The following is a 56468-nucleotide window of genomic DNA, read 5'->3' on the forward strand; positions in this document are numbered from 1 at the left end:
GACACGCCCTGGGGTCGCATGACGTACCTCGACTACCGCCGCCGCGTCGAGTTCGACCGCGACCAGTACATCGAGATCTCGGACCACGCGCTGCTGCGCGGCCTCGAGTGGTTCGCGTCGCCGTGGGACGTGCCGAGCGTCGCCTTCCTCGAAGACCTGGGCGTCGTCGCGCACAAGGTCGCGTCCGCGTCGCTCACCGATGTCGAGCTGCTCGAGGCGCTGCGCGACACCGGCAAGCCGATCATCCTGTCGACCGGCATGTCGACGATCGAGCAGATCGACGCGGCGATCGACATCCTCGGCACCGACCGCCTCGTGCTCCTGCATGCCACCTCGACGTACCCGATGGACCCGGAGGAGGCCAACCTCCGCATGATCCCCGCGCTGCGCGAGCGGTTCCCCGGCGTGCCGGTCGGCTACTCCGGCCACGAGCGCGGCCTGCAGATCTCGCTCGCGGCCGTCGCGCTCGGCGCCGTCGCGGTGGAGCGGCACATCACGCTCGACCGCACCATGTGGGGCTCCGACCACGCCGCCTCGCTCGAGCCCGCAGGCCTGCAGCATCTGGTGCGCGACATCCGCGTCATCGAGGCGGCGCTCGGCGACGGTGTGAAGCGCGTGTACCCCGGCGAGCTCGCGCCCATGGCGAAGCTGCGTCGCGTCCCCGCGTGAGTCCGGGCACGTCAGACGGCGGGCGGCCGCGCGTCGTCGCGATCGCCGACACCGACTCCTACGTGAAGTGGGCGGCGGCCCTCCTCGGCGGGGTCGACGAGCGATGGGATGCCTCGCTCCTGGTGCTCGAGACGCCGCTCGTCGTCAGCGACGCCCAGCTCGCCTCCGCCCTCAGCGGGAGCGGGCTGGGGGAGGACCGTGTCGAGCGGATCGCGTACGCCCGCCTGGCTGCCCGGCTCGCCGAGCTGCGGGCGGACGCCGTCGTGCTCGGCGCGCGCGGCCCGCTCGTGCGCGTGCTGGCGCGCGATCTCGCGGCCCTCGAGCCGCGGCCGGTCGTGGTCACGGGGCTTCCGGGCATCTCGATCCCCGCGACGCGCAAGGCCGTCGTGTACCGGCTGCAGTCCGACCTGTTCGTCGTGCACTCGCGCCGAGAGGTGCGGGAGTTCGGCGCGCTGTCGGCCCGCACCGGGTACGCCCACCGCTACGCGCTCGCGACGCTGCCGTTCGCGCGCGGTGCCGTGACCGCCGGCGGCGGCGCCCGCCCGGCTGCCGAGGGCACCGACCTCGTGTTCGCCACCCAGGCGAAGGTCCCCGCCGAGCGGGAGGACCGGCTGCGCGTCGCGCGCATGCTCGTACGGGCGGCAGAGGCGGATCCGTCACGGCGCGTCGTGGTGAAGCTCCGAGCCGCGTCGGGTGAGCACCAGACGCACGCCGAGCTCGACGGCTACCCCGAGCTGCTCGCCGCGCTCGGGCCGCTGCCGGCGAACCTCGTCACCTCGACGGGGTCGATGGCCTCAGCTCTCGCGACGGCCGAGGGGCTTGTCACCGTGAGCTCCACGGCGGCGATCGAGGCGATCGCGCGCGGCATCCCGGTCATCGCACTGGACACCTTCGGCGTCTCGCCGCGCCTCATCAACGAGACGCTCGCCGACGCCGACCTGCTCGCGGGCGAGGAGGACGTCGTGGCACGGCGGTTCCGGCATCCGGATCCCGAGTGGCTCGACGAGAACTACTTCCACGCCCCCGAGGCCGACGACTGGACCGCCCACGTCGACGCGCTGCTCGCGCAGCGGGCGGCGCGGCGGCTTCCGGTGCGTGCATCCGTGGTGCGCCGGGGCGGGGCGCTGCGCGACGCGTGGGAGCGCAAGGTCGCCCTCGGCCGCAGCGACACGTCCGCCTCGGGTGCCGTGGCCTACGCCGTCGGCGTGCCGCTGCGCGGGGTGGTGCGGCTGGCGAAGCGCGTACGCCGCTCGGTCGTCGGAGCGGTTCAGCAGCCGGGGCCGGTCGGATCCTCGACGCAGGTGCGGTCCACGAGTGCGGTGCGCACCTCGACGACGCGCACGCCGTAGCCGGTGGCCTCGGCCCGGACCACGCCGGGAACCGTCCGCCACGTGCCGCTTCCGAAATCGACGGATGCCTCGTACTCGACCGTCACCGACACCGGATACGTCCCGCGGGCCCGGTACGCGTGGCTGGTCGCGGTCGGGGTGAACTGCCCCTGCCCGAGCGCCGTCCACGACGCGCCGCCCGTGCTCGCGCGCGTCGTCGTGCCGTCGCCGTTGTCGAACACATAGGCGACCGGGACGAAGCGCACGGTCACGTCCCAGCCCAGCACCGTGCCCGGGATGCGCTGCTCGGACGCCGAAGCCAGCAGGTTCGTCGGCATGCCGACCACGCCGAAGCCTGCCGGCTCGCCGCCGAGCGTCGGCTGCGCGGGCCGGAAGGAGGCGAGATCAGCGAGGGTCACATCCGGCGGGCCGGCGACGACGTAGTTCTCGCACCGGTTGAGCGGGCCGCAGTCCTCCGGCTCGGCCGTGGCTACTGGCTTTGTTCGCACCTGCCCTTCGGCGAGATCGACATCTGTCGCAGGTGAGTCTGACGCTTCGTCACGCAGGGAGACATCGACGTGAGTCTCTTGGTTCGACACGTCGCAGTTGCCCGTCCAGCCTCCGGCGTCACATTCAGCGGCGATGCTCGCGGACCCGCTGACCAATACGATCACCAGACCCGCGATGACGGCGCCGGCCAGTGCTAACTTGCGCATTCGGGCCCGTCGGTGCGCCCGTCGATCAGCGCGATCAGGAAGCCAGTCGGGCTCGACTTGGCCTGCTCGACTGTGATTCGCATCGATTGGATATCGCGACGATCGTCGGCGACCACGGACGCGCCTTGGGAGTCGACTACGGTCACCGCCGAGACGTCGAGGCACACGTCCAACGCGACTTCATTCCGGCTCGGTTGAACCTCTGTCGGGAGCAGTAAGGCAACAGTTGTTGGACCGTCAACAGCCCAACCATCGGCGTGCATTTGGGAGAATGTCTTCCGCGCACCTGCGTTCGCTTCTCCAGTCGTCCAGCCGTACACGGCCTCGAACGTCTCCGGATCGCTCAGGTCCACCTGGTTCAGCGCGTCCACGTATGCCCGGTACGTCTCCTCAGCCGCCGCGAACGCCTCTTCGTCGCTCGAGAACGCCGTCGTCGGGGTGGGCTCCGCAGGCTCAGGCTGGGTGCACCCCGCGAGCCCGAGGACGAGCATCCCGCTGAGCACCGCCGCCGTCACCCGAGTCCTCACGCCCCCACGGTAGCCGCCGGCGTCGGCGCTCCGGCCGAGTTATCCACAGTGCATGCGAAGAAGCCGGCGATCGCGTCCGGGGGGTGTCGCGGATCGCCGGCTCCGGGCGGGTCGGTGAGACCGCCCCTCGTGCCCTCCGGGCGTCGGGCACGAGGGGCGGTCCCGGGCGACTCATCGCCTGCAGGGGTCGCGGAGGGGACCGGGAATCCCCTCACCGCGATGAATCCAGGCTTTCAGCCCGACCTGGGAGATCCCTATCGCCTGCCCAGGCGAATGCCGGGCGCTGGCCGTGCAGCCGCTGGGCTGTCATCATGACGCCATGCGCATCGTCGGACCGGTCGTATCGCTCGTGCTCGTCGCCTCGCTCGCCGCGTTGAGCGGCTGCGCCTCGTCGGAGCCCGTGATCGCGCCGGTCACCCGCGACGTGGGAGACCTCCAGGGCGAGACCGTCGAGCTCGAGGTCGGACAGATGCTGAACATCGACACCGGAGATCTCGCCGTCGACAGCTACAGCGGCGTCGTCGCCGATCCGTCCGTCGCCGAGTTCACGGCGGGTCGCGAGGACGGTGGCGCGACATACAACCCGGGGGTCGAGGGGCTCGCGGAGGGATCGACGAAGGTGGTGCTGTCGAACGAGGACGGCGGCATCCAGGACGTCACCTTCACCGTGGAGGTCGCGGGCTGATCCGGCACGGCTGCGGCCGGATGCGGCATCCGGGCGTAGTCTCATGCGATGACCTCCGCCGCGAGCCGGACCGAGCTTCGTGGGCTCCTGGATGAGCTGCACGACGCGGCCATGGTGCGCATCGCGGCGATCGACGAGACCCTCGAGGAGCTGCGCGCCGATCGGGGCTCCGACGTCGCAGACGACGAGCACGACCCCGAGGGCGTGACGCTGTCGGGGGAGTGGTCGCGCGCCGTCGCCCTCGAAGAGGCCGCACGCCGCGAGATCGCCGAGATCGACGAGGCCGTCAAGCGCTGGGAGGCCGGCACCTACGGCATCTGCGTCGACTGCGGTCGCGGCATCCCGATCGCGCGTCTTCGCGTGCGTCCCTTCGCGACCCGCTGCGTGTCGTGCGCCGAGAAGGCCGGCGTCTGACGTGTCGTTCGGCGCCGCGGCATCCCGAGCCGCCCCCGACGGCTTCCCGCGCGTCGCGGACGCGGACCCCTGCCCGTGCGGCAGCGGCGATCGCTTCGATGGATGCTGCGCCCCCGCGCTGCGCGGAACACCGGCGCCGACCGCCGAGCGCCTGATGCGCTCGCGGTACACGGCGTTCGTGGTCGGCGACGCGGTGTATCTGCACGACACCTGGCACCCGGGCACGCGTCCCGCGGAGCTGACGCTCGATCCGGAACAGCGCTGGACGGGGCTCGAGATCGTCGACGCAGCCGACGGGGGCGAAGGCGACCGGCGCGGTGTCGTCGAGTTCCGCGCCGCCTGGCGCCACGGCCGCGACCGCGGCGTGCTGCACGAGCGGAGCCGGTTCGTGCGGCAGGGCGAGCGCTGGTGGTACCTCGACGGCCGGATCGATCCGACCTGACCGGTCCCGAGGGTGCCCAGCGCCGATAGCGTGGCAACCATGACCACTCAGGCAGAGAAAGCACAGACCCTCGCCCGACTGCACGCCGCCCCCGAGATCCTGCGCGTGGTGAACGTGTGGGACGCCGTGTCGGCCCGCACCATCGCCGCCCTCCCCGAGACCCGCGCCATCGCGACGGCCGGCCACTCGATCGCCGCGACCTTCGGCTACCCCGACGGCCAGATCCCCCTCGAGACGACGCTCGACATGGTCGGCCGCATCGTCGAGGCCGTGGGCGACCTGCCGGTGAGCACCGATCTCGACGCCGGATACGGCGATCCCGGCGAGACCGTGCGCCGCGCCATCGGCAAGGGCGTCGTCGGCGCCAACGTCGAGGACCGCCTCGTGCCGCTCGCCGAAGCCGTCGCCAACGTCGAGGCGATCGTCGCGGCCGGGGCGGCGGAGGGCGTGCCCTTCGTCCTGAACGCCCGCACCGACGCGTTCGTGCGCGCGGGCAAGCGCCCGCTCGAGGAGTCGATCGCCGACGCGATCGAGCGCGGCCGCGCCTACCTCGCCGCCGGTGCCGACCTGGTGTTCGTGCCCGGCATCCTCGACGCCGACATCACCCGGGAGCTGGTCGAGGGGATCGGCGAGCGCAAGATCAGCGTGATCGGCCTGCCCGGCGCACTGTCGGCGGGCGAGTACGAGGCGCTGGGCGTCGCCCGCATCTCGTACGGCCCCACGACGCAGCGCGTCGCCCTGACGGCGCTGCAGGACGTCGCCGCCGATCTCTACGCGGACGGCGTCATCCCCGCCTCCACGCGTGCGCTGAACTGACGCGCCTCGTCCGATCGGCCCGCGGGAATCCTCGCGGGCCGATCGTCGTTGTGCCGGGCATGGAGTCCGCACCCGTCGACGTCGTCGTGATCGGTGCCGGGCAGGCCGGTCTTTCGGCCGCGTATCACCTGCAGCGCCGCGGATTCGTCCCGCTCGAGCGTGCGGATGCCGCGGATCGGACGTTCCTCGTGGTCGACGCGAATCCGGAACCCGGGGGAGCGTGGCAGCACCGCTGGCCGTCCCTGCGCATGGCGACGGTGAACGGGATCCACGAGCTGCCCGGGTTCGCGGTGCCACCGGCGGATCCGGCGGCGGCGAGCCGCGACATCCTTCCCGCGTACTTCGCCGAGTACGAGGAGCGCTTCGCTCTCGACGTGCTCCGGCCCGTGCAGGTGAAGGCGGTGCGCCGCGCCGACGACGACCCCCGCGGCCGGCTGGTGGTCGAGACCGACCGCGGCGCGTGGGCCGCGCGCTTCGTGATCAACGCGACGGGTACGTGGACGCGTCCGTTCTGGCCGCGGTACCCGGGCCAGGAGCGCTTCCGCGGACGCCAGCTGCATGTGGGCGATTACGTCTCGGCCGAGCAGTTCCGCGGCAAGCGCGTCGTCATCGTCGGCGCGGGCGTCTCGGCGGTGCAGCTGCTGGACGAGATCTCCCACGTCGCCGACACCTTCTGGGTGACGCGCCGCGAACCGGAGTGGGCCGAGGAGGACTTCGACATCCCGGCCAGGGTGGCCGCCATCGCCGGCGTCGAGGATCGCGTCCGCCGCGGCCTTCCGCCAGGCAGCGTCATCTCGGTGACGGGCATGCACTGGACGCCGTGGGCGCGCGCCGCCGAGGCGCGCGGCGTGCTGGTGCGGCATCCGATGTTCGCCTCGATCGAGGAGGACGGCGTCCGCATGCCCGACGGCACGTTCGAGCGCGCCGACGTCATCCTGTGGGCGACGGGCTTCCGGCCTGCGCTCGACCATCTCGCGCCGCTGCGCCTGCGCACGCCCGAGGGCGGGTTCCGTGTCGACAACGGGCGCTCGATCGACGAGCCGCGCCTGTTCCTCATCGGCTACGGACCGTCGCAGTCGACGGTGGGCGCGAACCGCGCGGGCCGCGACGCCGTCCGCGCGATCGTCGCCGACCCCGTCGCGCTCGCCGCTTAGGCTCGAACGTGTGACGCTGCTCGCCGTACTGCTGTTCCTGAACGCCGCCTTCAACGTCCTGGTCTGGCCGACGTTCTACCGCCGGGTCGCGAAGGACCCCCGCGCCCATGATGCGCAGGGCAAGGCGACCCGCTTCCTGGTCGTGCACACGGTGCTCATCGCCATCGCGCTGGCGCTGGCGGCAGCATCCGTCATCGCGGGCATCGCCGCGCTCGTCGCGTGATGCGCGGCGGACCTGCCCCGGCGTAGCGTGGGGGGCACGACGAAGGGGGACTCATGGCCCGCATCCTGATCTTCGGCGGCCACGGCAAGGTCGCGCTGCTGCTCGAGCCGCTGCTCGCGGCACACGGGCACACCGTGACGGCCGTCATCCGCAACGCCGAGCACGAGGCGGAGGTCGCGGCCACCGGCGCGCAGCCCCTCGTCGCCGACATCGAGACGCTCGACCTCGGGCAGCTCGAGAACGTCATCGCGGGCAACGACGTCGTCGTCTGGTCGGCGGGCGCCGGAGGCGGCTATCCGTCGCGCACGTACGCGGTCGATCGCGATGCCGCCGTCCGCTCGATGGAGGCCGCACTCGCCGCCGGCGTGCTGCGCTACGTGATGGTGTCGTGGATCGGGTCGCGCGCCGACCACGGCATCGAGCCCGACGCGTCGTTCTTCCCGTACGCCGACGCCAAGTGGGCGGCTGACGCGCATCTCGCCGGGAGCGCGCTCGACTGGACGATCCTCGCGCCGGGCACGCTCACGCTGGACCCGCCCACCGGGCGCATCGCGCTCGATCCGGAGGACGGCGGCGCTGTCGCGCGCGCCGACGTGGCCGCGGTGATCGCCGCGACCATCGCGGACGACACCACCATCGGCCGCACCATCCGCTTCGGCGGAGGCGACGAGGTCATCGGCCACGCGATCGCGGGCTGAATCAGTCCTCGCTGGAGTGCAGGCCGCGGCGCGCCGACAGCAGGGTCACCTCGGGATGATCGGCGACGAGGCGCTCGGCGTGGTCGAGCACGTCGCGCACGTGCGACGACCCCGACGCCACGATGGAGACGCCGATCCTGGCACGGCGATGCAGGTCGTGCTCGCCGACCTCGGCGGCGGCCGCCTCGGTGCGCCGGCTCAACTCGGCGATGAGGGGCCGCAGCACGCTGCGCTTCTCTTTGAGGGAGCGGACGTCACCCAGCAGCAGGTCGAACTCGATCCACCCGATCCACATGGCTCCATCGTGCCAGCGACCTCCGGCAGCCGCCCGCCGCCTTAGGCTCGTGTCATGCGCGCCACCGTCATCCACGCCGCCCGCGACATCCGTGTCGAGAACGTCCCCGACCCCGTGCTGTCCACGGGCGCCGACGCGATCGTGCGCGTCGTGGCCGCGTGCGTCTGCGGCTCCGACCTCTGGCCGTACCGCGGCGTCACGCCCACGAACGAGCCGCACCGCATCGGCCACGAGTTCGTCGGCATCGTCGAGGAGGTGGGCGCCGAGGTCGAGGTCGTGCGCCCCGGCGACTTCGTGATCGCCCCCTTCTACGTGTGCGACGGCACCTGTGCGAACTGCCGCAACGGCGTCAGCACGTCGTGCCTCACCGGCGGCTGGTGGGGCAGTGACGACCGCTTCGGCGGATTCGCCGACGGCGGCCAGGGCGAGCGCGTGCGCGTCCCGCTCGCCGACGGCACCCTCGCCGTCGTCCCCGGGCCGGTGGCGGATGACGAGATCCCTGGCCTGTTGACCCTCAGCGACGTCATGGGCACCGGCCATCACGCCGCGGTCTCCGCCGGTGTCGGTCAGGGCGATTCCGTCGCCGTCGTGGGCGACGGCGCGGTCGGCCTCTGCGCGATCATCGCGGCCAAGCGCCTCGGCGCGACCACGATCATCGCGATGTCGCGCCACCCGCAGCGTCAGGCGCTGGCGCGCGAGTTCGGCGCGACGCACATCGTCGAGGAGCGGGGTGACGCCGGTATCGAGGCGGTGCGCGCGCTCACCGGCGGCATCGGCGCCGACCGCGTGCTCGAATGCGTCGGCACCAAGGAGTCGATGGACCAGTCGCTGCGCTCGACGCGCCCCGGCGGGATGGTCGGCTACGTGGGCGTGCCCAACGGCGGGCCCGAGCTGCCGGTGCGGCAGATGTTCAGCCGCAACGTGGGCGTCAACGGCGGCGTCGCGCCGGTACGCGGCTACATCGAAGAGCTGCTCCCCGACGTCCGGTCGGGCGCGATCGAGCCGGGCCGCGTGTTCGACCTCGAGCTGCCGCTCGAGGACGCCGCCGAGGCCTATGCTGCGATGGACGAGCGCCGCGCGACGAAGGTGCTGCTGCGGCCCTGAGCGTGTCGCGCGGCATGCCGGAACACCGAGCCGCGATTCGCGACGCGCCCGCGCGCCTGCGTGTGCGAGGGTGTTCGTGCGGTAGAACAGCAGGAAGTCGAAGGGAACCCGGACCGTGAAGCTGATCAAGCGCATCGTCGTGGTGCTCGTCATCGCGTTCGCGGCGTTCTACCTCATCACGCGCCCGCAGGACGCGGCGAACGCGGTGCAGGGCGCGGTCGGTGCCGTCTGGGGCGCCGGCGTCGCCGTGGTCGACTTCCTGACGGCTCTCGCACAGGGCTGAGCATGTTCGATCCGCGGATCGAGAAGCACCTGATCTCGGATCAGGGAGAGCACGTCGTCGACGAGGTTCGCAAGCACTGGGCCGCCACGGTCTCGGCGGTGCTCGAGCTGTTCGGCGGCATCATCGTGCTCCTGCTCACGTTCTTCGTGCCGGCGCAGGCCTGGTGGGTGCCGGCGCTGCTGGGCGGTGCGGTGACCGTGCACGCGATCTGGCGGGTCTTCGAGCAGCACACCGACCGCTTCGTCATCACCAACATGCGGGTCTTCCGCGTGCACGGCATCCTGTCGCAGCGCATCGCGACCATGCCCCTTGCGCGCATCCTCGACATCTCCGTCTACAAGCCCCTCATCGGCCGCATCTTCGGCTACGGCCACTTCGTCTTCGAGTCGGCCGCGCAGGAGCAGGGCCTTCGCGAGATCAAATACGTCGGAGACCCCGACCAGCGCGGGCTCACGATCCAGCGCGTGATCCAGCAGGCGGGCCTTCGCGGCGCCGCCGGGCGAGGCGACCAGTTCGCCGGAGCGCCGTTCGCGGCGCCCGCCCCGCCGCAGCCGGAGCCCGCGGCATCCCTCACCGTCGTGCCGGTCTCCGACGACCGCAACCCGACTGCTCCGGTCCCCGAGGTGCGGCGCGGCTCGACGACGTCGGGGTGGGACTGGCTCGCCGACGCGCAGCGCCGCGAGGACGAGCGGCTGGCTCAGCTGCGCGGGGAGGGCGCTGCGTCCCCGACGCCCTTCGACCCCGACCGCACGAACACCGCGCCGATCGAGCTTCCCCGCTGATCCGCACGGGATGCTGCAGCCCCGCGTGGCCGGGCATTTCAGGACGATCGGGAACATCGCGCGCGACCCGGTCGTTCTGATACCCTGGAGCGTCACTCGTGTGGCTGTTTCGCCACGCCTGAGTGCCGGTTCGCGCCGGTGCCCGGATCCGCAAGGATCTGAGTGGCATCGCAAGAAAATCCGCTTCGCCTCGGTTCGAGGCATCCGTTCGCGCTCGCGCGGGGGGAGCCGCTGAAAGCCGTGGCCCGACACCCAACCCCAACAAGGACAACCCACTACATGACTACCGCAACGACCGCCCCGGCCACCAAGCAGGTCGCGATCAACGACATCGGATCTGCCGAGGACTTCCTGGCCGCGGTCGAGAAGACCCTGAAGTTCTTCAACGACGGCGACCTCATCGAGGGCACCGTGGTGAAGATCGACCGCGACGAGGTGCTCCTCGACGTCGGTTACAAGACCGAGGGCGTCATCCCCTCGCGTGAGCTTTCCATCAAGCACGACGTCGACCCCAACGAGGTCGTCAAGGTCGGCGACGAGGTCGAAGCCCTCGTTCTCCAGAAGGAGGACAAGGAAGGCCGCCTCATCCTCTCGAAGAAGCGCGCGCAGTACGAGCGTGCGTGGGGCGACGTCGAGAAGATCAAGGAGAACGACGGTGTGGTCACCGGCTCCGTGATCGAGGTCGTCAAGGGTGGTCTGATCGTCGACATCGGCCTGCGTGGCTTCCTCCCCGCATCGCTCATCGAGCTCCGCCGCGTCCGCGACCTCACGCCGTACCTCGGCCAGGAGATCGAGGCGAAGATCCTCGAGCTCGACAAGAACCGCAACAACGTCGTGCTGTCGCGCCGCGCCCTGCTCGAGCAGACGCAGTCCGAGTCGCGCACCACGTTCCTCAACAACCTCCACAAGGGCCAGGTCCGCAAGGGCACGGTCTCGTCGATCGTCAACTTCGGTGCGTTCGTCGACCTCGGTGGCGTCGACGGTCTCGTCCACGTCTCGGAGCTCTCGTGGAAGCACATCGAGCACGCGTCCGAGGTCGTCGAGGTCGGCCAGGAGGTCACCGTCGAGATCCTCGAGGTGGACCTCGACCGCGAGCGCGTCTCGCTGTCGCTCAAGGCGACGCAGGAGGACCCCTGGCAGGTCTTCGCCCGCACCCACGCGATCGGTCAGGTCGCGCCGGGCAAGGTCACCAAGCTCGTTCCGTTCGGTGCGTTCGTGCGCGTCGCGGACGGCATCGAGGGCCTCGTGCACATCTCGGAGCTGTCGGGCAAGCACGTCGAGCTCGCCGAGCAGGTCGTGTCGGTCGGCGAAGAGGTCTTCGTCAAGATCATCGACATCGATCTCGAGCGTCGCCGCATCTCGCTCTCGCTCAAGCAGGCGAACGAATCGGTCGACCCCAACGGCACCGAGTTCGACCCGGCCCTCTACGGCATGGTCACCGAGTACGACGAGCACGGCGAGTACAAGTACCCGGAGGGCTTCGACCCCGAGACCAACGCGTGGCTCGAAGGCTTCGACGAGCAGCGCGAGAAGTGGGAGCAGGAGTACGCTGCAGCCCACGCTCGCTGGGAGGCCCACAAGGCTGCCGTCATCAAGGCCCTCGAGGCCGAGGCGAACGCTCCCGTCGAGACCGGCTCGTCCAGCTTCTCGTCCGACAGCAGCCCCGTGGGCACGCTGGCCGACGACGAGGCACTCGCCGCTCTGCGCGAGAAGCTCTCGGGTCGTTGATCCTGAGCTGAGCCGCTTGGTTCGCTGAACCGTCTGGTTCGAAAGGCCGTCACCACCGCTTCGGCGGGGTGGCGGCCTTTCGCGTATCGCGGGCGTCGGAGGTCGCAGGTACGGTCGCCGTGTGCCCGTGATTCCTCCCGCCTCTCGATGTCTTGTGGACGACGACGGATGCCGCGGCCCCGTGCCTGCCGATGCGCCGGTCGCGCTGTGCGAGGTGCACCTCGCGGCGGCAGGGGAGTGGGCGGACGCCCAGTACGGCGTCACCGACGCGCTGCCCTCGCCGTGCCGCCTGTGCGGCTCGCGGCTGGGGGTCCGCTACCCCTCGGGCTGGCTGTGCGCGGTGTGCGAGTGGCGCTACGGCGACCTGCCCGACGACGACATCGCGCCACCGCGCGTCGACGTCGTGTACTACCTGCGCTACGACGACCGCGTGAAGATCGGGACGAGCGGAAACCCGCGGCAGCGCTTCGGCGCCATCTGGCATGACGAGCTGCTGGCGTTCGAGCGCGGCGGTCGCGCGCTCGAGCAGCGTCGGCACGTGCAGTTCGCGGCCGACCGGTTCCCGGGCACGGAGTGGTTCCGCCGCTCCGACGCGCTCACCGCGCACATCGCCGTGCTCGCCGCCGGCGTCGACGATCCGTGGCAGCTCCACGCGCGGTGGCTGAGCGAGGCGCTCGCGGCGCGCGGGTGACGCTGTACGCTCTGCGAGAACCGCGGCGGATCCTCCAGCGCCTTCCGAGGAAGCGCGCCTAGCGTGAGGATCCATTCGCACTCGCAGACGACGGAGCAGCACATGGGATTCCTCGACCGACTGTTCGGAAGCACGGATGACGCGCGCCAGGCGCCGCCCGTCCCGCAGAACCGCTACGGCGCCCAGGGGCCGGGCGTGCAGCCGCCCCGGAGTGAGGACGAGATCGCGATCGAGCGTTACCGCTACCTGCTCAAGACCGCGCCTCCCGAGACGATCGAGCAGGTGCACGCCGAGGCCTTCGCGAGGCTCACGGAGCCCCAGCGCCAGCAGGTGCTCGCCGAGCTCTCGGCGGGACTGCCTCCGCAGGAGCAGCCGCGCTCGACCGATCCGCAGGCGATGGCTCGCGCGGCGACCCGCGCCGAGTACACCAACCCCGGGTTCATGGAGCGCACGCTGGGCCCCCAGCGCCAGGGCCCCTCCTTCGGCTCGATGCTCGGCTCCTCGATCCTCGGCACGGTGGTCGGCTACGTCATCGGCTCGGCCCTCGTGAGCTCGTTCCTCGCGCCCGGCTTCGCCTCCGACCAGGGCTACGAGGACGGCTCCAGCGCCGACGGCGGCTCCAGTGCAGACGGCGGCTCCGGCGAGACCGGTGCCGCGGACTCCGGCGCGGACTCCGGGGCCGGATGGGGCGGCGACCCGGGCTCGGGCTGGGGCGGCGACGCCGCGGCCGGCGACATGGGCGGATTCGGGGACTTCGGCGACTTCGGATTCTGATCCCGCACGCGGGGATCCGGCCCCGCGTTCACGCGCCCGGTGGGCGGCGGCGAGCGCGCCGTTCGGGCACAGGGGCGCGGCATCCGTTACCGTCGCGGTATGACCGCCGCGACGCCGGGCGAGCCGGGTGCGCCCGCGGCTCCCTCCCGCACGGGCGGGACCGCGCCGGAGGGAGCCGACCGCACGCGTGGCCGCACCGCGATGCTCAACCAGCTGCTGCTGACCGCGGTGGTGTTCGTGCTGGGTGTGCTCGTGGCGATCGGGCCGTTCGGCGGCGAGCCGGTGCTGTTCTTCCTCGGGGTCGTCCTCGTCGTCGCGGTGACGGCTGCCACGCTCGTGGTGCCCTGGGGCCGACTGCGGTACGGGTGGGTCGCGGTGGTCCCCGCCGTCGACATCGTCGCCATCACCCTCATGCAGGTCGCCGCGCCCGACACGGTGCTGGGTCTGCTGTGGATCTTCCCCGCGACGTGGCTCGCCGGCGGATTCGGGCTGCTCGGCCTCTTCGGCGTGATCGTGGCCATCGCGGGCATCGTCAGCGTGCTCACGGCGCTCAGCGCCACCGAGGTCACGTACCGGACGTTCCTGCTGCCGCTGGTGATCGTCGCCGTCGCCGCCACCAGCCACCTCAACGCGCGCAGGTCGGATGCGCAACGGATGCTGCTGGCCAAGCAGTCTGCGCTGCTGGCGAGCGTGCTCGCGCGCACCCGGCGCCAGGAGCAGGTCGTCACGGAGGTGCTGGACGCCGTCGACTTCGGCGTGGTCCGCATGGGAGCGAGCGGCCGGGTCGCGGTCACGAACGAGGCCCACGGCAAGCTCCTGCAGGGATTCGAGCTCGACCCCGACGGCATCGAGGTGCCGGCATTCCGTGACGACGGCACCTCGCCGCTGCCGCCCGACGAGTTCCCCCTCGAGCGCGCGCGCCGCGGGGAGGCGTTCGACGACCAAGTGGTGTGGTTCGGGGCGGAGCCCGGACCGCGTCGCGCGCTCACGATCACGGCGCGACGCCTCATCGACCCGGACGGCGGCGACGCGGGTGCGGTGGTCGTCTCGCGCGACGTGACCGCCGAGCTCAGCGCCCTCCGCGCGCGCGACGACCTCGTGGCCTCGGTGTCGCACGAGCTGCGGACCCCGCTCACCTCGATCCTCGGCTACCTCGACCTGGCCATCGAGGATCCCGACACCCCCGACGCGGTGCGCGCCAGCCTCGACGTGGCCGAGCGCAACGCCGAGCGGCTGCTGCGCATCGTCGCCGACATCCTCGCGGCATCGAGTTCGTCGCCGTCGTCGGTCGAGGCATCCCTCGCCCCTCAGCTCCTCGATGCGCGGGACCTCGTGCGCGGCGCGGCGGCCGACGCCCTCCCGCGGGCCGCCGCACGGGCGATCACGATCGACGAGACGGGTCTCGAGCCGGCGACCGCGTGGGCCGACCCGCTGCGGCTGCGGCAGGTCGTCGACAACCTCGTGTCGAACGCCATCGCCTACAACAAGGACGGCGGCACCGTGTTCGTCGGCACGACGACGGACGGCACGTCGAGCTGGATCCTGGTGCGGGACACCGGCGTCGGCATCTCTGACGCCGACCGCTCGCGGCTCTTCCAGCGCTACTACAAGGCGGGCGGCGAGCGCAGGTCGGGCACCGGCCTCGGCCTGGCCATCACCCGCGACATCGTGCGTGCGCATGGTGGCGAGCTCGCGCTGCACAGCGCGCCCGGCGTCGGGTCGACCTTCATCGTGAAGCTGCCCGCGATCGGCCCGGAAGGAGAAGAAGGATGACCCTCGATCTGGCGAGCGTGCTCCTCATGACCGCGCTGGTCGTCAACGTCAGCGGCGTGCTGTTCATCCTCGAGACGCTGCTGCGACGGGACGAGGGCGCGGGGCGCATCTGGTCGATCGCGTTCCTCGCGGCGATGCTCACCACCCTCGCGTACACGATCTGGGTGCAGTCGGAAGGCGCGTGGTGGGCCATCGCCGTCGGCAACGCGGCGTTCGTCGCGGGCACCGGCTGCATGTGGCTGGGATGCCGCCGCTTCAACGGGCGCGACATGCGATGGTCGGCGATCCTCGTCGCCGCAGCGGTGGCCGCGTCGGCTGCGGCGGTCGCGATCGAGGGGGAGGGCGGCGGCGATTGGGCGGGCGCGCTGTGGATGTTCGTGCCGCTGCTCGCCTTCGCCGGTGCGGGGGCTGTCGAGTGCCTCCGCGGCGACATGCGGGAGTCTCGCACGGCGTGGGTGCTCGGGGCGGTCCTCGGGTTCCAGTCGCTGTACTACGTGTCGCGCACCACGGCCTTCGTGACCTCCGGCCCCGACAGCGCGCTGTTCCAGACCGCGTTCGGCACGATCAGCACCAGCTACCTCACCGTGACACTCACGATCGTGGCCGTCGTCGTGACCTCGGTGCTCCGGGCGAGCCGTGCCCCGATGCGCGGCTACCTGCGCGAGACCCAGGCTGTGGACGAGGAGCAGGGCATCCTCACCGAGGGCTCCTTCGCCGTCGTGCTCGAGGGCATGTGCCGGCGTGCCGAGCGCCGCTTCGAGCCGATCGCGGTGACCGCTGTGCGCCTGGACGACCTCGACCAGATCTCCACCGCGTTCGGCAGCGACGTCGCCGGGGCGCTGGCGGCGACGTGGCGCACCGGCGTGCGCCACCACGCACCGACGAACGCCGTCGTGGGGCAGGACGGCCATACCGGGCTGGTGGTCGGTCTGGCGGTCTCGTCCGCGCAGGAGGCGCGCCGGCAGGCGGGCGCGATCTACCGAGGCCTCTTCGACGACCTCGGCAAGGTCGGCGGGGGAGTGATCCCGGTGGTCGGCGTCGGCGTCGCGCTCAGCGAGACGGCCGGGTACGAACCCGCCGAGCTCATCCGTGTCGCCCGCGAGGCGGCGAGCCGCGCAGCCGCGAACGTCGAGACGTCTGTGCTCGTCGACGAGGGCGAGTAGCGGCATCCGCCCGCCGTCGCGGCGCGTGCGTCAGGCGGTGAGTCGATAGCCGACGCCGCGCACGGTCTCGATCCACCGCGGCTGTGCGGGCGACTCGCCGAGCTTGCGCCGGAGGTTCGCCATGTGCACCTCGATCGCGCGGGCGTCGCTGTCGGACACGAAGTCGCTCACCGCGTACTGGTCGCCGCGGAGCATCAGGGCGAGATCGGACTTCGCACGCACGCGCCGGCCCGCCACGAGCAGGTCGGCGAGGATGTCGAACTCGCTGCGCGTCAGCTCGACGTCCTGATCGTCGACGGTGACGAGGTGCGTCGAGGCGTTCAGGCGCAGCCCGTGGTGCTCGAGCCACACGCCGTCGGGCGGCCCGTTCTCGCTCACGGCGTCGAGGTCGGCGGGGGTGACATGCCGCGGCCGGCGCAGCATGGCGTCGATCCGGGCACGCAGCTCACGAGGGCGGAAGGGCTTGGCGACGTAGTCGTCGGCCCCCGCCTCGAGGCCCTGGAGCGCGTCGATCTCCTCGGTGCGGGCGCTGAGCATGACGATGTACGTGGAGCTGATCGCCCGGATGCGCTTGGCGGTCTCGAAGCCGTCCATGCCCGGCATGTTGACGTCGAGCGTGGTCACGAGCGGCCGGTGCTCGCGCACGAGTTCGACGCCGTCCGCGCCGTTGGCCGCGCCGTGCACCTCGAAGCCCGCCTGGGCGAGCACGGTCGACAGGAGAGAACGGATGTCCGCTTCATCCTCGATCACGACCGCGACGCGCGCTTCTTCCACCGATGCACCCTCCGGGTCCGGTGCTGTCGACGGACCCTGGACGTCGGTCATGATATCCCAGAACGCGACGCGGAACGGGTGCGGCAGGCCGTCGATCACAGGACGCGACCGTAGGCGGGGCAGGCCGTGGAGCTCTGCTCGCGTGCGCCCGTCGCCCCGCCGGTCAGGCGGACCGCGCGTAGGGCGGGAGATATCCCCATATCCCGCCCTGCGCGCGTCCTCCGTGCACGGACTCGGGCCGCTGTCGTCCCCACGCGTGCGGCCCGTCCGTACCTCAGGATGATCGGGCTGGTGCAGCGGGGCGGAGTCACGTCGGTCGCCACGATGTCGCGTCCGGCGCTCATCTCCCGCCCTCCCCAGTGCCACACGGGTTGATCTGTCCTTCGGGTGCCCCGAGGCTACCTCCGGTGCCTCAACGCCTGCTCAGGCCCGCCTCAGGAACCGCGCAGGCTTGCGGGCGCCGTCGACACTCCGTTCCGGCGCGGCGTGGCATGCTCGAACCATGCCGCTCGTCGCCCTCACCGGAGGCATCGCCTCCGGAAAGTCCACGATCGCCCGTCGCCTGGCCGAGCACGGCGCGGTCGTCGTCGACGCGGATCAGCTGGTCCGCGAGGTGCAGCAGGCCGGCTCGCCCGTGCTGGCCGCGATCGCCGAGACCTTCGGGGAACGGATGCTGCGCCCCGACGGAACCCTGGACCGCGCCGCCCTCGGCCGCCGGGTGTTCGGCGACGACGCGGCGATCGCGCAGCTCAACCGGATCGTCCACCCCGCCGTCCGCGCCGAGTCCGCGCGTCGCTTCGAGGAGGCGTTCGCCGCGGATCCGGACGCGGTCGTCGTCTACGACGTCCCGCTCCTCGTCGAGGCGCGCGTCGACGACCCCTGGCAGCTCATCGTCGTCGCGCACGCGCCCGAGGACGTCCGCCTCCGGCGCCTCGTCGAGCTGCGCGGCATGACCGAGGCCGACGCGACGGCCCGCCTCGCGTCGCAGGTGCCCGACGAGGCCCGCCTGCGGATCGCCGATGTCGTCATCGACACCGCGGGCTCGCTCGAGAGCACTCGGCGCCAGGTCGACGAACTGTGGGAGTCGCTCGACGCGCACGTCGCGCAGCGCGCCGGGCGCTCGTAGTCTGGAGACGGATCGAGGAGGTTCCGATGGCCGTGTTCTCGAGGTTCCGCCGTCGTCGCAAGACGCCGTACGGTGCGACGACCGAGGAGGAGCGCATCGCGCGCTACGTCTACCTCCTCAACACCCTGCCCGCGTCCGTGATCGAGAGCGCCCACGCGTCGGCCTTCGCCGACGTGCCGCCCGAGCGCCGGCGCGAGATGTTCGAGCAGCTGCGGCCGTTCCTCGCGGACTCCGAACGCGACGCGGCCGCGGAGGACCCCACCGTGATCGCCCGGCTCGTCCGCCGTGCCGAGGAGCACAAGGCGCGCCGGGCCGAGAGCCGGGGGGCGGATGCCGCGACCCAGGCCGCGACCGACCCGGCCCGCACGGCGGTCGGGGCCCTCGACCGCGACCCGCGCGACGACGTCGACGTGCGCTCGATGCTCGTGAACGCCGGCGCGCTGGCGATCGTGGCGAACCAGTTCCTGCTGTCGAGCTCGGTGGCCGCGTACTACACCGTCGGCGCCGGATCCCTGCAGCTGGGCGACGGCCCCGCCTGGATCGGCGACACGTACGACCCCGGCTCGGGCGGCTACGACGGCGGTGGTGGCGGTTTCGACGGCGGCGGCGGGTTCGACGGGGGCGGTTCCGGCGGCGGATTCGACGCCGGCGGCTTCGGCGGCGGATTCGACGGCGGCGGGGGCTTCGGCGGCTGAGTCCCGCACGCACCGGGGGCCGAGGCATCCGCTCGTCGCGAACGCCGCCCCGATGTCGGGGGTCGCGCCTACGCTGGATTGGTGCAGACCACTCGATCCGTGCGGCCCTTCGAGGTCGTGAGCGAATTCGCGCCGTCGGGCGACCAGCCCCAGGCGATCGCCGAGCTGGCGGCGCGCATCAACGCCGGCGAGACCGATGTCGTGCTGCTCGGCGCGACGGGCACCGGTAAGTCGGCGACGACGGCGTGGCTCGTCGAGGCCGTCCAGCGGCCCACCCTCGTGCTCGCCCACAACAAGACCCTGGCCGCGCAGCTGGCGAACGAGTTCCGCGAGCTCATGCCGCACAACGCGGTGGAGTACTTCGTCAGCTACTACGACTACTACCAGCCCGAGGCGTACGTCCCGCAGACCGACACCTTCATCGAGAAGGACTCGTCGGTCAACGCCGAGGTCGAGCGGCTGCGCCACTCGACGACCAACTCGCTGCTCAGCCGCCGCGACGTCATCGTGGTGAGCACCGTCTCGTGCATCTACGGCCTCGGTGCGCCCGACGAGTACCTGCGCGCCATGGTGGCGCTGCAGGTGGGCGAGGTCTACGACCGCGACGCGCTCATCCGCAAGTTCATCGCGATGCAGTACAACCGCAACGACGTGGACTTCTCGCGCGGCAACTTCCGTGTGCGCGGCGACACCATCGAGATCATCCCGGTCTACGAGGAGTACGCGATCCGCATCGAGATGTTCGGCGACGAGATCGAGGCGCTGTTCATGCTCCACCCGCTCACGGGCGATGTGGTGCAGCGGCTCGACAGCGTGCCGATCTTCCCGGCGTCGCACTACGTCGCCGGCACCGAGACGGTGCAGCGCGCGATCGGCACGATCGAGGACGAGCTCGCCGATCGGCTGAAGGAGCTCGAGTCGCAGAACAAGCTGCTCGAGGCGCAGCGCCTGCGCATGCGCACGACCTTCGACCTCGAGATGCTGCAGCAGCTCGGGTTCTGCTCGGGCATCGAGAACTACTCGCGCCACATGGACGGGCGCGCGCCGGGCGAGCCGCCGCACACGCTGCTCGACTTCTTCCCCGACGACTTCCTCATGGTGATCGACGAGTCCCACGTCACCGTCCCGCAGATCGGGGCGATGTACGAGGGCGACGCGTCGCGCAAGCGCACCCTCGTCGAGCACGGTTTCCGGCTGCCGAGCGCGCTCGACAACCGGCCGCTGCGGTGGGACGAGTTCAAAGACCGCGTCGGGCAGACGGTGTACCTGTCGGCGACCCCGGGCCGCTACGAGATGGGCATCGCCGACGGCGTGGTCGAGCAGATCATCCGCCCGACGGGTCTCGTCGACCCCCAGATCGTCGTGAAGCCGTCGAAGGGGCAGATCGACGACCTGCTCGAAGAGATCCGCCTCCGCGTCGAGCGCGACGAGCGCGTCCTCGTCACGACGCTCACGAAGAAGATGGCCGAAGAGCTCACCGACTTCCTCGGCGAGCACGGCGTGCGCGTGCGCTACCTGCACTCCGACGTCGACACGCTGCGCCGTGTGGAGCTGCTCAGCGAGCTCAGAGCGGGCGTCTACGACGTGCTGGTCGGCATCAATCTGCTGCGGGAGGGCCTCGACCTTCCGGAGGTCTCGCTGGTGTCGATCCTCGACGCCGACAAGGAGGGATTCCTCCGCAGCGGCACCTCGCTCATTCAGACGATCGGTCGCGCGGCCCGCAACGTCTCGGGTCAGGTGCACATGTACGCCGACACGGTGACCGACTCGATGGCCAAGGCCATCGAAGAGACCGATCGGCGTCGCGAGAAGCAGATCGCGTACAACACCGCGAACGGCATCGAACCGCAGGCGCTGCGCAAGCGCATCGCCGACATCACCGAGGTGCTCGCGCGCGAGGCGTCCGACACGGATCGCATGCTGCGGGGCAAGGCGGCGGCGAAGACCAAGTCCGGTGTCGGCAAGAGCCCGACCCCGCAGCTGCGGCGCGAGGGCATCGCAGCCGAGGGGGCGGAGCAGCTCGAGGCGACCATCGCCGACCTCAGCCAGCAGATGCTGGCAGCGGCGGGGGAACTGAAGTTCGAGCTCGCCGCGCGGCTGCGCGACGAGGTGCAGGACCTCAAGAAGGAGCTGCGCGCCATGGAGCGCGCGGGCCACGCCTGACCCTGCGACGTCGCTACGGGCAGTGCATGAGGGGCTTCGGCCCCGAGCGGTCGAACGTGTGCTGCGAGATGGGCGCGCCGCAGAGAGGGCACGCGCGCTCGGCCCGTTCCGCCTGGCTCGGCGGGGGAGTCGTCTCGTAGGGGCCGACGGCGGCCGGACCGGCGACGCGGATGAGGTTCGCATTGAGGAACGCGTACCAGCCGCCGGCTTCGCGCACGCGCTCGCGGAGCGGGCGACGGGCGGGGGTCGGGGCATCCGTGTCTGGCATGTTCCTTAGTGTACTAACGATTAGTGGACGATAGGATCACGTCGTGACGGATGCCGAACTCAGCCCCGACGACCTGCTCAAGCTCGACAACCAGGTGTGCTTCGCGCTGGTGACCGCGGCGCGCAACGTCGTCGGGCTCTACCGGCCGATCCTCGAGCCGCTCGGCCTCACGCACCCGCAGTACCTCGTGATGCTCGCGCTGTGGGAGCGGTCGCCCCGCTCGCTGCGCGAGCTCGCCGCCGAGCTCGCCCTGGAGCCGGCGACGCTCTCGCCCCTGGTGAAGCGCCTCGAGGCGCAGGACCTCGTCACCCGGTCGCGTCGCGACGACGATGAGCGCGTGCTCGACGTCCGCCTGACGGAGGCCGGCCGGCGTCTGCGCGGGCAGGCGCTGGAGGTTCCCGGCAAGGTGATGGCGAGCGTGGGGACGGATGCCGCGGCGCTCCTGGCGCTCCGAGACGCGCTGCAGCCCTTCGCCGGCGCCCGCTGATCCGGGCCACTCGGTACCGCGTCTTCGCCCACGGCGAACGGCTCCCAGCCCCCGTGTCGGAGGCCCCACCTAGACTTGTCGGGTGCCCATCGTCCCTGTCGCCCTGCCCGCAAACATGCCCGGGAACTCCGTCGGCGGTACCAGCGGAAAGCTCAGCGTCCGCGGTGCCCGCGTGCACAACCTCAAGGATGTCGACCTCGACATCCCGCGCGATTCGCTCGTCGTCTTCACCGGCCTTTCGGGCTCGGGCAAATCGAGCCTGGCGTTCGACACGATCTTCGCCGAGGGCCAGCGCCGCTACGTCGAGTCGCTGAGCGCGTACGCGCGGCAGTTCCTGGGCCAGGTCGATCGCCCCGACGTCGACTTCATCGAGGGCCTGAGTCCCGCCGTGTCGATCGACCAGAAGTCCACGAACCGCAACCCGCGGTCGACGGTCGGCACGATCACCGAGATCCACGACTACATGCGTCTGCTGTGGGCGCGCATCGGCGTGCCCCACTGTCCCGAGTGTGGCGCCGTCATCCAACGCCAGACGGTGCAGCAGATCGCCGACCAGCTCATGGAGCTGCCCGAGCGCACGCGCTACCAGATCGTCGCCCCCGTCGTCACCCAGAAGAAGGGCGAGTTCGTCGACCTCTTCAAGGAGCTCGGCGCGAAGGGGTATGCCCGGGCCATCGTCGACGGCGAGCTCATCCAGCTCGCCGAGCCGCCGGCGCTCAAGAAGAGCTACAAGCACGACATCGCGGTCGTGGTCGACCGTCTCGTCGCGGCTCCCGGCATCCTGGACCGCGTCACCGACTCCGTCGAGACCGCGCTGTCGCTCGCGGGCGGCGTCGTGCAGGTCAACTTCGTCGATGAAGAGGGGGATGCCGCGTGGCAGTCCTTCTCCGAGAAGCTGGCGTGCCCGAACGGCCACCCGCTGCAGCTCACCGAGATCGAGCCGCGCACGTTCTCCTTCAACGCGCCGTTCGGCGCGTGCCCCGCGTGTTCGGGCCTCGGGACACGCATGTCCGTCGACGTCGAGCTCATGCTCGGTGACGAGGATCTGTCGATCCGCGAGGGCGTCCTCATCCCGTGGACGACGCAGGGCAAGGGACTCTTCCAGTACTACGAGCGCCTGCTCGAGGGACTCGCAGCTGACCTCGCCTTCTCACTCGACACGCCGTGGAAGCGCCTCCCGTCCGAGGTGCGCGAGGCGGTGCTGCGCGGTGAGAACTACAAGGTCACGGTGAAGTGGAAGAACCGCTACGGCCGCGAGATGCGGTACTCGTCGGGCTTCGAGGGCGTCGTGCCCTACATCGAGCGGCAGTACACGCAGGCAGAGTCCGACACGCAGCGCCAGCGCTGGTCGGAGTACCTCCGCGAGGTGCCGTGCCCCGTGTGCGACGGTGCCCGGCTCAAGCCCGAGGTGCTGGCCGTGCAGGTGCACGGGCATTCCATCGCGGATGCCTCGCGCCTGAGCCTCGGCGAGGCGCGTGAGTACTTCGCCCAGCTGACGCTCACCGAGCGGGAGGCGACGATCGCCGCGCAGGTGCTGCGCGAGATCCGCCTCCGGCTGGACTTCCTCATCCGCGTCGGCCTCGACTACCTGAGCCTGAGCCGCGCCGCGGCGACGCTCTCGGGCGGCGAGGCGCAGCGCATCCGGCTCGCGACCCAGATCGGCTCGGGCCTCACCGGCGTGCTGTACGTGCTCGACGAACCGTCGATCGGCCTGCATCAGCGCGACAACCGCCGCCTCATCGAGACGCTCGTGGCGCTGCGCGACCTGGGCAACACGCTCATCGTCGTCGAGCACGACGAGGAGACGATCCACGCCGCCGACTGGGTGGTCGACATCGGCCCCGGCGCGGGCGTCAACGGCGGTGAGGTCGTGCACTCCGGCCCGATCGGCGAGCTCCTCGCCGATCCCGACTCGATCACCGGCGACTACCTGTCGGGCCGCCGCTCCATCCCCACTCCGAAGAAGCGCCGCAAGATCGACAAGAAGCGTCAGGTGACGGTCGTCGGCGCGCGCGAGAACAACCTCAAGAACGTCACGGTCGACTTCCCGCTCGGCGTGCTCACCGCGGTCACCGGGGTCAGCGGCTCGGGCAAGTCCTCGCTGGTCAACGGCATCCTGTACCAGGTCCTCGCGACGCGTCTCAACGGCGCCCGCCGGGTCGCCGGCAAGCACACGCGCGTGACCGGGCTCGACAACCTCGACAAGGTCGTGCACGTCGACCAGGCGCCGATCGGCCGCACGCCGCGGTCGAACCCGGCGACCTACACCGGGGTGTTCGACCGAATCCGCACGCTGTTCAGCGAGACCCCCGAGGCCAAGGTGCGCGGCTACCAGCCGGGCCGGTTCAGCTTCAACGTCAAGGGCGGCCGCTGCGAGGCGTGCTCCGGCGACGGCACGATCAAGATCGAGATGAACTTCCTGCCCGACGTGTACGTCGACTGCGAGGTCTGCCACGGCAAGCGGTACAACCGCGACACCCTGGCAGTGCACTACAAGGGCAAGAACATCGCCGAGGTGCTCGAGATGCCGATCGCTGAGGCGGCGGAGTTCTTCGAGCCGATCCAGGCGATCCACCGCTACCTGAAGACGCTCGTCGACGTGGGTCTCGGCTACGTGCGGCTCGGCCAGTCGGCCACGACGCTCTCGGGCGGCGAGGCGCAGCGCGTGAAGCTCGCGACCGAGCTGCAGCGGCGCACGAACGGCCGGTCGATCTACGTGCTCGACGAGCCCACGACGGGTCTGCACTTCGAAGACGTGCGCAAGCTCCTCGAGGTGCTCAACGGCCTCGTCGACAAGGGCAACACCGTCATCGTCATCGAGCACAACCTCGACGTCATCAAGTCGTCGGACTGGGTGATCGACCTCGGGCCCGAGGGCGGCGCCGGTGGCGGGCAGATCATCGCGACGGGCACGCCCGAGCAGGTCGCGCGCGCCGAGGGCAGCCACACCGGCGCGTTCCTCGCCGAGGTGCTGGGGCTTCGCGCCCCGACGCACGCGGTCACCGAGCTCGTCGAGGCCCGCAAGGCCGGCTGAGCCGCATGGCGCGCTCCGCTCCCACCGTCCCGTACAAGCCGAAGCCGGGCGAGATCCCGACGAATCCCGGGGTCTACCGCTTCCGCGACCGCGACGGACGTGTGCTGTACGTCGGCAAGGCGAAGAACCTGCGCGCCCGGCTGTCGAACTACTTCGCGCCGCTGCACACGCTCCACGAGCGCACGCGGCGGATGGTGACGACCGCGGCGTCCGTCGAATGGACCGTCGTCGCGACCGACGTCGACTCGCTGCAGCTCGAGTACCAGTGGATCAAGGAGTTCGATCCGCCGTTCAACGTCCGCTACAAGGATGACAAGTCGTACCCGTTCATGGCGATCACGCTCGCCGACGAGGCGCCGCGCGTCATCGTGACACGCAACCGCCGCATCCCGGGGGCCAAGTACTTCGGCCCGTACCCGAAGGTGTGGGCCGTGCACGACACGATCGACCTGATGATCAGGGTGTTCCCGATCCGCACCTGCAGCGATTCGTCGTACAAGAAGGCGATGGCCACCGGGAGGCCGTGCTTCCCCGGGCAGATCGGCCGCTGCGGCGGGCCGTGCTCGATGAAGGTCACCATCGAGGAGCACCGGGCGATCGTCGACGACTTCATCGCGTTCATGTCGGGGGGCGATCAGCGCTTCACCCGGGAGCTCACCGCGCGCATGCGCGAGGCGTCCGCCGCGATGGACTACGAGGCGGCCGCCGTCTATCGCGACAGGCTGCAGTCGATCGACGCCGTGCTGAACCGCAGCGCGCTCGTTCTCGCCGCGGACACCGACGCCGACCTCTTCGGCATCGCCGAGGACGAGCTGGCCGCCACGGTGCAGCACTTCGTGATCCGCGGCGGCCGCGTGCGCGGTGTGCGCGCGACGACGATCGAGAAGGAGCTCGACATCACCGGCGGCGAACTCGTCGACCAGGTCCTGCAGCGCACATACGGCAACGCCGCAGGCGCCGACATCCCGAAGCAGGTGCTCGTGCCGGCCATGCCCGACGACGCCGCCGACCTCGAGGAGTGGCTGCGTGGGCGCCGTGGCAAGGCCGTGACCATCCAGATCGCCCAGCGCGGCCGCAAGGCCGACCTCATGCGCACCGCCACGCTGAACGCCCAGCAGGCGCTGATGCTCCACAAGACCCGCCGCACCAGCGACTACGTCGCCCGCAGCCAGGCGCTCACCGATCTGCAGGAGGCCCTCGACCTGGTCGAGGCGCCGCTGCGCATCGAATGCTTCGACGTGTCGCACCTGAGCGGCACGAACGTCGTGGCATCGATGGTCGTCTTCGAGGACGGCCTGCCCCGCAAGGACCAGTACCGCTCGTTCGGTGTCGCCGAGACCACCGACGACACCGACTCGCTCTACCAGGTGCTCACACGCCGGCTCGCGTACCTCGATCGTCCGGAGGAGAACGAGCCGGAGGGTGCACCCGACCCGACAGCGGACGGCGAGGTCGTGACCGAGCGGCGCCGCCCGCGCTTCGCCTACCGCCCGCAGCTGCTGGTGGTCGACGGCGGCAAGCCGCAGGTCGAGGCGGCGGCGCGGGCGCTCCGCGATGCCGGCCACGAGGAGATCGCGCTGTGCGGCATCGCCAAGCGCCTCGAGGAGGTGTGGCTGCCAGGGGAGGAGTACCCCGTCATCCTGCCTCGCACGTCGGAGGCCCTGTACCTGCTGCAGCGGCTGCGCGACGAGGCCCACCGCTTCGCGATCACGCACCAGCGCAAGCGCCGCCGCCGCGACATCCAGAGCGTGCTCGCGGAGGTGCCGGGCCTCGGCGAGGCGCGCATCAAGGCGCTGCTGCGCCACTTCGGGTCGGTGTCGGCGCTGAAGAAGGCGACGCCGGAGGAGATCGCCGAGCTTCCGGGCGTCGGCCCCAAGCTCGCGTCGGCCGTCCACACCCATCTCGCGCAGCCGGCCGCGCTTTCCGACGCGTCATAGCGCCCGTCGCGCCGACGAGCGGCCGTCCGGTATGACTAGGCTTGTCGGGACGGGGGTGGTCATGGGCGAGGCGACACGTCAGGACGTCGGAGAAGTGCTGATCGTCACGGGGATGTCGGGCGCCGGGCGGTCCACCGCGGCGAACGCGCTGGAGGATCTCGACTGGTACGTCGTCGACAACCTCCCCCCGCAGATGCTCAAGCCGCTGCTCGACCTCACCGAGCTCGCCGGGGGAGTGCTGCCCCGGGTCGCCGTCGTGGTCGACGTGCGCGGCCGGGACCTCTTCTCGGACCTTCCCGACGCGATGCGCGCGCTCCGCGAGCGCCGCCAGATCCGCGTGCTGTTCCTGGATGCCTCCAACGAGGTGCTCGTGCGGCGCTTCGAGGCCGTGCGGCGCCCGCATCCGCTGCAGGGCGACGGCACGATCCTCGACGGCATCCGTCGCGAGCGTGCGCGCCTCGCGGCCGTCCGTGAGAGTGCCGACGTCATCATCGACACGTCGTCGTACAACATCCACCAGCTGGCCACCAAGGTCGCCGACCTCTTCAGCGAAGAGGGCGCGGCCCGGCACACGGTGACGCTCCAGAGCTTCGGCTTCAAGTACGGGCTGCCACCGGACGCCGACATCGTGGCCGACATGCGGTTCCTCCCGAACCCGTTCTGGGACGAGCGTCTTCGCCCCTTCACGGGGGAGGACGAGGAGGTGCGCGAATACGTCCTCGGCCAGGAGGGCGCGGAGGAGTTCCTCGACGCGTACAGCGCCGCGCTGCGTCCCGTGCTCGAGGGGTACCAGCGCGAGAACAAGAGCCACTCTGTCGTCGCGATCGGCTGCACCGGCGGGAAGCACCGCTCGGTCGTGATGGTGCGCGAGCTCGCGCAGCGCCTCGCGAGCGTTCCCGGCGTCGCCGTCCGCGTGACGCATCGCGATCTCGGACGCGAGTGACGAGCCCGCCCGGCCGGAGCGGCCGGGTAGGCTTGACGGTCGTTCCCGCAAGACCCATGAAGGAGACCCGTGTCGCTGACCGCTGACGTGAAGGCCGAGCTGATCACCGTGCGAGACCCGCGCCCTACGGCACGGGTGGCGGAGCTCACGTCGCTGCTGCGATTCTCGGGAGGCCTGCACTCGATCGCCAACCGCGTCGCGGTCGAGGCCGAGCTGGACTCCGACATCCTCGCTCGCCGCACCGCCCGCGACCTCATGGAGCTCTACGGCGTGCGCCCCGAGCTCGTCCACGTGCAGGGATCGGGTGCACGCACGGGCAGTCATTACGCCGTCCGCGTGATCGAGGGCGGCGAGACGCTCGCCCGTCAGACCGGCCTGCTCGACCAGCGCCGCCGCCCGGTCCGCGGCCTTCCCAACAAGCTCACCACCGGGTCGCGCGGCGACCTCGCTGCCATCTGGCGCGGCGCGTTCCTCGCTGCCGGAACGCTCAGCGACCCGGGCCGCTCGGCTGCGCTGGAGATCACCTGCCCGTCGTCTGAGGCCGCGATGGCGCTCGTCGGCGCCGCCCACCGGCTCGGCATCGCCGGCAAGGCGCGCGAGGTGCGCGGCATCCCGCGCGTCGTCGTGCGCGAGGGCGAGGCGATCCGCGCCGCCCTGGCCGCCATGGGCGCCGTGCGCGCCGCCGGCGAGTGGGACCAGATGCGCCAGCGCCGCGAGGTGCGCGCGGGCGTCAACCGGCTCGTGAACTTCGACGACGCCAACCTGCGCCGCTCGGCGCAGGCCGCCGTCGCCGCCTGCGCGCGCGTCGAGCGCGCACTCGAGATCCTCGGCGACGAGGTGCCCGACCATCTCCGTCAGGCGGGCGACCTGCGTCTCGCGCACCGCGACGCGAGCCTCGACGAGCTCGGGCACCACGCCGACCCGCCGCTCACGAAGGACGCCGTCGCAGGCCGCATCCGCCGCCTCCTCGCGATGGCCGACAAGAAGGCCGAGGCCGAGGGGCTTCCGGGCACCGAATCAGCCGTTCCCGCCGGTATCGAGGACTGACAGCGCCGCACGGATGCCGCGGGCCGCGGCTGGGCCCACGCGCCCGAGGCTCCGCGCAGCGCGAAGCGATGCGTGGAGGGGGCGTGGGGACCGTCTTCCCGTCTTCCACACGTCACACACGGAAGCAACCCCGCCTCGCGGGTGTTGCCGCTCAGTAGGATGAAATCCGTCACCCTCGCTGCGCCGGGGACTTCGGCGCGCGCCGACAGGAAGAAGAGAACATGGCGAAGTACACCTTGCCCGACCTCCCTTACGACTACGCCGCACTCGAGCCGCACATCAGCGGCAAGATCATGGAGCTGCACCACAGCAAGCACCACCAGGCGTATGTGACCGGCGCGAACACCGCGCTGGAGCAGCTGGCCGAGGCGCGCGAGACCGGCAGCCTCGCGAACGTGAACAAGCTCGAGAAGGACCTCGCGTTCCACCTCGGCGGTCACGTCAACCACTCGATCTTCTGGACCAACCTGTCGCCCGAGGGCGGCGGCGAGCCGGAAGGCGAGCTGCGCGCAGCCATCGACGAGTTCTTCGGCGGCTTCGACAAGTTCCAGGCGCATTTCACCGCCGTGGCCAACGGGATCCAGGGTTCCGGCTGGGCCGTCCTCAGCTGGGACCCGATCGGCGAGCAGCTCATCATCCAGCAGCTGTTCGACCAGCAGAGCAACACCGCGCAGGGCACGATCCCGATCTTCCAGCTCGACATGTGGGAGCACGCCTTCTACCTCGACTACCTCAACGTGAAGGCCGACTACGTCAAGGCCGTCTGGAACATCGCGAACTGGCAGAACGTCGCGCAGCGCCTCGACGCCGCCCGCCAGAAGACCTCCGGCCTGCTGGTACTGTCCTAGTTAGCGCGGCCGTCCCGGCGGGGCAGCCCGCCGGGACGCCGTTGTCCTCGTTCGCATCGCAACAACCGCGCATTCGCGCACGACACATCTCAGGAGAAACTCCGTGACTGTCAAGATCGGCATCAACGGCTTCGGCCGAATCGGACGCAACTACCTCCGCGCGGCTCTCGCGCAGGGCGCGGACCTCGACATCGTGGCGGTGAACGACCTCACCGACAACAAGACGCTGGCGCACCTGCTCAAGTACGACTCGGTGGGCGGCGTGCTCGACGCCGAGGTCTCGTACGACGCGGACTCGATCACCGTCGGCGACAAGAAGATCAAGGTCTTCGAAGAGCGCGACCCCGCGAACCTGCCCTGGGGCGAGCTCGGCGTCGACATCGTCATCGAGTCCACGGGCCGTTTCACCAAGGCGGCTGACGCCAAGAAGCACGTCGAGGGTGGCGCGAAGAAGGTCCTCATCTCGGCTCCCGCGACAGGTGACGACGTCACCGTCGTGATGGGCGTGAACGAGGGCGACTACGACCCCGCGAACCATGTCATCATCTCGAACGCCTCGTGCACCACGAACTGCCTCGCACCCCTCGCGAAGGTCTTCAACGACGCCTTCGGCATCGAGCGCGGCTTCATGATGACGGCGCACGCCTACACCGCCGACCAGAACCTGCAGGACGGCCCGCACAGCGACCTGCGTCGCGCGCGCGGCGCGGCGATCAACATCGTCCCCGCCTCGACCGGTGCCGCCAAGGCGATCGGCCACGTGCTGCCCGAGCTCAACGGCAAGCTGAGCGGCTCGTCGTACCGTGTCCCGGTTCCCACCGGCTCGATCGTCGACCTCACCATCGTCACGCCGACCGAAGGCCTCACGGTCGAGCAGGTCAACGCCGCCTACAAGGCTGCGGCCGCCGACGGCCGCCTCGCCGGGTACCTGCAGTACACCGAGGACCCGATCGTCTCGAGCGACATCCAGGGCAACCCGCACTCGTCGATCTTCGATGCGGAGCTCACGAACGTCAGCGGCAACCTGGTCAAGGTGTCGGCCTGGTACGACAACGAGTGGGGCTACTCCAACCGCCTCGTCGACCTCACCGAGTACGTCGCCGAGAGCCTGTAACCACCGCCATGGCTCTGCGCACCCTCGATTCGCTGGGTTCGCTGGCCGGCAAGCGCGTCATCGTCCGTGCTGATCTGAACGTTCCTCTCCAGGACGGGATCATCACGGACGATGGCCGTGTGCGGGCCACGCTCCCCACGCTGAACTCCCTGATCAACCAGGGCGCCCGCGTCATCGTCTGCTCGCACCTCGGCCGCCCGGACGGCGCTCCCGACCCGAAGTACAGCCTCGAGCCGGTCGCCCAGCGCCTCTCGGAGCTCCTCGGCAAGCCTGTCGCGTTCGCGCGCGACACGGTGGGGGAGTCGGCCCGCGAGGCGGTCGCCGCCCTCGAGGACGGCGACGTCGCGATCATCGAGAACCTCCGCTTCAACCCGGGTGAGACCGCCAAGGACGACGCGACCCGTCGCGCGTTCGCGCAGGAGCTCGCCACGCTCGGCGACGTCCTCGTCTCCGACGGGTTCGGCGTCGTGCACCGCAAGCAGGCGTCGGTGTACGACCTCGCCGAGCTGCTCCCGTCGGCGGCCGGCTTCCTCATCGAGAAGGAGGTCGACGTCCTCGACCGCCTGACCGAGAACCCCGAGCGGCCGTACACCGTCGTGCTCGGCGGCTCGAAGGTCAGCGACAAGCTGGGCGTCATCGACCACCTGCTGCCGCGCGTCGACCGTCTGCTCGTCGGCGGCGGCATGCTGTTCACCTTCCTCGCGGCACAGGGCCACAAGGTCGGCTCGAGCCTCCTCGAGGCCGACCAGCTCGATACCGTGCGCGAGTACATGCGGCGCGCCGAGGAGTCGGGCGTCGAGCTCGTGCTCCCGACCGACGTCGTCGTCGCCTCGAAGTTCGGCGCCGACGCGGAGCACGTCGTGACGCCCGCCGACGGCATCGAAGACACGGCGTTCGGGTCAGCGGGCCTCGGGCTCGACATCGGCCCCGACACCGCCGAGCGGTTCGCGGCGCTGGTGCGCGACTCGAAGACGGTGTTCTGGAACGGCCCGATGGGCGTGTTCGAGCTCGCGCCGTTCGCGGCGGGCACCCAGGCGGTCGCGCAGGCTCTCACCGAGGTCGACGGCCTGTCGGTCGTCGGCGGCGGCGACTCCGCCGCGGCCGTCCGCCAGCTCGGATTCGCCGACGACGCCTTCGGTCACATCTCGACCGGCGGCGGCGCCAGCCTCGAGTTCCTCGAGGGCAAGAAGCTCCCCGGACTGGAGGTCCTCGGATGGCAGTAGCAGGCCGCACCCCGCTCATCGCGGGCAACTGGAAGATGAACCTCGACCACCTGCAGGCGGTCGCGTTCGTGCAGAAGCTGCATTGGACCCTGAAGGACGCCAAGCACGACGACGGATCGGTCGAGGTCGCGGTGTTCCCGCCCTTCACCGACCTGCGCACCGTGCAGACGCTGCTCGACGCCGACAAGATCCCGTTCGCCCTCGGCGCGCAGGACCTGTCGGCGCACGACTCGGGCGCGTACACCGGCGAGATCTCGGGTGCGTTCCTGGCCAAGCTCGACGCGAAGTACGCCATCATCGGCCACTCCGAGCGTCGGCAGTACCACGACGAGACCGACGAGGTCGTGGGCTCGAAGGTCAAGGCCGCGCTCAAGCACGGCCTCGTGCCCGTGATCTGCGTCGGCGAGACCAGCGAGGACCTGGAGAAGTTCGGCGCGAGCGCCGTGCCGGTCAGCCAGCTGTCCGTCGCACTCGAAGGGCTGAAGGCCGACGCCGACATCGTCGTCGCCTACGAGCCCGTCTGGGCCATCGGCTCGGGACAGGCCGCGACGCCGGAGCAGGCGCAGGACGTGTGCGCCAAGCTCCGCGAGGTCATCGGCGAGAAGCTCGGCGCAGACGCTGCAGCGCGCACGCGCGTGCTCTACGGCGGGTCGGTGAAGTCCGCGAACATCGCGAGCTTCATGCGCGAACCCGACGTGGACGGTGCCCTGGTCGGCGGTGCGAGCCTCGTCGTCGACGAGTTCGCCGCGATCATCCGCTACCAGAAGCACGTCGGGGTCTGACCCCGCGGCCGGCGGGCGGTGAGGAATCCTCACCGCCCGCCGGCCTACACGTATACTTGACCCTTGTGCGATCGGCGAACGATCGCAGCGAAAGGCTTCAACGACTGTGCAGATCCTCGAGTTCGTCCTGCAGGTGCTTCTCGGCATCACGAGTCTCCTGCTGACTCTCCTCATCCTGCTCCACAAGGGGCGCGGCGGCGGCCTGTCCGACATGTTCGGCGGCGGCATGACGTCGGCGCTCGGCTCCTCGGGCCTCGCAGAGCGCAATCTCAACCGGTTCACGGTGGTGCTCGCCCTGGTGTGGTTCGCCTCGATCGTCGCGCTCGGCCTGATCACGAAGTTCCAGGCCCTCTGATGGCCACCGGAGGCAACGCGATCCGCGGCACCCGCGTCGGTGCCGGACCGATGGGCGAGCAGGACCACGGCTTCCACGCCGAGCGCGTGGCCGTCTCCTACTGGGACGCCCTCGGCAACGAGACCGTGCGCTACTTCGCGGCGGGCATCCCCGAGGAGGAGATCCCCGACACGATCGACTCGCCGCACTCCGGCCTGCCGGCCGGTCGCGACAAGGAGAACCCTCCGGCCGTCGCGAAGACCGAGCCGTACAAGACCCACCTCGCGTACGTGAAGGAGCGCCGCACCGAGGAAGAGGCCGAGACCCTCCTCGACGACGCGCTGAAGCAGCTGCGCGAGCGCCGCGGCCAGGACTGAGTCACCGTACAGACATACGAGAAGAGCGGATGCCGAGGCATCCGCTCTTCTCGTATGTCCGGCGTCAATACTCCCGGTCGATGAGGTCCGGCGGCACCTGGGCGGCGGCGGCCTGGTCGACGAAGAACGTCGTGCGCTTGCGGCCCTTCGCGCCGGCGGCCGGCACGCTCGCGTAGCTGGCGCCCGCGAGAGCGAGGCCCAGGGCCGCCGCCTTGTCGGCGCCCGCCAGCACGAGCCACACCCGCTTCGAGCTGTTGATGACCGGGCGCGTCATGGTGATGCGCTCCGGCGGGGGCTTGGGGGAGTCGCGCACCGCGACCACGGCGCGATCCGTGATCTGGATCTCGGAGCGGTCCGGGAAGAGCGAGGCGATGTGCCCGTCGGGCCCGACGCCGAGGAAGCACACGTCGAACGATGGCCAGGCGCCTTCGGCACCCGGGAAGCGCGCGAGCTCCTCGGCGTACGCCGCGGCGGCGGCGTCGAGGTCGGCGCCGTCGTCGCTCCCGAGGGTCGCGTGGATGTTCTCCTCGGGGATCTCGAGATCGTCGAGGAACGCCTCACGGGCCTGGCGATCGTTGCGGTCGGCGTGGCCGAGCGGAACGAAGCGCTCGTCGCTCCACCAGAAGTGCACCCGCGACCAGTCGATGCGCGCCGCGCGCGGATTGCGCGCGGCGGCGGCGAGCACGGCCGAACCCATCGATCCGCCGGTGAGCGAGATGTGCGCGAGCTTGCCCTCGTCGATCCGCTTGATCACCCGGCTGAGGAAGCGGGGCGCGACCGATTCGGCCAGTGCGGCGGGATCGGAGCTGATGATGACGCGTTTCTCTGCCCAGCCCTCAGGCATCCGTCTGCATCCCGTTCGTCAGCCGCGCACCGCTCATCAGGCCTGCGTCCCCTTCGTCGCCGGGGGGTCGAGCAGCTCCCAACCCTCGGTGATGACTCGACCATACAGGACGTCCGGGTCGAGTCGACGAAGCTCCTCCGCGAGGCATTCGCGGAGCGTCCGGCGGGGGAACGCGAGGTCGTGCGTCGGCTGGCCGGGCTGCGTGAGGATCGCCACACCGGGCGTCGGGCGCTCGAGGAGCACCTCGCCGCTGGGGCGGACGAGGGCGACCGACTTGATGCCGTGCGGCCACTCTTCGGCGTCGAGGTACGCCCAGTCGACCGGCACGTCGAGGGTGAGGCGCAGCCACGCCGCCAGGAGCGCGGTGGAGGGCGAATCGGACGCCCCGCGCACGCGCACGCCCACGACGGGCTCGTACGGCGGCTGGTCGAGGATCGCCGCCAGCTGCTCGCGCCAGCGCGTCAGGCGCGTCCACGCGAGGTCGGTGTCGCCCGGCGCGTACTGCTCGCCGAGGTCGGCGACCCAGGCCGACGGGTCGGACTTGGTCGCGGCATCCGTGATCCGGCGCTGCGCGATGCGGCCGATCGACGTCTTGGAGATGTGGTCGGGGGTCCGGTTGGGCCACCACACCACCACGGGGGCGTCGGGGAGCAGAAGACCGGTGACGAGGCTCTCAAGGTTCGAGCGGCCGGCGTCTCCGAACGCGCGCAGCGTGACGACCTCGCTCGCGCCCGCGTCGCCGCCGACGCGGATCTGCGCGTCGAGGCGGGACTCGCCGTCGCCGGAGTCCGGGATCATGAGCACGATGACGCGCATCGGGTGCTCGCGCGACGCGTCGTTCGCGGCCTCGATGACCTCTTCGACGGCGCCCTCACGCGTCAGGATGACGAGCGTCAGCACACGGCCGAGCGCGACCGCCCCGCCTTCCTCGCGCACGTTGACCAGTGCGCGGGAGATCTTGCTGACGGTGGTGTCGGGAAGGTCGACGATCACGGGCGCCTCCAGGTGCGGCCATCGCGGGAGAGCATCTCGTCCGCGGATTCCGGGCCCCACGACCCGGGCGAGTACTGTTCGAGCGGTCCGCCCTGGGCGTCCCAGAACTTCTCGATCGGGTCGAGGATCTTCCACGACAGCTCGACCTCTTCGTGCCGCGGGAACAGCGGCGGGTCTCCGAGCAGCACGTCGAGGATCAGGCGCTCATAGGCCTCGGGGCTGGCCTCGGTGAACGCGTGGCCGTAGCCGAAGTCCATCGTGACGTCGCGCACCTGGGCGCCGGCACCGGGCACCTTCGAGCCGAAGCGGATCGTGACGCCCTCGTCGGGCTGCACGCGGATCACGAGGGCGTTCTGGCCCTGACCCGAGGTCTGGCTGCGCGAGAACAGCAGCTCGGGCGCGCGCTTGAACACCACGGCGATCTCGGTGACGCGGCGGCCGAGGCGCTTGCCGGTGCGCAGGTAGAACGGCACGCCGGCCCAGCGGCGCGTGTTCACCTCGAGCGTGACGGCGGCGTAGGTCTCGGTCGTGGACTGCGGGTTCATGCCGTCTTCCTCGAGGAAGCCGAGCACCTTCTCGCCGCCCTGCCATCCGCCGGCATACTGACCACGGGCGGTCGAGCGCGCGAGGTCGGCCGGCAGCGTGACGGCCGCGAGGACCTTCTCCTTCTCGGCGCGGAGGTCCTTCGCGTCGAACGAGATGGGCTCCTCCATCGCGGTGAGCGCCATCAGCTGCAGCAGGTGGTTCTGGATGACGTCGCGTGCGGCCCCGACACCGTCGTAATACCCGGCGCGGCCGCCGACTCCGATGTCTTCGGCCATCGTGATCTGCACGTGGTCGACGTAATTGCGGTTCCAGATCGGCTCGTACAGCTCGTTCGCGAAGCGCAGCGCCAGGATGTTCTGGACCGTCTCCTTGCCGAGGTAGTGGTCGATGCGGAAGATCGAGTCCGTCGGGAACGCCGAGCGGAGCACGTCGTTGAGAGCGCGCGCCGACTCCTGGTCGTGGCCGAACGGCTTCTCGATGACGACACGGCGCCAGCGGTCGGGCTGGTCGGCGGTGTCGTCGACGAGCCCCGACGCCTTCAGCTGCTCCGCCACGAGCGGGAACGCCTTCGGCGGGATCGACAGGTAGTACGCGTGGTTGCCCATCGTTCCGCGCTCGGTGTCGAGCTTGTCGACGGTGTCCTTCAGACGGCGGAAGGCTTCCGGGTCGTCGAACTCGCCCGAGACGAAGCGGATGCCCTGGAGCAGCTGCTGCCACGTCTCGTCGCGGAATTCGGTCCGCGCGTGCTGGCGCACGGCGTCGTAGACGACCTTGGCGAAGTCCTGGTCCTCCCAGTCTCGCCGCGCGAAGCCGACGAGGGCGAAGCCGGGAGGCAGCAGCCCGCGGTTGGCGAGGTCGTAGACGGCGGGCATGAGCTTCTTGCGGGAGAGGTCTCCCGTGACGCCGAAGATGACGAGCGCGCTCGGGCCGGCGATGCGGTTGAGGCGACGGTCTTCGGGGTCGCGCAGCGGGTTGTGCCCGCGCGAGATCTCGACGGTCATGGGGGGATCGAACTCCTACTGTGCCGCTTCGAAGAGCGAGAGCACTTCGATCTGGGGGTCGGTGAGGGTCAGGGTCACGACGGGACGGCCGTGGCCTTCGGCGAGCACGGCCGCGTCGCCCGCGGCCTGCGCCTGGATCAGCTGGCCGAAAGTGAACGGCCGGCCGGGGATCTCGAGGTCGACATCGGTTCGCTCGAGAATCTGCACGAACACGCCGTTCGCCGGGCCGCCCTTGTGGTACTGGCCCGTCGAGTGCAGGAACCGGGGGCCCCAGCCGAACGTGGTCGGACGAGTGGAGTCCGCGGCGACGAGCTCGCGCAGGCCCGAGAGCTGGCCGAGCTCGAGGCGGTTGACGTACGCCTGGATCGCGACGTAGCCGTCCTCGGGAAGGCGCGCCCAGAGCGCGTCGAGCACACCTGCGACGGTTCCGGATGCTGCAAGCTCGGAGTCCGAGACGCGCACCTCGACGCCCTCCACGGCGAACGCCGGGGCGGTGGGCTCAGGACGCGCATCGAGCAGACCACGCGCCGCGACCTTGGCGGACTCGACGTCGGGCTGGTCGAACGGGTTGATGCCCAGCATCCGTCCCGCGATCGCCGTCGCGTACTCCCACACCACGAATTGCGCGCCGAGCGAGCCGCTCACGAGGATCTCGCCCTCGTGGTGCTCGAACAGGTGGAACTTCTTGGCCTCGTCGACCAGCCGCACGATCTGCAGATCGGCGGGCTTCGCGTCGACCTCGGGGGAGACCGGCAGCAGGACGACCGGCAGGATCCCGGTGCCCTCCTTGCCCGTCGACTCGGCGACGAGCTGCTCGATCCAGTCCGGGAGTCCGGCGATGTGGGTGCCGTCGGTGATGAGGCCGAGCTTGTCCTTGCGCGGCTCGCCACCGGCGATCGCCGCGGCGAGCACGAGCGCCGGGTTGTCGGGGCTGTCGATCGACACCTCGAGCAGCGACGCCTCGGCCTCGTCGAGGAGCTCCGAGATGTCGGCGCCCGCGAGACCGGCCGGCACGAGTCCGAACGCGGTCAGCGCCGAGTAGCGGCCCCCGACGGTCGGGTCGGCGTTGAACACGGTGTACCCGTCGGCGCGGGCCTCCTGGTCCAGCGGCGAGCCCGGGTCGGTCACGACGATGATCCGCTCGGCCGGGTCGATGCCGAGGTCGCGGAAGGCGGCCTCGAACGCGCGCTTGGCGGAGTCCGTCTCGACGGTCGAGCCCGACTTCGATGACACCACGAGCGCGGTGCGCGTGAGGTCGCCGGCCTCTGCGTCGCCGTCGATCGCGGCGAGCACCTGGCCGGGCGCGGTCGAGTCGAGGATGACCAGCGGCGCCCCTGAGGTCTGTGCGATGACCTCGGGCGCGAGCGACGAGCCGCCCATGCCCGCGAGCACGATACGGGTGACGTTGCGCGCGTGCAGACGCTCGCGCAGCGCCAGGATCTCGGGGACGAGCGGACGCGAGACGCTGACGGCCTCGGTCCACCCGAGTCGACGGGATGCCTCGTCCTCCGCCTCGGGACCCCACAGCGACGAGTCGCCGCCGGTGATCCCCGACGCCACCAGGCTCGCGACGAGCCCGGGAAGCGTCTGCTCGACGACCGACTTGACGTGCCCCGACAGGTGGATGTCGAAGCTCATCGGGTGGCCTGGAGTGCGTCCTCGAGGGCCGCCTTCACGGTGCCCTGCAGGTCGTGCCAGGAGGCGATGAACTTGCTGACGCCCTCGTCCTCGAGCACCTGCGTGACGTCGGCGAAGTCGACGCCGACGGCGGCGAGGTCGGCGAACACCTGGTGCGCGGCCTCGTAGGTGCCGGTCACGGTGTCTCCGGCGATCTGGCCGTGGTCGAAGGTCGCCTCGAGGGTCTTCTCCGGCATCGTGTTGACGGTGCCGGGGGCGACGAGCTCGGTGACGTACAGCGTGTCGGGGAGGTTCGGGTCCTTGACGCCGGTCGAGGCCCACAGCGGACGCTGGGCGTGGGCCCCGGCATCCGTCAGCGCCTTCGCGCGGTCGGTGGCGAACTCCTTCTCGTACAGCTCGTACGCGAGGCGCGCGTTCGCGACGCCGGCGAGGGACTTGAGGCCCGCGGCCTCGTCGGTGCCGATCGCGGCGAGGCGCTTGTCGACCTCGGTGTCCACGCGCGAGACGAAGAACGACGCGACGGAGTGGATCTTCGAGACGTCGTGACCGTTCGCCTGTGCCTGCTCGAGGCCCGCGAGGTACGCGTCGATGACCTCGGCGTAGCGCTCGAGGCTGAAGATCAGCGTCACGTTGACCGAGATGCCCTCGGCGAGCACCGCGGTGATGGCGGGCAGGCCGGCCTTCGTCGCGGGGATCTTGATGTGCACGTTGGGCCGGTCGACCTTCGCCCACAGTTCCTTCGCCTGCGCGATGGTCGCGTCGGTGTCGTGGGCGAGGTCGGGGGAGACCTCGATCGACACGCGGCCGTCCACGCCGTTCGTGGCGTCGTAGACGGGACGGAAGATGTCGGCCGCGTCGCGCACGTCGTCGGTCGTGGCAGCGAAGATCGCGTCGTCGACCGTCGCGCCCGCCTTGGCGAGCTCGGCGATCTGGCCGGCGTACGAGTGTCCGCCGCCGCCGATCGCGCCCTGGAAGATCGTCGGGTTCGTCGTGACGCCCGACACATTGCGCGTCGAGATGAGTTCGGTCAGGTTGCCCGAGGTGATGCGCTCGCGCGACAGGTCGTCGAGCCAGATGCTCACGCCTTCGGCGACCAGCTTCTCAGTGGGGGTGCTCATTCTGCCTTCTCCTCGTGCTTACTTCGCCGTCGCGAGTTCGAGTGCTGCCGTGGCCGCGAGGGACTCGCGGGCGGCCTCGACGACGTGCTCGGCGGTGATGCCGAACTTCTGGAACAGGGTCTTGTAGTCGGCCGACGCACCGAAGTGGTCGATCGCGACGGAGCGGCCGGCGTCGCCGACGATGCCGCGCCAGGTGAGCGCGGAGCCGGCCTCGACCGACACGCGCGCCTTGACGGCGGCGGGGAGGACCTTCTCGCGGTAGGCGGCGTCCTGCTCGTCGAACCACTCGAGCGACGGCGCCGACACGACGCGGGCGTTGATGCCCTCGGCGGCGAGGGTCTCGCGGGCGGAGACCGCCAGCTGGACCTCGGAGCCGGTCGCGATGAGGATCACGTCGGGGGTGCCGTTCGGCGCCTCGGCGAGGATGTACGCGCCCTTGGCGACGCCGTCGGTCGACGCGAACACGTCACCCGATGCCTCGCCGGTGCCGCGGGCGAACACCGGGATGTTCTGGCGGGTCAGCGCGATGCCCGACGGCCCGCCCTGGCGGCGGACGATCTCGAGCCACGCCGCCGAGGTCTCGTTCGCGTCGGCCGGGCGCACCACCGTGAAGTTCGGGATGGCGCGCAGCGTCGCGAGCTGCTCGACCGGCTGGTGGGTGGGGCCGTCCTCGCCGAGCGCGACGGAGTCGTGCGTCCAGACGAAGATCGACGGGATGTCCATCAGTGCGGCCAGACGCACCGACGGGCGCATGTAGTCGCTGAAGATGAGGAACGTGCCGCCGAACGGACGCGTCGGGCCGTGCAGCTTGATGCCGTTGACGATCGCGCCCATGGCGTGCTCGCGGATGCCGAAGTGCAGCACCCGGCCGTACGGGTCGCCCGACCACTCGTGGGTCGACCACTCGGCGGGGATGAACGACTTCGCGTCCTTGATGGTGGTGAGGTTCGACTCGGCGAGATCCGCCGATCCGCCCCACAGCTCGGGCAGCACCGCGGCCAGCGCGTTGATGACCGTGCCCGACGCGGCGCGCGTGGAGACGTCCTTGCCGGCTTCGAACGACGGGAGAGCGGATGCCACGTCCTCGGGCAGGTCGCCGGCCTCGAGCCGGTCGAACAGCGCCTTGCGCTCGGGGTTGGCGGCGGCCCACGCGTCGAACGAGGTCTGCCAGGCGGCGCGCTCGGTGGCGGCGCGGTCCTTCAGCGCCCGCGTGTGGGCGATGACGTCGTCGGCGACGACAAAGGACTGCTCGGGGTCGAAGCCGAGGACCTTCTTCGTCGCGGCGAGCTCATCGCCGCCGAGCGCGGAGCCGTGGATCTTTCCGGTGTTCTGCTTGCCGGGCGACGGCCAGCCGATGATGGTGCGGAGGATGATGAGCGACGGCTTCGCGGTCTCGCCCTGGGCGGCCTCGATCGCACCGTGCAGCTCGGCGACGTCCTCGACGTACTCGCCCGTCTTCTTCCAGTCCACGATCTGCACGTGCCAGCCGTACGACTCGTAGCGCTTCGCCACGTCTTCGGTGAAGGCGACGTTGGTGTCGTCCTCGATGGAGATCTGGTTCGAGTCGTAGATGGCGATCAGGTTGCCGAGCTCCTGGTGACCCGCGAGCGACGACGCCTCGCTGGTCACGCCCTCCTGCAGGTCACCGTCACCGGCGATCACGTAGATGTTGTGGTCGAACGGCGACTGACCGGCGGGGGCCTCGGGGTCGAACAGGCCGCGCTCGTAGCGGGCCGCGTACGCGAATCCCACCGCCGAGGCGAGGCCCTGACCCAGGGGGCCGGTGGTGATCTCGACGCCCTTGGTGTGGCCGTACTCGGGGTGACCCGGCGTGAGCGAGCCCCACGTGCGCAGCGCCTTGAGGTCGTCGAGCTCGAGCCCGAATCCGCCCAGGTACAGCTGCACGTACTGGGTCAGCGACGAGTGGCCGGCCGACAGGATGAACCGGTCGCGCCCGACCCAGTGGGTGTCCGTCGGATCGTGGCGCAGCACGCGCTGGTACAGCAGGTACGCCGCCGGCGCCAGGCTCATCGCCGTGCCGGGGTGGCCGTTGCCCACCTTCTCCACCGCGTCCGCTGCCAGGACGCGGGCGGTGTCCACCGCGCGCCGATCGATCTCATCCCAAGCCAGTTCCGACACCGGGCCGCCTTTCGTTGGAGGTGCGCCCAAGAATGTGGCCGGCTCGCGGCCCTTGTCCGGATGGAGAAGGGGGAATCGGCGACGGGCGCGCGTGTTTCTCAGCATAGCGAAGGGGCATACCGCCCAGGCCATGCAAGCCGTCTATGTGACAGAGTCTTGCGAAGCCCGGGTCGCCGTCGGTGACATCCCGGTGTCGTGGGAGTCACGTTCTGCTCACGCCCGCCGTTCGGCCGATGTGAGCAGCCGGGCGCCGCAGGTCGCGCCTCGCGGGCGGGGCGCGACACGCCGATGCCCTAGACTTGGGGGGAATCTGCAGGCAGCGATTGCGGGGGCCATGGACAGCACGAGAACGGCCGTGACCGTAGCATCCGTCGACGGATCCAGCCGACCTCCGCAGACCTTCGGCCGCACCGTCCGCGCGTACATCGCGCTGATGAAGCCGCGCGTGCTCGAACTGCTGCTGGTGACGACCGTGCCGGTCATGATCCTCGCGCAGGGCGGCTTCCCGGATGTGTGGCTGGTCGTCGCGACCGTCATCGGCGGCACCGCGAGCGCCGGGTCGGCCGCCGCGTTCAACATGTACCTCGACCGCGACATCGACGCGCACATGCAGCGCACGGTGAACCGTCCGCTCGTCACCGGCGAGGTGTCGCCGCGGGGCGCCCTGATCTTCGCCTGGTCGCTCGCGGTGTTCTCCACCGTGTGGCTGTGGCTCACCACGAACTGGCTGGCCGCGACACTGTCGGCCGCCGCCATCTTCTTCTACGTCGTGATCTACACGATGATCCTCAAGCGCCGCACCGAGCAGAACATCGTGTGGGGCGGCATCGCGGGCTGCTTCCCGGTGCTGATCGGCTGGACCGCGGTGACGGGCTCGCTCGCGTGGCCGCCGGTCATCCTGTTCACCCTCGTCTTCCTGTGGACGCCGCCGCACTACTGGCCGCTGTCGATGAAGTACAAGGACCAGTACGAAGAGGTCGACGTGCCCATGCTCGGCGCGACGCGCGCCGGCTCGCAGGTGGGCCTGCAGGTCATCCTGTACGCGTGGGCCACTGTCGTGTGCTCGCTGCTGCTGATCCCCGTCGCCGACATGGGTCTGGTGTACACGGTGTCGTCGCTCGTCTTCGGCGGCTGGTTCATCTACGAGTCGCACGTCCTCTACAACCGCGCCGTGCGGGGCACCGAGCCGCGCCCGATGCGCGTCTTCCACGCCTCGATCACGTACCTCACGCTGCTCTTCGTCGCGATCGCGGTCGACCCGCTGCTCCCGTTCTGATCGGAGAGACGAGAAGAGGCCGCCCGGCATGCCGGGCGGCCTCTTGTCGTACGGGGTGGATCAGCGTGCGGCGACGGATGCCTCGGCCTCGGCGTCGACCGTCTCAGCGGTCTCGGCGGGGGCGGCGTCGGTCTTCGCCTCGACGGCCCGGGGCTCCTCGGCGGCGGTCTCGGTCTCCGAGTTCCAGTCGATGGGCTCGACGACCTCGACCGGCGCGTGCGGGCGGAGCGTCGAGACGGCGGCGACGCCGAGCGCGAGCAGGATGCCGATGACGCCGGCGCCGATGAGGATCGCGCCGAGCTGGGCGATCGACTGGCCGACGTACACGTCGACGCCGGTCGCGGTGCCGTCGGTCAGGGTCGCGGTCATCGAGGCGATCTTGTCGGTGGTGATGTACCAGCCGCCGGCGATCGTCGCGACGGAGACGACGACGAGGCCCCAGAAGGGGATGCTGCGGACGAGACGGGGGCGGGTGGGCATGTGTCGATCACTCCTCGGGATGCGCGACCCGGGTGGTCGCGGCATCCCACCCTCGCAAAGGAGTCCGTGCGACGCCAATCGGGTTGCTATGGATCAGCTGTGGACGGCCGCGGTCGCGGGCGCCTTCAGGTGCAGCACGACCGTGGTCATCGCAGCGGCAGCGAGCGCGGCGAGGACCATGTGGACGCCGACCGCGAGCTCGGGCAGTCCGTTGCGGGCCTGGTACAGCCCGACGGCGATCTGCACGAGTTCGACGCCGAGGAGGACCACGGTCCAGCGGAGCAGCAACGGAGCGGCCGCTCGAGACCGCCACGCGGCGATCAGGAGCGCGACGGTGAGGGCGAAGAGGGCGTAGCCCGGCCACGCGTGGACGTGCTCCAGCAGTTCGGCGTTGAAGCCGTTGCGACCCGCGTCGGCATCACCGGAGTGCGGCCCGGCGCCGGTGGTCAGCACGCCGAACGCGATCGTGAGCGCCATCGCGAGCGTCGTGACATGCGCCAGCACAGCGTGCCAGCGCGGCACGACGAGCGTGCGCGGCCCGGCGGGCTGCGACATCCGCACCAGGAATGCCGCGGTGACGCACACCAGCGCGAGCGACGAGACGTAGTGGAAGCCGACGATGAAGGGGTTGAGCCCCGTCAGCACGGTGATGCCGCCGACGATGGCCTGCGCGGCGACGCCGCCGAGGACGACGACGGCGAGCACGTAGAGGTCGCGGCGCTCGTGACGGAGCTTCAGGACGAGGATCCACACCGCGAGGGCGATCAGCCCCACCACGCCCGTCATGAGCCGATTGCCGAACTCGATGAGCGAGTGGATGCCCTCATCGATGCCCGGTGTCGGAACGAGCGACTCCGGGGTGCACAGCGGCCACGTGGGGCAGCCGAGGCCGGAACCGGTGAGGCGCACCGCGCCGCCCGTGCCGATGATCGTCACCTCGGCGATGAACGACAGCCACGCGAACACGCGGATCCGCTTGTCGACGTGGTCGGGGAGCCACTGCCAGAAGCGCTGCCAGATTCCGGGGGCGGTGGTCGTGGACTGGGGCGCGGACATGCGGGGGGTGCCTCCTGGCAGAGGCTCCACCTGCTGCGCGTGACAGACGGGGCGCGTCCGCGGCGGGGTGGAACCTGTAGAATCGAGGGGTCGGTTGCGCACGCACTTCACAGCGCCGCGCACCACTGACAGTCTAGGCGCGATGGTCGGCGCCGCTTGAGAGGGCCCGAGAAGCGGCATCCCCCCTCCGGTATCTCCACCGGAGAACACGGATGCCGGGACGGATGACACCGCCAGGGCCCGGAGGAGAACGTGACGATGTCTGATGTGCTGATCGATCGCCCGGAGCTGGACAGCCTGGGTGTCTACGAGTTCGGGTGGCATGATGCCGACGCCGCGGGCGCCGTGGCGAAGCGGGGCATCGACGAGTCCGTCGTGCGCGGCATCTCGGCGCTCAAGAGCGAGCCCGAATGGATGCTCAAGACCCGGCTGAAGGGCTATCAGCTGTTCGGCCGCAAGCCGATGCCGACCTGGGGCGCGGACCTCAGCGAGATCGACTTCGACAACATCAAGTACTTCGTGCGCTCCACTGAGAAGCAGGCGCAGTCGTGGGAGGACCTCCCCGAAGACATCCGCAACACGTACGAGAAGCTCGGCATCCCCGAGGCGGAGCGTCAGCGCCTCGTCGCGGGCGTCGCCGCCCAGTACGAGTCAGAGGTCGTCTACCACCAGATCCGTGAGGACCTGGAGCAGCAGGGCGTCATCTTCATGGACACCGACACGGCTCTGCGCGAGCACCCGGAGTTCTTCGAGGAGTACTTCGGCACGGTCATCCCCGCGGGCGACAACAAGTTCGCGGCGCTCAACACCGCCGTCTGGTCGGGCGGATCGTTCGTCTACGTGCCCCCGGGTGTGCACGTCGAGATCCCGCTGCAGGCGTACTTCCGGATCAACACCGAGAACATGGGCCAGTTCGAGCGGACGCTCATCATCGCCGACGAGGGCTCGTACGTCCACTACATCGAGGGCTGCACGGCCCCGATCTACAAGAGCGACTCGCTGCACTCGGCCGTCGTCGAGATCATCGTGAAGAAGAACGCCCGCGTGCGTTACACGACGATCCAGAACTGGTCGAACAACGTCTACAACCTCGTCACCAAGCGCGCCGTGGCGCACGAGGGCGCGACGATGGAGTGGATCGACGGCAACATCGGCTCGAAGGTCACGATGAAGTACCCGTCGATCTTCCTCATGGGCGAGCACGCCAAGGGCGAGACCCTGTCGGTCGCCTTCGCAGGTCCGGGCCAGCACCAGGACGCCGGCGCGAAGATGATCCACATGGCGCCGTACACGCAGTCGTCGATCGTCTCGAAGTCGATCGCCCGCGGCGGCGGCCGCGCCGGTTACCGCGGCGAGGTCCGCGTCGACGCCAACGCGCACCACAGCGCCAACACCGTGCGCTGCGATGCCCTGCTGGTCGACACGATCTCGCGCTCCGACACGTACCCGGCGATCGACATCCGCGTCGACGACGTGCAGCTCGGCCACGAGGCCACCGTCTCCAAGGTCAGCGAAGAGCAGCTGTTCTACCTCATGAGCCGCGGCATGCCCGAAGACGAGGCCATGGCGATGATCGTGCGCGGCTTCATCGAGCCGATCGCGCGTGAGCTGCCCATGGAGTACGCGCTCGAACTCAACAAGCTCATCGAGATGGGCATGGAAGGATCCGTCGGCTAGATGAGCCCCACCACCGAGGCCCCCACCGTTCCCGGCGCGAAGGGCCACACCGATGGCGCCGGTGCATTCGTGCCCGTTCAGACCCGCTCCGAGCGAACCTGGTCGTTCGACCCGACCGCCTTCGAGGCGCCCACCGGCCGCGAGGTCAACTGGAAGCACACGCCTCTCGCGAAGCTCCAGGCGCTGCTGTCCGACGAGACCGGACGCCCTGGCGTCATCGAGGTCGACGTGGACGCGCCCGACAGCCTCGTTCAGGGGCGCCTCCGCGTGGGCAGCGCGCCCCGCGGCGAGGTGTTCCGCCCCGAGGATCTGCCCAGTGCGATCGCGTGGAAGCAGGAGACCGAAGCCCCGCTGCTGCGCATCCCTGCCGGCGCCGAGTACTCCACGCCGATCGTCGTGTCGCTGAACGGCACCGGCGGACTGGCCCATGCGCACGTCGTGGTCGAGGCGCAGGCGAACTCGCACGCCACGGTGGTCTTCCGTCACACCGGCACTGCCCACCACGCCCAGAACGTCGAGATCATCGTCCGCGAGGGCGCCCACCTCGAACTTGTGACGGTCCAGCGGTGGGACGACGACGCCGTGCATCTGGCGTCGCACCAGGCCCGCGTCGAGCGCGACGCGACCCTGCGTCACGTCGTCGTCAGCTTCGGCGGGGACGTCGTGCGGATCAACCCGAGCGTCGAGCTCGCGGGCACCGGCTCGCGCGCCGAGCTCTACGGACTCAGCTACTCCGACTCGGGGCAGCACCTCGAGAGCCAGGTGTACCTGCACCACAAGGGCGCCGAGACCTCCGGCGACGTCCTGTACAAGAGCGCCCTGCAGGGCGCCGCGGCGCGCACGGTCTGGATCGGCGACGTCCTCATCGGACCGGACGCCGTCGGCACCGATTCGTACGAGGCCAACCGCAACCTCGTCCTCACGGAGGGCGCGCGCGCCGAGTCGATCCCGAACCTCGAGATCGAGACGGGTGACATCCGCGGCGCCGGCCACGCCAGCGCGACCGGACGCTTCGACGATGAGCAGCTGTTCTACCTGCAGGCCCGCGGCATCACCGAGGACGAGGCGCGACGTCTCGTCGTGCTCGGATTCCTCGCGGAGATCGTGCAGAAGATCGGTGTCGAAGACCTCGAGGCGGAGCTGTTCGCCGCCATCGAGGAAGAACTCGCCAAGGAGGCCGGCCTGTGACCGCTCAGCGTGTATGCGCCCTCAGCGACCTCGTCCAGGACGAGGCCACCCGGGTCGAGGTGGACGGCGTCGCGATCGCCGTCGTGCTCGACTCCAACGGCGAGGTCCACGCGATCGGCGACGTCTGCACCCACGGCGACATCTCGCTGTCGGAAGGCTTCGTCGACGGCGAGTCGCTGGAGTGCTGGGCCCACGGCTCGGCGTTCTCGCTGCGCACCGGCAAGCCCCTCAACCTCCCCGCGTACGAGCCGGTCCCGGTCTTCGCGGTCACCGTCGACGGCGATGACGTGCTCATCGACGCGACCGTCAAGCTCGAAGTGAACTGAAGAAGGTACTGAAGAATGTCTGTTCTCGAGATCCGCGACCTCCACGTGACGGTCGAGACGGATGCCGGCACCACGCCGATCCTCAACGGTCTGACGCTCACGATCCGCACGGGTGAGACCCACGCGATCATGGGCCCCAACGGCTCCGGCAAGTCCACGCTCGCCTACACGATCGCCGGACACCCCAAGTACAACGTCACGAGCGGCTCGATCTCGCTCGACGGCGAGGACGTCCTCGCGATGTCGGTCGACGAGCGTGCGCGCGCGGGCCTGTTCCTCGCGATGCAGTACCCGGTGGAGATCCCCGGCGTCACCGTCACCAACTTCCTGCGCACCGCGAAGACCGCGATCGATGGCGAGGCGCCGTCGATCCGCACGTGGACGAAGGACGTCAAGGCGTCGATGAAGAACCTGCGCATGGACCCGAAGTTCGCGTCGCGCAACGTCAACGAGGGCTTCTCCGGCGGCGAGAAGAAGCGCCACGAGATCCTCCAGCTCGAGCTCCTCAAGCCCCAGATCGCGATCCTCGACGAGACCGACTCGGGCCTGGACGTCGACGCGCTGAAGATCGTGTCGGAGGGTGTGAACCGTGCCAAGGCCGAGACCGACCTCGGTGTGCTGCTCATCACGCACTACACCCGCATCCTGCGCTACATCGCTCCCGACTTCGTGCACGTCATGGTGAACGGGCGCATCGTCGAGGAGGGCGGACCCGAGCTCGCCGACCGCCTCGAGGACGAGGGCTACGACCGCTTCCTGCCTGCGGGCGAAGCGGAGCCGGCCGAAGCCCCCGTGGGCAGCGAAGCGTAGGATCGACCTATGACGGCGACCCTCACCCCCGAGAAGTACGACGAGGTGACCGAGGCTCTCAAGGACGTCATGGACCCCGAACTGGGGATCAACGTCGTCGACCTCGGCCTCATCTACGATCTCGCCTGGGACGACGAGAACGACGCGCTGGTCATCCACATGACCCTCACGTCGGCCGGGTGCCCGCTCACCGACGTGCTCGAGGAGCAGACGGCTCAGGCCCTCGACGACATCGTCGAGCGGTTCCGCATCAACTGGGTGTGGATGCCGCCGTGGGGCCCCGAGCGCATCACCGACGACGGGCGCGACATGATGCGCGCGCTCGGCTTCGCGATCTGACACCCCCTGACGCCTGGCGGTCGTTGACGCGGCCCCGGGGGCGTGTGCCACACTCGGCACATGTCGGGCAGCAGCAGACGTATGGTGTCCGCGGTCGGTGTCGCCGCTCTGATCCTGGTGGGCGCCACGGCGTGCACCTTCGTCGACGCCGCGTCGGAGGCCACGCCGAGCCCCACCGCGACGGTGAATCCCGACCCGGGAGCTGACGCGCTGGCGACGGTCACGCCTGCGCGGGTCGATGCGGCGGTCGACGATCTCGCGTCCTCGGTCGCGACGGCGATGGATGCCTCGGGCACGCCGGGCATCGCCGTCGGCGTCGTCTACCAGGGCGAGGTGCTGTACGCCGAGGGGTTCGGCGTCCGCGACCTCGACAGCGAAGACCCCGTCGACGCCGACACGGTGTTCGCACTCGCGTCGGTGTCGAAGTCGATCGGCGCGAGCGTCGTCGCCCGGGCCATCGACGAGGGCTATGTCTCCTGGGACACCACGGTGGCCGACCACCTGGACGGCTTCACCCTGTCGGACCCGTACGTCGGCTCGCACGTGACGATCGCCGACATGTACGCGCACCGGTCCGGGCTCTTCACGCACGCAGGCGACGAGCTCGAGGAGATCGGCTACGACCGCGCGACGATCCTCGACAGGCTGAGCCTGATTCCGCTCGCGCCGTGGCGCGCGACCTATGCGTACGGCAACTTCGACATCACGGCGGCGGGCGAGGCTGTCGCAAGTGCCGCCGGCGAGGACTGGGCCGGCCTGTCGGAGCGACTGCTCTACGAGCCGCTCGGCATGACGTCTACGAGTTCGCGCTACGCGGATCTCGAATCGCGTGAAAACCGCGCGCTCGGTCACATCCAGCTCGACGGCGAGTGGGTCGTCACGCCGGACCAGCGCCGGCCCGACGAGCAGTCGCCGGCGGGCGGCGTCAGCTCGAGCGTCACCGACCTCACGACCTGGCTCTCGATGCTGCTGGCCAGCGGCGAGCACGACGGTGAGCCCTTCATCGAGGCGTCCTCGCTCCTGCCCGCGATGTCGCCGCAGATCGTCGGATCGCCGCCGTCCTCGTTCGGGTCGCGGGCCGGTTACTACGGCTACGGGTTCAACGTCGGCACGACGGCCGGGGGCCTGGTCGACGTCAACCACTCCGGGGCGTTCCTCCTGGGCGCCGGAACGGTGTTCAAGCTGCTGCCGGGCGCGGGTCTCGGCATCGTCGTGCTGTCGAACGCCTCTGCCAACGGCGTGCCGGAGGGCATCGCGGCGCGCTTCCTCGACATCGCGCAGTACGGCTCGGAGCGCCGCGACTGGCTGCCGCTGTTCATGCAGGTCTTCGCGGGTGAGTCGGAGCCGTTCGGCTCGCTCGTCGGCGAGACGGCGCCGACGGATCCGGATCCCGCACGGGCCCCCGAGGCGTACACGGGGGAGTACGCCAATGAGTACTTCGGTCCGGCCACCGTCGCGCTGGTGGGCGACGAGCTCGAACTGTCGCTCGGGCCCACCGGTCGGTGGGCGCTCGAGCACTGGTCGGGCGACGAGTTCGTCTTCCGCCCGTTCAGCGAGAACGCCCCGCCGGGGTCGATCTCGAAGGCGACATTCGACGGGGACACCCTCGTCCTGGAGTACTTCGACCAGCACGACCTCGGCACCTTCACACGGTGACTCACTCGGCGGCGCCCTGCCGCCGGATCGGTAGGGTCGAGGGGTGAGCGTCACCCCCCTTCGAGCCCTGCCCATCGACGAGCTGCGTCAGCGCACGAGCACGAAGTGGCGGAAATACGGGGAGGACGTGCTGCCGTTCTTCGTCGCCGAGACGGACTACGCGCTGGCGCCGGCGATCACCGAGGTGCTGACCCGGGCCGTGCAGCTCGGCGATACCGGCTACACCCCGCCGGAGCCCGGCGTGCGCGAGGCGTTCGTGGGGTTCGCCGCGCGTCGATGGGGCTGGAGCGTCGACCCGTCCCACGTCTTCTGGACCGGCGACGTGATGATGGGCGTCGTCGAGATCCTCCGGCGTGTGATCGAGCCCGGTGACCGCGTCGTCGTGATGCCGCCGGTGTATCCGCCGTTCTACGACACCGTGGAGGAGGCGGGCGGCGTCGTCGAGCGCGTGCCGCTCGTCGCGGGCGTCGACGGGTGGGAGATCGACCTCCTCGGCGTGGAGGCCGCCCTGGCCGGCGGTGCGCGGGCGGTGCTGCTGTGCAACCCGCACAACCCCACCGGCACCGTGCACACGCGCGAGACGCTGGCGGCTCTGGCGGACATCGCCGAAGGGTTCGCAGCGACTGTCGTCAGCGACGAGATCCACGGGCCGTTGACCTACGCCCAGAAGCCGTTCACGCCGTTCCTCTCGGCGTCCGACTCCGCGGGGCGCGTCGGCTACGCGGTGACCAGCGCGAGCAAGACGTTCAACCTCGCCGGCCTCAAGTGCGCCGTGATGGTGGCGGGTGGCGACCCTCAGGCCAAGGAGCTGCGTGCCCTGCCATGGGAGGTCGAGTGGCGCACCGGCCTGTTCGGGGCGCTGTCGAACGTCGCCGCCTACTCGGCCGACAGCGACGAATGGCTGGCGAGCCTGCTTGCGGCCCTCGACGCGAACCGGATGCTGCTGGCCGACCTCCTCGCCGAGCACCTGCCCGACGCGCGCTACCTGCCTCCCGATGCCGGCTTCCTGGCGTGGGTCGACCTCTCCGCGTACGGCTGGGGGGAGAACCCGGCTGTCAAGGTGCTGCGCGATGCGAAGGTGGCGCTGCACCACGGGCCGCTGTTCGGCTCCGAGGGCAAGGGCTACGTCCGCATCAACTTCGGCTGCGACCCGGACCTGCTCCGCGAGGCGGTGGAGCGCGTCGGCGCCCTGGCGCGATCGTGACGGCTGAGCCGGAGTCCGCGTCCGCCACCGGGATCTGGCAGGGTCGATTCCTCTGGGTGACCGTCGGCGCCGTCGCGCTCATCTTCCTGGCGGCGATGCAGTCGCTCGCCGTCACCACAGTGATGCCGGTGGTGAGCGCCGACCTCGACGGCGAGCGCCTGTATGCCGTGGCGTTCGCGGGCACCCTGGCGACGAGCGTGATCGGCATGGTCGCGGTCGGCGCGTGGTGCGACCGCGGCGGCGTGCTCGCCCCGCTCAGCACCGCCGTCGCGCTGTTCGTCCTGGGCCTTCTCATCGCCGGATTCGCCTTCACCATGCCGGCGCTGGTCGCCGGACGCCTGGTGCAGGGCCTCGGCACCGGCGGGCAGACCGTGGCCCTCTACGTGGTCGTCGCCCGCGTGTACCCCGGCGCGATGCACGGCCGGGTCTTCGCCGCGTTCTCGGCGGCGTGGGTCGTGCCGTCGCTCATCGGCCCGTTCCTCGCCGGCGCCGTGACGGAGTTCCTGCACTGGCGATGGGTGTTCCTCGGCGTCGCAGCGCTCACCGTGGTGGCGTTCGCCATGGTGGTCGCCCGCCTGCACGGACTCCCGCTCGACACCGATGAGCCGTCGACGGCCCGCATCGCACCGCGCCTGGCGTGCGCGGTCGCGGTGGCAGTGGGGGCGCTCGGGCTCAGCCTGGCGGGCGAACTCGGAGCATGGGCGTGGGCGGCGGTGGCAGCATCCGTCGTCGTGATCGGCCTCGCGTCACGGCCACTGCTGCCGCGCGGCACGCTCGTCGCCGCACGAGGGCTGCCGAGCGTCGTGCTGATGCGCGGGCTCATCGCGGGTGCGCTCTTCGGCGCGGAGATCTACGTGCCGTACCTGCTGATCGACGGCTACGGGTTCTCGCCGACGTGGGCGGGGCTCGGGCTCACGGCTGCAGCGCTGGCGTGGGCGGTCGCCGCCGACGTGCAGGGGCGCTTCGGCGACCGGCTCGGCAACGCACGCATCACGCTCACCGGCACCGCACTGCTCGTGACGGCGCTGCTGGTCGCGGCGGCGACCGCGCTCTTCGGACTGCACCCCGCGGTGCTCATCGCGGGATGGGGGCTGGCGGGCGGCGGCATGGGTCTCATGTACCCGCGTCTGACCGTGCTGACGCTCGCGTACTCGACACCGCAGAACCAGGGGTTCAACTCGTCGGCGCTGTCGATCTCCGACGCCGTCGGCTCGGCGTCCTCGATCGCCGTCATGGGGCTCGTCTTCACCGCGCTCGTGGGGACGGATGCCGGCTTCCCTGCGGTGTTCGGCATCGCCGTGGTGCTCGCGCTCGGCGCTCTGATCCCGGGCCTCAGGCTCGGGCACGCGCACGAGGCGGCGCGACGGGGTTGACGGATGGGGTTTCGACTCGCTTCGCTCGCTCAACCTTGAGTCGCGCGACTCAATTCTCCGCTCGGCCGAGGCGCCAGTAGCCCATGAACGCGACGGCGCGGCGGTCGACGCCGCGCTCGGCCACGAGATGGCGGCGCAGGGCCTTGATCGCGCCGGCCTCGCCGGCGAGCCACGCGTACAGGCGCGCGCTCTTCAGCGCCGCCCCGCCCTTGGCGGTGCGCGGCACCTCCCACAGGATGTCGGTGTCGACGTCGACCTCCTCGACGTCCGCACCGGCGCCCGCGGGCGCCAGGCGGGCCGCCGCATCCGTCACCGACTCCACGAGGTGCGCGTGACGCTCGCCGTCCGCGCGCGCGCCGATGCGGTACTCGAATCCGGGATGCCGTGGCAAGTACGCGGCGTCGTCGGCGTGCGGCAGCTCGACAGCGACCACTCCGCTGGCGTCGCGGGGCAGCTGCTCGAGGATCGCGGCGATCGCGGGCGCCGCCGTCTCGTCGCCGGCGAGCAGGATCGAGTCGACGCGGGCCGGCGGCACGAAGTCGATGCCGAAGCTCACGCCGCTGTGGGCAGTGGTCGGCGCGAAGATGAGCACCTCGTCGCCGACCTGTGCACGATCGATCCAGTCGGAGGCCGGGCCGATCACGTCGTGCGAGACCATGTCGACGTCCACCTCGCAGAGGTGGTTGCGCACGTAGCGCGTCGTGTACGTGCGGAACGGCAGGCGCTGCTCCTCGGGCAGCGCGCGCCACTGCGTGTACCAGTCGTCGCCGAGGGGCATCGCGTCGAGGCCGAGCGTGCGCGTGGGGAAGACGATCTTGATGCGCTGGTCGAGGCCCGGGTCGCCGTAGTCGGCGAGGTCGTCGCCGCCGAAGGTGAAGCGGCGGAAACTGGGCGTCACGTCGGCGATGGCTGTCACGCGGGCGCGGAAGAAACGAGAGGGTGCGTCGGTGCCGGTCATCTTCAGGCTCCTGTCGGCAGGGGAGTGGGGGCCGCGGCGAGCGGGGTCGCGGCGACGGGCACCCGAGGCGACACGTGGTGCCGGCCGCGGGGGAGGACGATGGGCGCGCCCGACACGGGATCGGGCACGACGAGCGCGTCGAGGTCGAAGACCTCGCGGATGAGTTCTCCGGTCATGACCTCGCCAGGCGCTCCGCTCGCGACCACGCGGCCGGAGCGCAGCGCGAAGAGGTGGTCGGCGTACCGGGCGGCGAGGTTCATGTCGTGCAGCACCATCACGATCGTGGTGCCGCGGTCGCGGTTGAGGTCGGTGAGGAGGTCGAGCACCTCGACCTGGTGCGCGACGTCGAGGAAGGTCGTGGGCTCGTCGAGCAGCAGGATGTCGGTCTCCTGTGCGAGTGCCATCGCGATCCACGCGCGCTGGCGCTGCCCGCCCGACAGTTCGTCGACCGACCGGTCGGCGAGGTCCTCGATGCCGGTGGCGGCGAGTGCCTGCGCGACGACCTCGTAGTCGTGCGAGCTCCAGCGCGCCAGCAGCTTCTGGTGCGGGTGCCGCCCGCGTCCGACGAGGTCGGCGACGGCGATGCCCTCGGGGGCGATCGGACTCTGGGGGAGGAGCCCGAGGGTGCGTGCGATCTCTTTCGTCGCGCGGCCGTGCAGGGCCTTGCCGTCCAGGATCACCTGACCCTCCCGCGGCGAGATGAGACGCGCGAGCGCGCGCAGGAGGGTCGACTTGCCGCACCCGTTCGCGCCGACGATCGCGGTGATGCGACCGGGCGGGATCACGAGGTCGAGACCCTCGACGATCGTGCGGTCACCGTATGACAGCGTCAGGCCTTCCGCCGACAGGCTGTGGGAATCGGTCATAGCGAGCCTCCGGAGCGGTTCGTCCTGATGAGGAGGGAGATGAGGAAGGGGGCGCCGAGCACGCCGGTGACGACCCCGACCGGGTACCGGCTGTCGAAGGCGAACTGACCCAAGAGGTCTGACAGCTGCACGAGCAGCGCGCCGACGAGCGCGGACGGCAGCAGCAGCGAGCCGCCGGGGCCGACGATACGCGCCGCGATGGGGCCGGCCATGAACGCGACGAACGCGATCGGACCGGTGGCGGCGGTCGCGAACGCCAGCAGCGCGACGGCCGCGACGATGACCACCACTCGGGTGCCCTGAAGACGGATGCCGAGGCTCGCGGCTGCGTCGTCACCGAGACGCAAGACGTTCAGGTCGCGACCCTTCGCCAGCAGCGCCGGAACGAGCACGACGCTTGCGATCGCGAGCGGGAGCAGCGTCGACCACGTCGCCCCGTTCAGGCTCCCGGTGAGCCAGCGCATCGCCGCCTGCAGGTCGTAGGCCGGGGCTTTCGAGAGCACGTAGGTGACCGCCGCGTCGAGCATCGCGGCGACGCCGATGCCGATGAGGATCAGACGCGTGCCCGCGAATCCGCCCTTGTTCGAGAGCAGGTAGATGGCGAGGGCGGTCGCGAGGCCGCCCACGACGGCGAGCACGGACACCGCGGTCTCGCTGAGTGACAGGATGACGATGCCGAAGACCGCCGCCGCGCTCGCACCGGCGGTGATGCCGATGATGTCGGGCGACGCGAGCGGGTTGCGCAGCATCGTCTGGAACGTCACGCCCGCGATGCCGAACGCGAATCCCGCGAGGATCGCGAGGACCGCGCGCGGGAGGCGCAGCTCGCCGACGGTGAACGAGGCGCCGGGCACGGTCTGCCCGAGGACGACACGGACGACCTCGTCGAGGCCGTAGAACGTCTGCCCGATCATGAGCGACGCGACGAAGACCAGCATGACGCCGACGGCGAGGGCGGCGGTCACGATGACCCGGCGACGGCTGCGGCGCCGTCGTCCGATGACGACCGCCTGTGCCGCGGGACGGAGGAACGTGTCGGTGCTCACAGCTCGCGCACCTTCTGCCTGCGGACGATCCAGATGAAGAACGGGGCGCCGACGAGCGCCGTGAGGATGCCGACCTCGATCTCGTCCGGGCGGGCGACGACCCGGCCGACGATGTCGGCGGCGACGAGCAGCACCGCCCCCGCGACCGCCGAGAACGGGAGCAGCCAGCGGTGGTCGGTGCCGACGAGCAGGCGGCACAGGTGCGGGATGATCAGGCCCACGAAGGCGATGGGACCCGCGATCGCCACGGCCGCGCCGCACAGGATGACGGCGCCCGCCGACGCGATGAGCCGGGTGCGAAGGACGTGCTCGCCGAGGCCCGTCGCGACGTCGTCGCCGAGCGCGAGCGAGTTCATGCCGCGTGCGCAGACGAGGGTGATCACCGCGCCGACCGTCAGGATCGGCAGGATCGTCCCGATGCGATCCCAGGTCGCCCCGCCGACCCCGCCGATCTGCCAGAACCGGAAGGTCTCGAGCAGATCGACGCGGGGGAGGAGCACGGCGCTCACGAGCGACA

General features: G+C 70.6%; 57 protein-coding genes (2 of these 57 cut by a window edge). 40 read left to right on the forward strand and 17 right to left on the reverse strand.

Annotated elements, in window-relative coordinates; translation table 11 throughout:
- Together ASF40_RS04950 and ASF40_RS04955 are read left to right on the forward strand one after the other, a co-directional pair.
- Nucleotides 1-669 carry the 3' portion of an N-acetylneuraminate synthase family protein gene (locus tag ASF40_RS04950; protein ID WP_056367129.1) on the forward strand. 204 nt of this gene lie to the left of the window's left edge, so 669 of the gene's 873 nt are visible here — the last part of the coding sequence; its start codon lies beyond the left edge, outside the window; its stop codon occupies nucleotides 667-669.
- Complete coding sequence (locus tag ASF40_RS04955) at nucleotides 666-2018, forward strand: DUF6716 putative glycosyltransferase (RefSeq protein WP_056367130.1); 1353 nt, start codon at nucleotides 666-668, stop codon at nucleotides 2016-2018. The genes ASF40_RS04950 and ASF40_RS04955 overlap by 4 nt, the downstream gene beginning before the upstream one ends.
- Here the strand turns inward: ASF40_RS04955 and ASF40_RS04960 are convergent.
- Complete coding sequence (locus ASF40_RS04960; RefSeq protein WP_157549429.1) at nucleotides 1937-2713, reverse strand: hypothetical protein; 777 nt, start codon at nucleotides 2711-2713, stop codon at nucleotides 1937-1939. The two genes, ASF40_RS04955 and ASF40_RS04960, sit on opposite strands and share 82 nt — an antisense overlap.
- Entirely contained in the window at nucleotides 2701-3240 is a 540-nt protein-coding gene (locus ASF40_RS04965; protein ID WP_157549432.1) for a hypothetical protein, read from the reverse strand. The genes ASF40_RS04960 and ASF40_RS04965 overlap by 13 nt, the downstream gene beginning before the upstream one ends.
- Nucleotides 3241-3559: 319 nt before the next feature.
- Between ASF40_RS04965 and ASF40_RS04970 the strand changes: the two genes are divergently transcribed.
- Genes ASF40_RS04970 through ASF40_RS05000 form a run of 7 tightly spaced genes read left to right on the forward strand, consistent with a single transcriptional unit; the run spans nucleotide 3560 to nucleotide 7672 of the window.
- On the forward strand, nucleotides 3560-3925 hold the full coding sequence (locus tag ASF40_RS04970) for a hypothetical protein (RefSeq protein WP_056367132.1): 366 nt from the start codon (nucleotides 3560-3562) through the stop codon (nucleotides 3923-3925).
- A gap of 48 nt (nucleotides 3926-3973) precedes the next feature.
- Complete coding sequence (locus tag ASF40_RS04975; protein WP_082496883.1) at nucleotides 3974-4339, forward strand: TraR/DksA family transcriptional regulator; 366 nt, start codon at nucleotides 3974-3976, stop codon at nucleotides 4337-4339.
- Nucleotide 4340: 1 nt separating this feature from the next.
- A complete protein-coding gene (locus ASF40_RS04980; RefSeq protein WP_200919434.1) occupies nucleotides 4341-4781 on the forward strand; it encodes a YchJ family protein in 441 nt (146 codons plus the stop codon).
- 39 nt (nucleotides 4782-4820) lie between these two features.
- The gene (locus ASF40_RS04985; protein ID WP_056367133.1) at nucleotides 4821-5597 is read left to right on the forward strand and encodes an isocitrate lyase/PEP mutase family protein; all 777 of its coding nucleotides are present in this window, start codon (nucleotides 4821-4823) and stop codon (nucleotides 5595-5597) included.
- A gap of 59 nt (nucleotides 5598-5656) precedes the next feature.
- On the forward strand, nucleotides 5657-6751 hold the full coding sequence (locus tag ASF40_RS04990) for an NAD(P)-binding domain-containing protein (RefSeq protein ID WP_056367134.1): 1095 nt from the start codon (nucleotides 5657-5659) through the stop codon (nucleotides 6749-6751).
- A gap of 10 nt (nucleotides 6752-6761) precedes the next feature.
- Complete coding sequence (locus tag ASF40_RS04995; protein WP_056367135.1) at nucleotides 6762-6974, forward strand: SCO4848 family membrane protein; 213 nt, start codon at nucleotides 6762-6764, stop codon at nucleotides 6972-6974.
- A 53-nt stretch (nucleotides 6975-7027) separates the two neighbouring features.
- On the forward strand, nucleotides 7028-7672 hold the full coding sequence (locus ASF40_RS05000; RefSeq protein ID WP_056367136.1) for an NAD(P)H-binding protein: 645 nt from the start codon (nucleotides 7028-7030) through the stop codon (nucleotides 7670-7672).
- A 1-nt stretch (nucleotide 7673) separates the two neighbouring features.
- On the opposite strand, the gene ASF40_RS05005 is transcribed toward ASF40_RS05000, so the two are convergent.
- A complete protein-coding gene (locus ASF40_RS05005; protein WP_056367137.1) occupies nucleotides 7674-7967 on the reverse strand; it encodes a DUF503 domain-containing protein in 294 nt (97 codons plus the stop codon).
- Between the two features lie 54 nt (nucleotides 7968-8021).
- On the opposite strand from ASF40_RS05005, the gene ASF40_RS05010 reads away from it, so the two are divergent.
- The 8 genes from ASF40_RS05010 to ASF40_RS05040 all read left to right on the forward strand — a co-directional run bounded on the left by ASF40_RS05010 (nucleotide 8022) and on the right by ASF40_RS05040 (nucleotide 16265).
- Nucleotides 8022-9071: a zinc-dependent alcohol dehydrogenase family protein gene (locus tag ASF40_RS05010; RefSeq protein WP_056367138.1), complete on the forward strand. Its 1050-nt coding sequence runs from the start codon at nucleotides 8022-8024 to the stop codon at nucleotides 9069-9071.
- A gap of 115 nt (nucleotides 9072-9186) precedes the next feature.
- On the forward strand, nucleotides 9187-9354 hold the full coding sequence (locus ASF40_RS21060) for a hypothetical protein (protein ID WP_157005503.1): 168 nt from the start codon (nucleotides 9187-9189) through the stop codon (nucleotides 9352-9354).
- A 2-nt stretch (nucleotides 9355-9356) separates the two neighbouring features.
- On the forward strand, nucleotides 9357-10136 hold the full coding sequence (locus ASF40_RS20820) for a PH domain-containing protein (protein WP_082496884.1): 780 nt from the start codon (nucleotides 9357-9359) through the stop codon (nucleotides 10134-10136).
- A 279-nt stretch (nucleotides 10137-10415) separates the two neighbouring features.
- Nucleotides 10416-11864 carry a 30S ribosomal protein S1 gene (rpsA, locus tag ASF40_RS05020; protein WP_056367139.1) on the forward strand — a complete coding sequence of 483 codons (1449 nt, stop codon included), beginning with the start codon at nucleotides 10416-10418 and terminating at the stop codon, nucleotides 11862-11864.
- Between the two features lie 181 nt (nucleotides 11865-12045).
- Nucleotides 12046-12555, forward strand: coding sequence for a GIY-YIG nuclease family protein (locus ASF40_RS05025; protein WP_235560141.1), 510 nt, complete (start codon nucleotides 12046-12048; stop codon nucleotides 12553-12555).
- A gap of 102 nt (nucleotides 12556-12657) precedes the next feature.
- The gene (locus ASF40_RS05030) at nucleotides 12658-13329 is read left to right on the forward strand and encodes a hypothetical protein (protein ID WP_056367141.1); all 672 of its coding nucleotides are present in this window, start codon (nucleotides 12658-12660) and stop codon (nucleotides 13327-13329) included.
- Between the two features lie 99 nt (nucleotides 13330-13428).
- On the forward strand, nucleotides 13429-15102 hold the full coding sequence (locus tag ASF40_RS05035) for a sensor histidine kinase (protein ID WP_056367142.1): 1674 nt from the start codon (nucleotides 13429-13431) through the stop codon (nucleotides 15100-15102).
- Nucleotides 15099-16265 carry a hypothetical protein gene (locus tag ASF40_RS05040; RefSeq protein WP_056367143.1) on the forward strand — a complete coding sequence of 389 codons (1167 nt, stop codon included), beginning with the start codon at nucleotides 15099-15101 and terminating at the stop codon, nucleotides 16263-16265. The genes ASF40_RS05035 and ASF40_RS05040 overlap by 4 nt, the downstream gene beginning before the upstream one ends.
- A gap of 30 nt (nucleotides 16266-16295) precedes the next feature.
- Here the strand turns inward: ASF40_RS05040 and ASF40_RS05045 are convergent, their stop codons facing one another.
- Entirely contained in the window at nucleotides 16296-17039 is a 744-nt protein-coding gene (locus ASF40_RS05045; RefSeq protein WP_056368214.1) for a response regulator transcription factor, read from the reverse strand.
- 502 nt (nucleotides 17040-17541) lie between these two features.
- On the opposite strand from ASF40_RS05045, the gene coaE reads away from it, so the two are divergent.
- From coaE to uvrB, 3 genes are all read left to right on the forward strand, one after another.
- Nucleotides 17542-18165, forward strand: coding sequence for a dephospho-CoA kinase (coaE, locus tag ASF40_RS05050; protein WP_056367144.1), 624 nt, complete (start codon nucleotides 17542-17544; stop codon nucleotides 18163-18165).
- Nucleotides 18166-18191: 26 nt separating this feature from the next.
- Complete coding sequence (locus ASF40_RS05055; RefSeq protein WP_056367145.1) at nucleotides 18192-18860, forward strand: hypothetical protein; 669 nt, start codon at nucleotides 18192-18194, stop codon at nucleotides 18858-18860.
- 81 nt (nucleotides 18861-18941) lie between these two features.
- Nucleotides 18942-21023, forward strand: a complete 2082-nt coding sequence (gene uvrB / locus ASF40_RS05060; RefSeq protein WP_056367146.1) for an excinuclease ABC subunit UvrB — start codon at nucleotides 18942-18944, stop codon at nucleotides 21021-21023.
- 13 nt (nucleotides 21024-21036) lie between these two features.
- On the opposite strand, the gene ASF40_RS05065 is transcribed toward uvrB, so the two are convergent.
- Entirely contained in the window at nucleotides 21037-21291 is a 255-nt protein-coding gene (locus ASF40_RS05065) for a hypothetical protein (RefSeq protein ID WP_056367147.1), read from the reverse strand.
- Nucleotides 21292-21334: 43 nt separating this feature from the next.
- Here ASF40_RS05065 and ASF40_RS05070 point away from each other — a divergent pair, with 43 nt between their 5' ends.
- The 11 genes from ASF40_RS05070 (at nucleotide 21335) to ASF40_RS05120 (ending at nucleotide 33417) form a co-directional block, all read left to right on the forward strand.
- Nucleotides 21335-21778 carry a MarR family winged helix-turn-helix transcriptional regulator gene (locus tag ASF40_RS05070; RefSeq protein WP_056367148.1) on the forward strand — a complete coding sequence of 148 codons (444 nt, stop codon included), beginning with the start codon at nucleotides 21335-21337 and terminating at the stop codon, nucleotides 21776-21778.
- An 82-nt stretch (nucleotides 21779-21860) separates the two neighbouring features.
- Nucleotides 21861-24812, forward strand: a complete 2952-nt coding sequence (gene uvrA / locus ASF40_RS05075) for an excinuclease ABC subunit UvrA (RefSeq protein WP_396654110.1) — start codon at nucleotides 21861-21863, stop codon at nucleotides 24810-24812.
- A gap of 5 nt (nucleotides 24813-24817) precedes the next feature.
- Nucleotides 24818-26749 carry an excinuclease ABC subunit UvrC gene (uvrC, locus tag ASF40_RS05080; protein WP_056367149.1) on the forward strand — a complete coding sequence of 644 codons (1932 nt, stop codon included), beginning with the start codon at nucleotides 24818-24820 and terminating at the stop codon, nucleotides 26747-26749.
- A 61-nt stretch (nucleotides 26750-26810) separates the two neighbouring features.
- A complete protein-coding gene (gene rapZ, locus ASF40_RS05085) occupies nucleotides 26811-27692 on the forward strand; it encodes an RNase adapter RapZ (RefSeq protein WP_056367150.1) in 882 nt (293 codons plus the stop codon).
- A 69-nt stretch (nucleotides 27693-27761) separates the two neighbouring features.
- Nucleotides 27762-28739 carry a DNA-binding protein WhiA gene (gene whiA / locus ASF40_RS05090; RefSeq protein ID WP_056367151.1) on the forward strand — a complete coding sequence of 326 codons (978 nt, stop codon included), beginning with the start codon at nucleotides 27762-27764 and terminating at the stop codon, nucleotides 28737-28739.
- Nucleotides 28740-28960: 221 nt separating this feature from the next.
- The gene (locus ASF40_RS05095) at nucleotides 28961-29587 is read left to right on the forward strand and encodes a superoxide dismutase (protein WP_056367152.1); all 627 of its coding nucleotides are present in this window, start codon (nucleotides 28961-28963) and stop codon (nucleotides 29585-29587) included.
- A 103-nt stretch (nucleotides 29588-29690) separates the two neighbouring features.
- Complete coding sequence (gap, locus tag ASF40_RS05100; RefSeq protein WP_056367153.1) at nucleotides 29691-30701, forward strand: type I glyceraldehyde-3-phosphate dehydrogenase; 1011 nt, start codon at nucleotides 29691-29693, stop codon at nucleotides 30699-30701.
- A gap of 8 nt (nucleotides 30702-30709) precedes the next feature.
- Nucleotides 30710-31924 (forward strand): phosphoglycerate kinase, encoded by a 1215-nt coding sequence (locus tag ASF40_RS05105; RefSeq protein WP_056367154.1) that lies wholly within the window; start codon nucleotides 30710-30712, stop codon nucleotides 31922-31924.
- The gene (tpiA, locus tag ASF40_RS05110; protein WP_056367155.1) at nucleotides 31915-32706 is read left to right on the forward strand and encodes a triose-phosphate isomerase; all 792 of its coding nucleotides are present in this window, start codon (nucleotides 31915-31917) and stop codon (nucleotides 32704-32706) included. Before ASF40_RS05105 ends, tpiA begins: the two co-directional genes overlap by 10 nt.
- Before the next feature lie 106 nt (nucleotides 32707-32812).
- Entirely contained in the window at nucleotides 32813-33061 is a 249-nt protein-coding gene (gene secG / locus ASF40_RS05115) for a preprotein translocase subunit SecG (protein WP_045298839.1), read from the forward strand.
- Nucleotides 33061-33417: an RNA polymerase-binding protein RbpA gene (locus ASF40_RS05120; RefSeq protein ID WP_056367156.1), complete on the forward strand. Its 357-nt coding sequence runs from the start codon at nucleotides 33061-33063 to the stop codon at nucleotides 33415-33417. Before secG ends, ASF40_RS05120 begins: the two co-directional genes overlap by 1 nt.
- A 64-nt stretch (nucleotides 33418-33481) precedes the next feature.
- Here the strand turns inward: ASF40_RS05120 and pgl are convergent, their stop codons facing one another.
- The 6 genes from pgl to tkt are packed head-to-tail and all read right to left on the reverse strand — an operon-like array spanning nucleotide 33482 to nucleotide 41696.
- On the reverse strand, nucleotides 33482-34261 hold the full coding sequence (pgl, locus tag ASF40_RS05125) for a 6-phosphogluconolactonase (protein WP_056367157.1): 780 nt from the start codon (nucleotides 34259-34261) through the stop codon (nucleotides 33482-33484).
- A gap of 36 nt (nucleotides 34262-34297) precedes the next feature.
- A complete protein-coding gene (locus tag ASF40_RS05130) occupies nucleotides 34298-35254 on the reverse strand; it encodes a glucose-6-phosphate dehydrogenase assembly protein OpcA (RefSeq protein ID WP_056367158.1) in 957 nt (318 codons plus the stop codon).
- Nucleotides 35251-36801, reverse strand: a complete 1551-nt coding sequence (zwf, locus tag ASF40_RS05135) for a glucose-6-phosphate dehydrogenase (protein ID WP_056367159.1) — start codon at nucleotides 36799-36801, stop codon at nucleotides 35251-35253. The genes ASF40_RS05130 and zwf overlap by 4 nt, the downstream gene beginning before the upstream one ends.
- A 15-nt stretch (nucleotides 36802-36816) precedes the next feature.
- On the reverse strand, nucleotides 36817-38439 hold the full coding sequence (locus ASF40_RS05140) for a glucose-6-phosphate isomerase (protein ID WP_056367160.1): 1623 nt from the start codon (nucleotides 38437-38439) through the stop codon (nucleotides 36817-36819).
- Nucleotides 38436-39557, reverse strand: a complete 1122-nt coding sequence (gene tal, locus ASF40_RS05145) for a transaldolase (protein ID WP_056367161.1) — start codon at nucleotides 39555-39557, stop codon at nucleotides 38436-38438. Before tal ends, ASF40_RS05140 begins: the two co-directional genes overlap by 4 nt.
- Before the next feature lie 18 nt (nucleotides 39558-39575).
- Nucleotides 39576-41696: a transketolase gene (tkt, locus tag ASF40_RS05150; protein ID WP_056367162.1), complete on the reverse strand. Its 2121-nt coding sequence runs from the start codon at nucleotides 41694-41696 to the stop codon at nucleotides 39576-39578.
- 355 nt (nucleotides 41697-42051) lie between these two features.
- Between tkt and ASF40_RS05155 the strand changes: the two genes are divergently transcribed.
- Complete coding sequence (locus tag ASF40_RS05155) at nucleotides 42052-42972, forward strand: heme o synthase (protein WP_200919435.1); 921 nt, start codon at nucleotides 42052-42054, stop codon at nucleotides 42970-42972.
- 60 nt (nucleotides 42973-43032) lie between these two features.
- Here ASF40_RS05155 and ASF40_RS05160 read toward each other — a convergent pair whose 3' ends face one another.
- Both ASF40_RS05160 and ASF40_RS05165 read right to left on the reverse strand, forming a co-directional pair.
- Entirely contained in the window at nucleotides 43033-43452 is a 420-nt protein-coding gene (locus tag ASF40_RS05160) for a dinucleotide-utilizing enzyme (protein WP_200919436.1), read from the reverse strand.
- A gap of 93 nt (nucleotides 43453-43545) precedes the next feature.
- Nucleotides 43546-44508, reverse strand: coding sequence for a COX15/CtaA family protein (locus ASF40_RS05165; protein WP_082496885.1), 963 nt, complete (start codon nucleotides 44506-44508; stop codon nucleotides 43546-43548).
- A 258-nt stretch (nucleotides 44509-44766) separates the two neighbouring features.
- On the opposite strand from ASF40_RS05165, the gene sufB reads away from it, so the two are divergent.
- From sufB to ASF40_RS05205, 8 genes are read left to right on the forward strand one after another with little or no spacing between them, the layout of a single operon-like run.
- On the forward strand, nucleotides 44767-46185 hold the full coding sequence (gene sufB / locus ASF40_RS05170; RefSeq protein ID WP_056367164.1) for a Fe-S cluster assembly protein SufB: 1419 nt from the start codon (nucleotides 44767-44769) through the stop codon (nucleotides 46183-46185).
- Entirely contained in the window at nucleotides 46186-47373 is a 1188-nt protein-coding gene (gene sufD / locus ASF40_RS05175; RefSeq protein WP_056367165.1) for a Fe-S cluster assembly protein SufD, read from the forward strand.
- Nucleotides 47370-47699: a non-heme iron oxygenase ferredoxin subunit gene (locus tag ASF40_RS05180; protein WP_045298814.1), complete on the forward strand. Its 330-nt coding sequence runs from the start codon at nucleotides 47370-47372 to the stop codon at nucleotides 47697-47699. The genes sufD and ASF40_RS05180 overlap by 4 nt, the downstream gene beginning before the upstream one ends.
- 15 nt (nucleotides 47700-47714) lie before the next feature.
- Entirely contained in the window at nucleotides 47715-48509 is a 795-nt protein-coding gene (gene sufC / locus ASF40_RS05185) for a Fe-S cluster assembly ATPase SufC (protein WP_056367166.1), read from the forward strand.
- Between the two features lie 9 nt (nucleotides 48510-48518).
- On the forward strand, nucleotides 48519-48848 hold the full coding sequence (locus tag ASF40_RS05190) for a metal-sulfur cluster assembly factor (RefSeq protein WP_045298811.1): 330 nt from the start codon (nucleotides 48519-48521) through the stop codon (nucleotides 48846-48848).
- Nucleotides 48849-48908: 60 nt separating this feature from the next.
- Entirely contained in the window at nucleotides 48909-50504 is a 1596-nt protein-coding gene (locus ASF40_RS05195; protein WP_056367167.1) for a serine hydrolase, read from the forward strand.
- A gap of 43 nt (nucleotides 50505-50547) precedes the next feature.
- Complete coding sequence (locus ASF40_RS05200; RefSeq protein ID WP_056367168.1) at nucleotides 50548-51708, forward strand: MalY/PatB family protein; 1161 nt, start codon at nucleotides 50548-50550, stop codon at nucleotides 51706-51708.
- Nucleotides 51705-53081 carry an MFS transporter gene (locus ASF40_RS05205; protein WP_157549435.1) on the forward strand — a complete coding sequence of 459 codons (1377 nt, stop codon included), beginning with the start codon at nucleotides 51705-51707 and terminating at the stop codon, nucleotides 53079-53081. Before ASF40_RS05200 ends, ASF40_RS05205 begins: the two co-directional genes overlap by 4 nt.
- Nucleotides 53082-53130: 49 nt before the next feature.
- Here the strand turns inward: ASF40_RS05205 and ASF40_RS05210 are convergent, their stop codons facing one another.
- The 4 genes in view from ASF40_RS05210 to ASF40_RS05225 are tightly spaced (at most 2 nt apart) and all read right to left on the reverse strand, a layout consistent with a single transcriptional unit that may run on beyond the window.
- Entirely contained in the window at nucleotides 53131-54039 is a 909-nt protein-coding gene (locus ASF40_RS05210; RefSeq protein WP_056367169.1) for a siderophore-interacting protein, read from the reverse strand.
- 2 nt (nucleotides 54040-54041) lie between these two features.
- Entirely contained in the window at nucleotides 54042-54905 is an 864-nt protein-coding gene (locus ASF40_RS05215; protein ID WP_056367170.1) for an ABC transporter ATP-binding protein, read from the reverse strand.
- Nucleotides 54902-55951 (reverse strand): FecCD family ABC transporter permease, encoded by a 1050-nt coding sequence (locus tag ASF40_RS05220; protein WP_056367171.1) that lies wholly within the window; start codon nucleotides 55949-55951, stop codon nucleotides 54902-54904. Before ASF40_RS05220 ends, ASF40_RS05215 begins: the two co-directional genes overlap by 4 nt.
- A protein-coding gene (locus tag ASF40_RS05225) for a FecCD family ABC transporter permease (RefSeq protein WP_056367172.1) crosses the window boundary here: on the reverse strand, nucleotides 55948-56468 show its final stretch. The gene runs 526 nt beyond the window's last position; the window shows 521 of its 1047 coding nt (coding positions 527-1047); its start codon lies beyond the right edge, outside the window; the stop codon is at nucleotides 55948-55950. Before ASF40_RS05225 ends, ASF40_RS05220 begins: the two co-directional genes overlap by 4 nt.

This window comes from Microbacterium sp. Leaf288 (genome assembly GCF_001422925.1).
Classification (GTDB): Bacteria; Actinomycetota; Actinomycetes; order Actinomycetales; family Microbacteriaceae; genus Microbacterium.

Excerpts from the sequence above, each read along its gene's own strand:
- ASF40_RS05195 (WP_056367167.1), top strand. The coding sequence starts at position 48,909 with ATGTCGGGCAGCAGCAGACGTATGGTGTCCGCGGTCGGTGTCGCCGCT.
- ASF40_RS04990 (WP_056367134.1), top strand. The coding sequence starts at position 5,657 with ATGGAGTCCGCACCCGTCGACGTCGTCGTGATCGGTGCCGGGCAGGCC.
- uvrC (WP_056367149.1), top strand. The coding sequence starts at position 24,818 with ATGGCGCGCTCCGCTCCCACCGTCCCGTACAAGCCGAAGCCGGGCGAG.
- ASF40_RS05010 (WP_056367138.1), top strand. The coding sequence starts at position 8,022 with ATGCGCGCCACCGTCATCCACGCCGCCCGCGACATCCGTGTCGAGAAC.
- pgl (WP_056367157.1), bottom strand. The coding sequence starts at position 34,261 with ATGCCTGAGGGCTGGGCAGAGAAACGCGTCATCATCAGCTCCGATCCC.
- ASF40_RS05190 (WP_045298811.1), top strand. The coding sequence starts at position 48,519 with ATGACGGCGACCCTCACCCCCGAGAAGTACGACGAGGTGACCGAGGCT.
- sufB (WP_056367164.1), top strand. The coding sequence starts at position 44,767 with ATGTCTGATGTGCTGATCGATCGCCCGGAGCTGGACAGCCTGGGTGTC.
- coaE (WP_056367144.1), top strand. The coding sequence starts at position 17,542 with ATGCCGCTCGTCGCCCTCACCGGAGGCATCGCCTCCGGAAAGTCCACG.
- ASF40_RS05160 (WP_200919436.1), bottom strand. The coding sequence starts at position 43,452 with ATGCCCACCCGCCCCCGTCTCGTCCGCAGCATCCCCTTCTGGGGCCTC.
- ASF40_RS05030 (WP_056367141.1), top strand. The coding sequence starts at position 12,658 with ATGGGATTCCTCGACCGACTGTTCGGAAGCACGGATGACGCGCGCCAG.
- tpiA (WP_056367155.1), top strand. The coding sequence starts at position 31,915 with ATGGCAGTAGCAGGCCGCACCCCGCTCATCGCGGGCAACTGGAAGATG.
- ASF40_RS04960 (WP_157549429.1), bottom strand. The coding sequence starts at position 2,713 with ATGCGCAAGTTAGCACTGGCCGGCGCCGTCATCGCGGGTCTGGTGATC.
- ASF40_RS05215 (WP_056367170.1), bottom strand. The coding sequence starts at position 54,905 with ATGACCGATTCCCACAGCCTGTCGGCGGAAGGCCTGACGCTGTCATAC.
- ASF40_RS05105 (WP_056367154.1), top strand. The coding sequence starts at position 30,710 with ATGGCTCTGCGCACCCTCGATTCGCTGGGTTCGCTGGCCGGCAAGCGC.
- ASF40_RS04975 (WP_082496883.1), top strand. The coding sequence starts at position 3,974 with ATGACCTCCGCCGCGAGCCGGACCGAGCTTCGTGGGCTCCTGGATGAG.
- rapZ (WP_056367150.1), top strand. The coding sequence starts at position 26,811 with ATGGGCGAGGCGACACGTCAGGACGTCGGAGAAGTGCTGATCGTCACG.
- sufC (WP_056367166.1), top strand. The coding sequence starts at position 47,715 with ATGTCTGTTCTCGAGATCCGCGACCTCCACGTGACGGTCGAGACGGAT.
- ASF40_RS05005 (WP_056367137.1), bottom strand. The coding sequence starts at position 7,967 with ATGTGGATCGGGTGGATCGAGTTCGACCTGCTGCTGGGTGACGTCCGC.
- ASF40_RS05055 (WP_056367145.1), top strand. The coding sequence starts at position 18,192 with ATGGCCGTGTTCTCGAGGTTCCGCCGTCGTCGCAAGACGCCGTACGGT.
- ASF40_RS20820 (WP_082496884.1), top strand. The coding sequence starts at position 9,357 with ATGTTCGATCCGCGGATCGAGAAGCACCTGATCTCGGATCAGGGAGAG.
- sufD (WP_056367165.1), top strand. The coding sequence starts at position 46,186 with ATGAGCCCCACCACCGAGGCCCCCACCGTTCCCGGCGCGAAGGGCCAC.
- tal (WP_056367161.1), bottom strand. The coding sequence starts at position 39,557 with ATGAGCACCCCCACTGAGAAGCTGGTCGCCGAAGGCGTGAGCATCTGG.
- ASF40_RS05000 (WP_056367136.1), top strand. The coding sequence starts at position 7,028 with ATGGCCCGCATCCTGATCTTCGGCGGCCACGGCAAGGTCGCGCTGCTG.
- ASF40_RS04970 (WP_056367132.1), top strand. The coding sequence starts at position 3,560 with ATGCGCATCGTCGGACCGGTCGTATCGCTCGTGCTCGTCGCCTCGCTC.
- ASF40_RS04985 (WP_056367133.1), top strand. The coding sequence starts at position 4,821 with ATGACCACTCAGGCAGAGAAAGCACAGACCCTCGCCCGACTGCACGCC.
- ASF40_RS05165 (WP_082496885.1), bottom strand. The coding sequence starts at position 44,508 with ATGTCCGCGCCCCAGTCCACGACCACCGCCCCCGGAATCTGGCAGCGC.
- ASF40_RS05035 (WP_056367142.1), top strand. The coding sequence starts at position 13,429 with ATGACCGCCGCGACGCCGGGCGAGCCGGGTGCGCCCGCGGCTCCCTCC.
- zwf (WP_056367159.1), bottom strand. The coding sequence starts at position 36,801 with ATGACCGTCGAGATCTCGCGCGGGCACAACCCGCTGCGCGACCCCGAA.
- rpsA (WP_056367139.1), top strand. The coding sequence starts at position 10,416 with ATGACTACCGCAACGACCGCCCCGGCCACCAAGCAGGTCGCGATCAAC.
- ASF40_RS05140 (WP_056367160.1), bottom strand. The coding sequence starts at position 38,439 with ATGAGCTTCGACATCCACCTGTCGGGGCACGTCAAGTCGGTCGTCGAG.
- ASF40_RS05065 (WP_056367147.1), bottom strand. The coding sequence starts at position 21,291 with ATGCCAGACACGGATGCCCCGACCCCCGCCCGTCGCCCGCTCCGCGAG.
- ASF40_RS05210 (WP_056367169.1), bottom strand. The coding sequence starts at position 54,039 with ATGACCGGCACCGACGCACCCTCTCGTTTCTTCCGCGCCCGCGTGACA.
- ASF40_RS05040 (WP_056367143.1), top strand. The coding sequence starts at position 15,099 with ATGACCCTCGATCTGGCGAGCGTGCTCCTCATGACCGCGCTGGTCGTC.
- ASF40_RS05120 (WP_056367156.1), top strand. The coding sequence starts at position 33,061 with ATGGCCACCGGAGGCAACGCGATCCGCGGCACCCGCGTCGGTGCCGGA.
- ASF40_RS05095 (WP_056367152.1), top strand. The coding sequence starts at position 28,961 with ATGGCGAAGTACACCTTGCCCGACCTCCCTTACGACTACGCCGCACTC.